Consider the following 56876-nt stretch of genomic DNA (forward strand, 5'->3'; position numbering starts at 1 on the left):
ACCTCACGCATTACATCGCGAGGTGTCTGCTCGAGTCCGGTGGCTTCAGACCGGTTCTACACTCTCAATTACGATGAGCCCGATTGGGTGTGAAAGTATCTCGTGCACGTTCATGTCAGGGCTGCTCTCGAAGTCTTGTGGAAGTGTCATTCAGCACCGGTCGGCTCGATGCCGCCTACAGCGTATCGCGACCACGGATGTGCAATTTGACGCTCCGTCACCCAATTCTCCCCAACGCTTGACAGAGCGACCATTGTCGGTCACTCAAGCGGGCCCTAGGATTAGGAGAATCAGTCGGACAGGCGAATCGAGCATGAGTCGTCCGATTCACACGTTCGCCCATGTCAAGGGTGACTAGAACGTGTATGCAACTGACCAATTCACAGTGGCATGCTGCGCAAACAACTCGGCAACGCAAACAGCACCGGCACCCAACACACCCACTCCCGCACGAGATGCAACGAGGCGGCTCAAAAGAAGGGAAGTAGATATGACAATCGGTCGTGATCCCAAACCTGAAAACGACAGCGACTCTGATAGGCGCCAAGCCGAGCTGGTCGGTGACGAAACCTCAAGCAACGAACCGTTGACACATTCATCCGACACAATCGGCAAACCAACTGACGGCGGACCCCGTTTCGTATCCTTGCCTCGTTTCCGAGGGTCCCGGATTGCCGCGCTAGATCGAAACATCATTATGGTTTTGCCGCCGATTCTTATCATTGCGGTCGTGATTGCCGTTACCGTTAGCCCTCTCGGTTCAGCAACGGTCATCGACTCGATACGCACCTTTGTGACTTCCAACTTCACATGGCTGTTCATCGTCTACTCGCTCGTCGCGGTGATCCTTTGCTGCTGGGCAGCGTTCAGCAAAGTCGGTTCAGTGCGCCTTGGAGGTCCGACTGCTCGTCCAGAACACGGAAAATTCGCTTGGTACTCGATGCTGTTCGCGTGCGGTCAGGGCATCGGACTCATTTTCTGGTCAGTCGCGGAGCCGATCCTTTTGAGGGAAGGGGTGCCAGTCGTCCCAAAGGGGGACTTTACAGCCCAAGGTGGGCTTGTGTGGACATATTTCCATTGGGGGCTCACCGCATGGGCCATGTATTGCCTAGTCGCTCTTTGCCTTGCGTACTCGCATCACAATCTCGGGAAGACACTGACCTTTCGAGAAGCCGTAGTCGATATCTTACCGTTGCGCACCCGTCGCACCGCCGGGGTCATTGTCGAACTACTCGCAATCATCGCAACTGTTCTCGGTCTCGCGACCTCGTTTGGCTTTGCAGCTCTCCAATTCACTTCTGGCCTCTCATCATTCACAGGGATAACGAGCAATGCTGCAGTCTGGCTCATTGTCATTGCCGTACTCGGAGGTCTGACAATGGTGTCAGCATTCCTCGGCGTCAACAAAGGAATGAAACGAGTCAGTGAGGCAAATTCAATACTCAGCATTGCCTTAATGGTAGGAGTCCTGGTATTCGGACCCACCATCTTCATCCTCTCAACGATGACCCAATCATTCGGCTCGTTCATTTCGAATTTCGTCCCAATGAGCTTCTGGACGGAAGCTCAGGCCTCAGCAGAAGCGTTGCCCAGCTGGCAGGATGCTTGGAACGGACCTTGGACAGTCTTCATTTGGTGCTGGGTCATCGCCTTCTCACCATTTGTCGCAGGGTTCATCGCACGAATATCCCGCGGCCGCAGTATTCGTGAATTCGTCCTGGGAGTCACCATCGTCCCGTCCTTGATCGTCATGGTGTGGGTGGCGATCTTAGGGGGCGCGGCGGTCTACTACGACGATGCGTCGAAGGGAGCAATCTCAGCTGATGTTGCTGAAGACACGTCTACCGGTCTATTTTCCATGATTCAAGGCGTTCCAGTAGTCGGTGGCATTCTTCTGATAATCGCAACTGTATTGGTGGCGACCTATTATGTCACGAGCCTGGATTCAGGGACTTACGCGCTCTCAGAGTTCGTCACTGCTCCAATGAAGTCCGGCCCATGGTTTCGAGTAGTCCTTGTTGCAAGCATAGGCACTGTAGCTGTCGTCCTGCTCACTGTCGGTGGCACTTCTGTGGTCGACACAGTCCAGACGGGCACCATTATCGGCGCTTTTCCTTTCACGTTCGTCCTCTTGCTCATGTTCATGAATCTCGTTCGACGACTACGTGGGCGCAACGCGCGGACCGAGCAGGAAGAAATCGCGATCAACTACGCTTCACATCTTCCGGAAGATGACCACGTTGACAAGAATGGGATCCCTCTTGATGACGATGGGCAGAAGTAGATCGGCGATGAAGTGTAGTTGCCCTTGTACACAATTGCGACCATGAAGACGATAGAGGACGGGATAAAACTTGACTGTATACATGGAAGAACTAGACGCCTTCACGTACTCAGAAAAGATCAGAGCTGGCGCTCCTGTGCTTATACCTGCGGGTTCGATCGAACAGCACGGTCGACACATGCCACTGCACGTCGACACCATTCTTTCTCGGAGGATCGCAGGAGAAACCGCACGTGAGGTCGGGGCCGTTGTCTCAGCCCCAATCACCTACGGATATAAATCTCAGCAGAGGTCGGGAGGCGGCAATCATTTGCCGGGTACAACTAGCCTCGACGGCGAAGTCGTCACAACGATAGCGAAGTCTCTAGTAAATGAATTCGCTCGCCACGGCGCAACAAACATCTGTTTCATAAACGGCCATTTTGAGAACTATCAGTTCTTGTATGAAGGTGCCGATCTAGCACTCCGAGAATTGAAGTCCGCCGGCGTCGAGGACTTAAGGATAATGCTTCTATCCTACTGGGATTTCGTCGACGATGCCACAATCGACAGGCTATACCCCGACGGGTTCGCTGGGTGGGATCTCGAGCATGGCGGTGTGCTAGAGACCTCGCTAATGTTGCATCTCTTCCCCGAGCAGGTTGATATGACCAAAGTCGACGACGGCCCTCCGGCCATATTGCCAAATTACGATATTCTTCCCGTCCGTCCCGAGCTCACTCCTGCATCAGGATGCCTCTCGTCCGGCGCTGACGCCACAGCGGAAAAAGGCAAGCTGCTTCTACAACACGCGAGTGCTCGAATGAGTGCTGCGATCACAAACGAATTTGGGCTATAAGCACATGCGGTAGTGGCACGAGCTCGCCCAATGGGTAGTGAGCAGTTTTCGAATAGGTACAACTCCTGGTGGGTGTGCAAGCGTCCGAACGGGCCTTCACATCGGTTGGTCAACTATTGCGACATGTCAACGAGTAGTCCTATTTCGCGCGAAACGTCATGATCGCCGCAACCGAGGCGTTGCGGCGATCATGAGGATATGTAGTTTGGCTCTTCGGTCAGGAAAGCTCGGGGTGCGGAAGCTCCCTGAGCTTCCGCCTACCTGCTCGACACGCGTCCGAAGAGATTCGCGATCGGGGCGAGCAGCAGCGGCCTGGCGGCGAACCAACCGGCCACGACCACGACCATCGCGATGAGGAACCAGATGAGACCGGCCCATCCGACCACGTCCGTGCCGGCGAACATGTACCCGAGGTTCTGTCGAAGTCCGGTCGTGAACACGAGGAACACGTGGACGAGGATGAAGAACACGAAGAACAGCATCGTCGGGAAGTGGATCGCCCGAGCCAGCGGCGCCGGGTAGATCTTGTTCAGCGTCGAGGCGTCCTTCGGCCACCATTCGCTCATCCGCACACCGGTGATCGCGGCCAGCGGAGCGGCGATGAACACGACTATGAAGTACATCAGCTGCTGGAGCGCGTTGTAGTTGACCCACGCATCTTCCATCGGCCATTCCATCGTGGCGTACTGCAGCGCCGCCGACAGAGCGTTCGGGAAGACTTCCCAACTGGTCGGCACGATGCGTGCCCAGTGTCCGGAGACGAAGAGCAACACGACGAAGACCACACCATTGGCCAGCCACAGCAGATCGAGGCTCGTGTGCAGCCAGAGGTTGATGCTGATCTTCTTCCCACCGTTCTTCGGCGTGTAGAACGCCGGCGGTTTCTGCTGGTGACGCACCTGCAGACCCGAGCGGATGATGAGCACCATGAAGAAAATGTTGAGGAAGTGCGTCCACCGCACCCAGCCCGGGAAGCCGGGATCGACGAAGTCCGGGATGTGGTATTCGCCCGGGTAGCGTTCGAGGAACTCCGGCACGCCCGGCAGGGTCGTGACTCCGCGCGCGGCGAGGATGAGGATCCCGGCTGCGACGATGAGTCCGCCGAGTCCCAGCCCGACGAGTTTGGACCACTGCCCCAGCGACTTCGAACCGATCATGATCGGTTCCTTCTTCGCTGCAGGCTTCGCCGAGGCAGTACTGCCCGAACCCGAAGACGTGGCCTTTGCGGCCGGTGCCGTCTTCGCGGCCGGCTTGTCCGCGGTGCGTGCCGCGGCCTTGTCGTCGTTCGTCGCGGCGGGCTTGGCCATCGGCTTGCGCTGAGCGGGCTTGTCCGCGGTCTTCGCCGCAGGCTTCGCCATCGGCTTGCGCTGAGCGGGCTTCTTCTCGGCTTCGTCAGATTTCTTCTCCGACGCAGAGGCGGCTCCCGCACCAGCGACCGCCGCACCTGCAGCGGCTCCCGCACCTGCGGCTGCCGCCCCGGCACCGACACCACCGATTCCGGTGCGTCGACCCTGTGGCTTCTTCTCGCCTGATTCGTCACCGGCGGCCGGCTTCGAATCCTGCTTCGTCTCAGCCGTCGACTGAGCATCATCGGCAGGCTTGGCTGCCTCAGCGGGTGCTGCGGCGGCGGCCTGTCCGGCGCCGGCGGTCTTCACTGCCGTTGCCGGAGCGAAGCCTTCCGGAGGCCAGGGGTCTCCCCCGGCGGTGCGGGGAAGTCCACGACGCAGCGGAACATCGGAGAGCTCTCCCGAGCCCGAGCCGCTTACGGCAGCTGCGGCCACACCGGCAGCACCTGCGCCGGCCGCGGCGGCTGCCGCGGGAGCAGCGGACGAGGACTCGGAAGTGGAATCGGCTGCAGTGTCGGCCGAAGGAGTTTCGGCCTGAGCAACGGTTTCCTCTGCGGTGCTCTCGGCAGGCGCAGCCGCTGCCGGAGCAGCACCGGCGGTCGAACCGCCTGCGGCCTTGGCTCCGGCGGGTGCGAACCCTTCCGGAGGCCAAGGATCTCCGCCTTCGACGCGCGGCAGACCGCGACGCAGCGGAACTTCGGCGGCGGGGGCAGATTCAGCAGCCGGAGCGGCGGCAGTTTCTTCTGCAGTCGACTCATCGTCGGAGGCAGAGGCGGCGACGGCAGCGCCAGCTACGGCACCGACTCCAGCCGTTGCTGCGGCGGCAGCCGGGGCAGCCGAGGACTCTTCGTCCGACTCGACGGACGCTGACTCTTCGGCAGCTGGCTCTTCGGAAGCGGGGGCTTCGGCCGACACTGCGGGCGCAGCAGAAGCACCGGTGGCCTTGGCTCCGGCAGGAGCGAGACCTTCCGGAGGCCACGGCTCTCCGCCCTCGACGCGCGGCAGACCACGACGCAGAGGTACTTCGGCCGCAGGAGCGGCAGGTTCAGCGACAGCAGATGCATCCGCCGAATTCTCAGCATCGTCGTCACCGGCCGCGGCAACACCCGCAGCGCCAGCGGCGACTCCGGCAGCACCGGCACCCGCGGCGACGGCAGCACCGGTCGAGGAATCAGAAGAATCATCAGCCGGTTCCTCGAAGGAATCCTCAGCTGTTTCCTCAGTCGAGCCCTCGACGGAGTCCTCCGCGTCGGCGGAAGCGACGGTCTCCGTCGATTCCTCAGCCTCGGTCACATCGGACTCGGCCGCCTCGGCGGGGGAACCTTCATCCAGTTCCTCCGTGTCGGATGTCTCCGGCAGCCACGACGCGCCCTCTTCCAAGGGTTCGCCGATGGTGCCCTCCGGGGGCCAGGGGTCTCCGCCTTCGACCCGGGGCAGACCCGAGCGCAGCGAACTGGAATAGGTTGCCATATCAGGACTTGTTCTCGTTCAGTGATTCGATGGCCTGCGGAACGACCTTGAACAGGTCGCCGACGACGCCGAAGTCGGCGATGTCGAAGATCGGCGCCTCGGCGTCCTTGTTCACGGCCACGATCGTCTTCGAGGTCTGCATGCCCGCCTTGTGCTGGATCGCCCCGGAGATGCCGAGAGCGACGTAGAGCTGCGGGGACACGGAGACACCGGTCTGACCGACCTGGTGCGACTGGGCGATGAACCCAGCGTCGACCGCGGCACGCGAAGCGCCGACAGCCGCACCGAGGACGTCGGCGAGTTCGCCGACGAGCTCGAAGGATTCCTCCGAGCCGACGCCGCGACCACCGGAGACGACCTTCTGCGCACCCCGGAGCTCGGGGCGCGAGGAGGTCTCGACGATGGGTTCGAACGCGGTGACCTGGCCGGCGCGCTTGCCGGAGTCGGTGACGGAGAGGACCTGCGAGTTCGCGGCCTGGGCCTCTCCGCGGTTCTCGATCGCACCGAGGCGCACGGTGATGACGGGGGCGCCGAAGGTCGGGGCCGACTGGGCGGTGTAGCCGCCGCCGTAGACCGAGTGGTCGGCGACGATGCCCTCGGAGTCGCGGCTCACGCCGATCGCGTCGACGGACAGCGCCGAACCGGTGCGCACGGCGAAGCGGCCGGCGAGGTCGCGTCCGTCGATCGAGTTCGGGACGAGGACGGCGTCGGGGGCGGTGAGTTCGGCCGCAGCGGTCAGCGCGTCGACGGCGAAGGTTCCGAGCGCGGAGTTGCCGTCGGGCACCTCGGCGACGAGCGTCTGCACGGCACCGAGCGAGGCGGCCTTCTCAGCGGCTGCGTCGCCGGTTCCGGCGGGGGCGATGATGAGGGCGACCGGGCTTCCGATCGCGGCGGCACCGCCGAGGAGTTCGGCGGCGGGCTTCTCGAGTGCGCCTTCGGGATCGACCGTCAGGGCGACGAGGATGGTGTCCTGGGGGAATTCAGACATGGGTGATCTCCTTAGGCCAGACGGTTCTTGATGAGGAATTCGGCGAGCTCGGCACCGCCGTTGCCGTCGTCGACGACCTTCTCACCGGCTTCGCGCGGGGGCTTCTCGGCGACGGTGACCATGATCGAGCGAGCCCTCGACTGGTCGGCGGCGTCGATGTCGAGGTCGGACAGGCCGATGACCTCGAACGGCTTCTTCTTCGCGGCCATGATGCCCTTGAAGTTGGGGAACCGGGCTTCGGGAAGCGCCTCGGTGATCGAGATGACCGCGGGCAGCTCGGCCGTTACCTGCTGCTGGCCGCCGTCGACGGCGCGGGTGCCGGAGACGGATCCGTCGGTGATCTCGACGGCGGAGAGGTTCGTCAGGTGCGGCAGGTCGAGGTGCTCGGCGAGCATCGCCGGCAGCAGTCCCGCGTTGCCGTCGGTGGAGATGTTGCCGGTGACGACGAGGTCGTAGCCGCCGCGGCGGATCGCTGCGGCGAGCACCTCGGCGGTGAGGCCGAGGTCGGCGCCGAGGAGTTCCTCGTCGGCGATGTGCACGGCGTCGCCGGCGCCCATCGCCAGGCCCTTGCGGATCGTGGCCGTGGCACCGGAGGGGGCCATCGAGATGACGGTGATCTCGGTGCCGTCGTGGCCGTCGGCGTAGGAGAGTGCGACTTCGAGTGCGCGCTCGCCGATCTCGTCGAGCACGGCCTCGGAGGCGGCACGATCCGCCAGACCGGTCTCGAGATCGAGTTTGCGATCCCCGTACGTGTCCGGGACCTCTTTGACCAACACAGCGATCTTCAACGTGGCTCCTTATTCGTGACGCAGGTCCGCCGCCTGGCAGGCAGGCCTGCTGCGAGTCGTCTCTGACCATAATCTACAGTTCAGAAACTGCCGTCTGGTAGTCAGGTTCGCGCGGAACCCGACGGTGCTCCGCCCTCCATGGTACGTGGTGGAGACCACACCGCCGACAGCGGGTCGCCCCGTCGAACGGCGGATCGCTCGTACTGAACGAACGATCACTTAAGTGTACGTGGGATCGAGGTCCCGTGCACCCCTGAGCTCACGGATCGTCGTCATCCCGCCCTCGCCGAGGCGGTCGATCCTCTCCGCGCCCGCACCCCATCCGCCCCGGACTCACCCTCGTCCGCCCTAGAATGGTGTCCACCCACCGCACCAGCGACAGCGCATCAAGGAGCACCCGTGTCCTTCGACCTCGACGACATCGACCGCAGCATCGTCGCCGCGCTCGTCGAGGACTCGCGCTTGAGCGTCCGGCAGCTCGCCGAACGCGTCCACATCTCCCGGTCGGCGGCGCACAAACGCTTCACCGCGCTCATCGAATCGGGGGCGATCAAGGGCTTCACCGCCGAGGTGGACCGCACCGCCCTGGGCATGTCCGTGACCGCGGTCGTCGTCGTCAAGATCGGCGAGCGCCCCTGGCCCGAGGTGCGCGACGAGCTCGCCGAGCTGCCCTTCGTCGAGAAGGTCCAGGCGGTCAGCGGCGACATCGATGCTCTCGTCACGGTCAACGCCCCGGACAACACCGCACTCTCGCAGGTCATCCTCCGCCGCATCCACGAGGTGCCGGGCGTGACATCGTCGCGGTCGCTGCTCATCCTCGACGAAGCCGAAGGCCACCGGCCCGGCGCCCACGGCTGAGAGTCGCTGAAACCCCCGGAGCGACGACCGTCGCCTCCCGTCGGATGCAGTGAATCGGCAACACCTGCAGCGACCGGAGGGCACGGCGCAATACGTCGGCTCCGAGGGTTCCGTGCGAATGAAACAGTGAGGCCTCGGGACGGAACTCCAAGCAGGTGTGTCAACTGCCGGCGAGCCCGTTGGCCTCATAGGTCAGCCTAACCTAACCATCCGACCGCCGCAACAGATTTCTTCCACCGTGACACCGTTGCCAAACGTCCACCCCGACCGCCTCGAATCGTGCACACCGTCCACCTTTGGCGCGACGATCGGCGCCCCCGTCCGTGACGGTTCCCAGGGCCTGGATCGGTGATCGCGGTCACGTCATCATGAGGTCATGACCATCGACGTTCCCACCACCGGCCGCGCGCTGCCGCAGCTGCAGCCCCTCAGCTTCATCGGCCCGGACGGCAAGCCCACCGACACCGACACGAACGGGCTGGAGATCCCCAGCGACCGCACCCTGGCGGGCCTCTACCGTCAGATGGTCCTCGTGCGCCGGTTCGAAGCTCAGGTCACCCACCTCACCCGGCAGGGACGCCTCGCCACGTATCCGTCCGCCGCCGGTCAGGAGGCGTGCGAAGTGGGAGCGACGACCGCCCTGGCACCGAACGACTGGCTCTTCCCTACCTACCGCGACTCCGCGGCGCTGCTCACCCGCGGCGTGCCCGTCGGCGAGATCCTCGCCGCCTTCCGCGGCGAGTGGCACTGCGGCTTCGATCCGCAGGAATACCACACCTCACCTGCGGCGACGCCGTTGGCGACGCAGACTCTCCACGCTGCCGGATTCGCGATGGCGTCCAAGCTCAAGGGCCGTGACGCGTGCACGCTCACCTTCCTCGGCGATGGGGCGAGCAGTGAGGGCGACACCCATGAGGCCTTCAACTTCGCCTCGGTGTGGCAGACGCCGACGGTCTTCGTCCTCCAGAACAACCAGTACGCGATCTCGACCCCGCTGCGCGAGCAGTCGAACGCGACGATGCTCGCCGACCGCGCCGCCGGCTACGGCATGCCCGGCATCCGCGTCGACGGCAACGATGTCGCCGCCGTGTTCGCCGCCGTCACGGCAGCCCTCGAACGCGGCCGCGAAGGCGACGGCCCCACCCTCATCGAGTGCCTCACCTACCGGATGGAGTCGCACACGAACTCCGACGACCCCACGAAGTACCGGGACGCCGAGGAGGTCGAGCACTGGAAGCAGTACGACCCGATCACCCGCCTCGAGGCCTTCCTCCGCTCCCGCGGCGTCCTCGACGACGCGAATGTCGCAACGATCGCCGAGGAGGCGGAGACCCTCGCCGCCTCCGTCCGTGAGGCGATGAACACGGAAGCCGAGATCGACCCGACCGAGCTCTTCGCCTACGTCTACGCCGCCGAGCGCACCGCGCTCATCGAGCAGCAGGGCCAGCTCGAGGCCGAACTCGCAGCACTCGCAGGATCCGAGGCATGAGCGTCGAGACCACGGACACGACCACGACACCGACGGGCACGGCCCCCGCAGACTCGGCGCCCACGGACTCTGCGCCCACCTCGGTGACCATGACGAAGGCCCTCAACCAGGCGCTGCGCGATGCCCTGGCCGAGGACGAGAACGTCGTCGTCTACGGCGAGGACGTCGGCCGCCTCGGCGGGGTCTTCCGGGTCACCGAAGGACTGCGGAAGGAATTCGGACCGGAACGGGTCTGGGACTCCCCGCTCGCCGAGTCGGGGATCGCGGGCACCGCGGTCGGCATGGCGATGGCGGGGATGCGCCCGGTCATCGAGATGCAGTTCGACGCGTACGCCTACCCCGCGTTCGAGCAGATCGTCTCCCACATCGCGAAGATGCGGAACCGCACGAAGGGTCGAGTCACCCTGCCGATCACGATTCGCATCCCCTACGCTGGGGACATCGGCGGCGTCGAGCATCATTCGGACTCCTCCGAAGCGTACTGGACCTCGACCCCGGGTCTGACCGTCGTCACCCCGTCGAATCCGGCCGACGCGTACTCGCTGCTGCGCGAATCGATCGCCTCCGACGACCCCGTGATCTTCATGGAGCCGAAGTCAAGGTACTGGATGAAGGACAGGCTCAGCCTGCCCGTGACGACGGCCCCGATGAACCGCGCCGAGGTGGTCCGCGAGGGCACCGACGCCACCCTGCTCGCGTACGGGCCCACCGTGCGCACCGCGCTCGCCGCCGCCGAGGCGGGGGGCGAGCACGGACTGTCGATCGAGGTCATCGACCTGCGCACGCTCTCGCCGTTCGACGATGAGACCGTCTCCGATTCGGTGCGCAAGACCTCGCGCGCCGCCGTCATCCATGAGGCCGCGCAGTTCGGCGGATACGGCGCCGAGGTGGCCGCCCGGGTCACCGAACGCAACTTCACGTACCTCGCCGCCCCGATCCTGCGGGTCACCGGCTTCGACGTGCCCTACCCGTCCCCGAAACTCGAGGAGTTCTACTTGCCGACCGCCGAACGTGTGCTCGACGCCCTCGAATCGTGGGACTGGGAGCTGTGATGAGTGCCGTGACGAACGCGGGCGCCCGCGACTTCATCCTCCCTGACCTGGGAGAAGGCCTCACCGAGGCGGAACTCATCAGCTGGAAGGTCGCCGTGGGCGATACGGTCCACGTCGACCAGACGGTCGTCGAGGTCGAGTCTGCCAAGAGCGTCGTCGAACTTCCGTGCCCCTTCGCCGGGACGATCGTCGCGCTGCATGCGAATGCCGGTGACACCGTTGAGGCCGGTCAGGCTCTGCTCTCCGTCGCCGAGGCGGGTGCCGGGTCGGGTGGCTCTGCCGGGGCTGCGGGCTCCGGCGCTGCTGGGTCGGGTGCTGGGGGCACCGACGATGGGGCGCCTGCGACCGAGCCGCCGGCCGTCGACGACTCGGAGGATCCGGTCGGGGTCGAAGGCGGCGGCATCGAGGGCGGCGGCGCGAACCTCATCGGCTACGGCACCTCGGAGCCGAAGGCCCGGTCGGGGAAGAAGCGCTCGTTCGGCGCGAAGCGCGGTGGTGGTGCGACGAGTGCAGCCCCGGCCGTGCCTGCGCGTCCAGCCGCCTCCCCACCCGCAACCGCACAGCCGGCCTCCACCCAGTCCGCGGCTCCCACGCAGTCGGCAGGGTCGACGGCTACGGCAGGGTCGACGGCTTCGGCACAGTCTGCGACTTCAGCAGTCTCCACCCTGTCGTCCACGACCTCGCCGGTCACCTCGCCGATCGTCCGCCGGCTCGCACAGGACCACGGTTTCAGCGCGAAGCACCTGCGCGGTTCCGGCCCCGGCGGGGTCGTCACGCGGGCCGATGTCCTCGCCGCGATCGACTCCGGCGCAGGCTCCTCGGCTGCCGACGGCAGCGTTGCTGGCAACGCCGCTGCCGGTGCGACGAGCCCGGTCGGGCTGACGTCCGCTGGAACGTCCGGGGACAGCGCTCCTGCGGCGACCGCCTCGGCGAGCATGCCCACCTCGATGCCCACTGACAGCTCGATGCCCACCGACAGTACGGATCACGACATCCGGACCCCGATCACAGGGCTGCGGAAGGTCGTCTCCGAGCGGCTCTCGCAGTCGCGGAGGGAGATTCCCGAGGCGACGATCTGGCTCGACGTCGACGCGACCGAGCTGCTGCGGACGAAGAAGGCACTCGAGGCACGCACGGGTGAGAAGTACTCGCTGCTCGCGCTCGTCGCGCGGTTCGTCATCGCAGGTCTGAAGAAGTATCCGATCCTCAACTCCTCGATCGACACGGCCGCGAACGAGATCGTCACCCATGGTGACATCAACCTCGGCCTGGCCGCGCAGACCCCGCGCGGACTCATGGTCCCCGTCGTCCACGGGGCCGGCGAGATGAGCCTGCGCCAGCTGCGCGATTCGATCGGTGAGACCGTCGGCAAGGCCGCCACCGGGAAGTTCGCGTCTTCGGAGCTCTCGGGCGGGACGTTCACGCTCAACAACTACGGCGTGTTCGGAGTCGACGGATCGGCCCCGATCATCAATCTGCCCGAGGTCGCGATGCTCGGCCTCGGGCGGATCAAGGACCGCCCGTGGGTCGTCGACGGCGAACTCACCGTGCGCAAGGTGATGTATCTCAGCTTCGTCTTCGATCACCGTGCCTGCGACGGCGCCGAGCCGAGCGAGTTCCTCACCTTCGTCGCCGACTGCATCGAGAACCCCATCGCCCTCCTCCCGGAGGTGTGAGGGCTCCGCAGGTGTGAGGGCTCCGCGCCTCACGGCAGTCGCCGCCGGGTTTGGCAAGATGGGCGCATGACTCCCGGTCCTGATCCTGCCCGAGCCGAGCTGCTCGCTCTGCTCGGCGTCGTCGCCCCCTTCCGCCGCACGGTCGTCGCCCGCACCAGGGAGAAGGCCGGTCTCCCGCAGCTGAGCGAGGCGCAGGTCGAGGTGCTGCGGGCCGTCGACCGTTCGGGCACGGCCACTCCGCGGGAGATCGCCGAGCTGCTCGCGATGGCACCGTCGACGGTGAGCAATCTGCTCCGCCCCCTGCTTGCCGCAGAGCTCCTCCAACAGCTCCCCGTCCCCGGCGACCAGCGGTCGAAGTCCCTGTCCGTCACGGCTCTCGCCCGGGATCAGCTCGCCCGCTTCGACGCCGCGGCCGCCGAGGTCCTCTCCGAGGCCTCCGCCGCACTCTCGGCCGCTGACCGGGCGGTACTCGGTGAGGCGGCCGGAGCACTTGAGCGCCTCCTCGCCGAGGTGCGCGACCGCTGAGAGCCGTACAGCCACACGGCACACACTGACACGGTGCACCACGTCCCCACGGGTTGACCGCCCCCGCCTCCTCAGATAGTTTTGTTACAAAACTATCTGAGGAGGTTCATCCATGCGCACCATCGCTCTCGAAGAGCACTACGGCACCCCGGAACTGCTCGCCGCCACCGGCCTCGACGTCTCCTGGCTTCCCGGCCGCCCTGACCAGCGCCTCTGCGACCTCGGCGACGACCGGCTCCGGCGGATGGACGACGCCGGCATCGACGTCCAGGTCCTCTCGGCGGTGACCCCGGCCGTGCAGGAGCTGCCCGCCGACCGCGCCATCCCGCTGGCACAGTCGCTCAACACGGAGCTCGCGGAGTCGATCATCGCCGGCACCCCCGACCGCTTCTCGGGCTTCGCGACCCTGCCGACCGGCGACCCCGAGGCTGCCAGCCGCGAACTCGAGCGTTCGGTGCGCGAGCTCGGCCTCCTCGGCGCGATGATCCACGGCGCCACCGGCGGCGTGTTCCTCGACGATCCCCGATACGAGGGCCTGCTGCGCACGGCCGCGGACCTCGACGTGCCGATCTACCTCCACCCCGAATACCCGACCGACACGATCCGCACCGCCTACTACAGCGGCCTGCCCGGCAGCGTCGGTCCGGCGCTCGAGACCGCAGGCATGGGCTGGCACTTCGAGATCGGCCTCCACATCGTGCGGATGATCACGCAGGGCGTCTTCGATCGGATCCCGGGCCTGCGGATCATCATCGGCCACCTCGGCGAGGGCCTGCCGTTCTACTCCCAGCGCCTCGACGACTTCGTCTCCGCGCTCGACACCGACATCGCCCACCCCGTGAGCTGGTACCTGCGCAACCACATCTGGGAGACGACGAGCGGCTTCTTCTACGACGGACCGTTCACTCTCGCCGCCGAGACCTTCGGGCTCGACCGGATGATGTTCTCCGTCGACTATCCGTTCAGCGACAACACCCGAGCCCGGGAATGGTTCGACCGCCTCGATCTGAGCGAGACCGACCGTGCCGCGATCTCCCACTCCACCGCCGAGGCTGTCCTCGGGCTCCCGTCGACCCGGTAGTCACCGCCTGTGGGGCCGCGGCTGTCCGCACTGGCACCCTCAGCACGGTTCAGTGCGCGGTTCCTGGACGCTGAGTGTCGATTTCACTGCCACGGATCGGCACTCAGCGTCCGGAGAACGCGGCTGCGATCGAGCGCGCCCGGCACTCAGCGTCCGGAAGTCGCCCCGTAACGCGCTCGATCCACGCGAGCCTTCGCTGCGCGTGGATCGAACCGGTGATCCTCCGATACATGAGGGGAGGAGTCTCTATGCGGGCCGGCTCTCGTGGGCGATGCCGGAGTGCTCGTCGCCGTTGCCGTACCGCAGCAGGCGCAGGGCGTTGAGCACGACGAGGAACGTCGACCCCTCGTGGATGAAGACGACCGGCCCCATCTGCAGGCCGAGCAGGCTCGCGGGCACGAGGAAGCCGACGATGACGAGGGACGCGATGAGGTTCTGCCGGATGATCCTCGACGAGGCGCGGCTGAGCCGGATGAGGAACGGCACCTTGCCGATGTCGTCGCTCATCAGCGCCACGTCGGCCGTCTCGAGGGCGACCGCGGAACTCGCCGCCCCCATCGCCACGCCCACCGAGGCGTTCGCCATGGCCGGGGCGTCGTTGACGCCGTCGCCGACCATCGCCGTGTCGCCCTGCGCCGACAGCGTGCGCACCGTGGTCACCTTGTCCTCGGGCATGAGGTCGCCGCGCGCGGTGTCGACCCCCACCTCGGCGCCGATCGCATCGGCCACCCGCTGGTTGTCACCGGAGATCATGACCAGCTGATCGACACCGGACCCGCGCAGGGAGGAGATGACGGCCTTCGCCTCGGCGCGGGGAGCGTCCATGACGCCGAGGACGCCGAGGAACCTGCCTCCCCAGCGCACGACCATGATGGTCCGTCCGGCGTCCTGGAGGTCGCGGGCGAGCGTCTCGATCTCCGGGGTGAGATCGCCGGTGAACATCCGCAGGCTGCCGAGTTCGGCCTGCTGTCCGTCGATCTCGGCCCGCACGCCCTGGCCGGTGATCGATTCGACATCGGCGGCCTGCAGGCGCTGATCGGCGGGAACATCGGGCTCAAGGCCGGTGACGATCGCCGTGGCCAGGGGGTGGTCGACGGAGGATTCGAGGGCGAGCGCCACTCGGGAGAGCTCCTCGGCGGTCACACCAGGTGCGGGGGTGATGTCGGTGAGCCGGGGCTGACCCCAGGTCAGGGTGCCGGTCTTGTCGAAAGCGATCGACTTGACCTTGCCGAGCGTCTCGAGGGGACCGCCGCCCTTGACGAGCAGCCCTGCCCGGGCGGCGCGGGCGACGCCCGAGAGCACGGCGGCCGGGGTAGCCACGGCCAGCGCACACGGGCTCGCGGCGACGAGGACGAGCATCGCCCGGTAGAAGCTGTCGGCGAACGGTTCGCTGAGGACCAGCCAGCCGAAGGCGAGGACGACGAGGACCAGTGCGATGACGAGCGGGACGTACCAGCGCTGGAAGCGGTCGATGAAGCGCTGCGTCGAGCTCTTCGTGTCATCGGCCTCCCGCACCATCGTCACCACGCGCGAAAGCGTGGAGTCGGCGGCGACGGCGAGGACGACGACGTCGAGGGATCCTGAGCCGTTGACGGTGCCGGCGAAGACACGCGAGGTCTCGTCGATGCGGCCCGGATTGGCCAGCGCGTCCTCGCGGTCGGGCGCCGGGGACTTCTCCGCGGGGATGCTCTCACCGGTGATCGCCGCCTGGTCGACGGCCGAGTTCCCGACGAGGACGAAGCCGTCGGCCGGGATCCGCGCATGGGGTCGGACGACGACGACGTCGCCGATCTCGAGCTCCTCGGTGGGGCGTTCGACGACTTCGTCGCCGACGCGCACGAGGGCGAACGGGGGTGCGAGTTCGGCGAGTGCCTCGATCGACTTCTTCGCCCGGCCCATCGCGTACTCCTCGAGCGCGTGGCCGAGGGAGAAGAGGAAGAGCAGGACGGCGCCTTCGGCGAACCGACCGACGCTGGCCGCGCCGATCGCGGCGACGAGCATGAGGAAGTCGACCTCGAAGCGCCCGCGCATCACCGATCGGATCGCGGTGGCGAAGGTGAAGAAGCCGCCGAAGAAGTAGGTGGCGAGGAAGAGGGGGATCGCGACCTGGACGACGGGGGCTCCGGGCACGAAGTACTCGAAGATCGCACCGGCGATGTAGGTCACGCCTGAGGTGATGGCGAAGCCGAGCTCCCACGCCGGACCACCGAGGTGGCCGTGCTCGTGATCGGCTCCCTGCCCTTTCGTGTGGGTGTGCTTCTCGTCTGCACGCGTTGTCTGTTCCATGCCTTCATCATATGCACGTATATTTATATGTCAATATGTTGTGGCGGAAACATGTGGTTGGTTCCAGGAACCTTTGAGGGCGGTGCCGACCTACTCGTCGAGGAGGGCGGCGGCGTACATCGGACGGGCGGCGTCGGCGCTCGGCGGGTGGAAGAGACCGGCGGTCGCGTCCCGGTAGAGACGCGACGCCTCGTGGCTGGTGTCGAAGCCTCCTCCGCCCGTGCTCATCAGGGCGATCTCCGCGGTGCGGCGGGCCACCTCGGCGGCCTTGATCCGGGCGGCCACGAGACGCAGCGGCCATCCGGAGCCGTGGTCGACGAGGTCGTCGAAGTCCCGGGAAAACGCGTCGATCATCGCGGGCACGGCCTGGAAGTCGAGGTGGGCGTCGGCGAGCCGCGCCCGGGTCTCGGGCACCTCGGCGAACGAGGTGCCCGACTTCGCGGAGGTCCGCTTCCGCAGTCCGGCGGCCCCGATCTCCAGGGCACGCGCGGCCACTCCCGCGTAGACGGCGGCGATGAGGAGCTGGAAGTTGCTCGTGATCGCGAAGGTGAGCAGATCGGGGTGGCGGCCGGCGGGGATGATCCGGGAGACGCGGTCGGGGCGCATGGGCACGTGGTCGAGGATCGTCGCCCGCGACTGCGAGGCGCGCATCCCGAGGACGTCCCACCGGTCGGAGACCGTGATGCCGGGCGCGGTGCGGTCGATGAACCCGTAGACGAGTTCCCCGGCCGCCGGTTCGTCGGCGTCCGGGCCGGCGAGACCCTCGTCGTCGCGGGTCACCGCACCGTGGACGATGAGCCGCGTCCACACTGGGGAGAGCGAGGTGAAGATCTTCACGCCCGTGAGTTCGAAGCCGCCGTCAGCCGTCGGCACGGCTTCGGTCGTCGAGCCCTGGAGGACCCAGTCGTTCGAGGGTTCGGAGATGCCGAAGGCGAAGATCTCACCGGACATGACCTCGTCGAACACCCAGTTCAGCGAGTCGTCGCCGCGGTCGGCCAGGGCCTTGACGACGCCGGTGGTCATGAGGTGCATGTTGATCGCCAGGGCCGTCGCCGGGGCGGCCGCGGCCAACCGCTGCTGGAGCCTGGCGACCTCGAACAGGGTCAGTCCCGGGCCACCGTGGGAGGCGGGGACGAAGAGCGTGAGATAGCCGAGGGCTCTGAGCTCCTCGAGGTCCTCGTCGAAGAACGTGTTCTCCCGGTCGTAGACGGCGGCGCGTTCCCGGAACCGCTCGAGGGTCTCCTCGGGCAGGTAGCGCGCGGCCAGGTCGGCGATACGGGTCTCACGGTCGGTCATCGGTGCTCCTTGCTGGTGGGTGGTGACGCAGGACGATCGCCCCGTTGTGGCCGCCGAATCCGAACGACGTCGACAGCACGGTCTCCAGTCGCGCATCGTCGGCGAGGGCACGGGGCTGATCTGCGACGATGTCCCAGCCGTCGAATTCCGGTTCGCCGAGGTTGATCGTCGGCGGCAGCGTCCGTGTCCTCAGCGTCTCCACCGCGAGGACCGCTTCGACGACGCCCGAGTCACCGAGGAGGTGCCCCGTGCTCGACTTCGTCGCGCTGATCGGGATCCTGCGGGCGGCCGCCCCGAGCGCCGCGTCGAAGGCGGCGAGCTCGGCCCGGTCGCCGGCGGGAGTGCCTGTGGCATGCGCGTTGATGTGGTCGACGTCTCCGGGCCTCAGGCTCGCATCGGCGAGTGCCTCGACCACGGCAGCCGCGGCGCCGCGTCCCTGCGGGTGCGGGTTCGTCGGATGGTGGGCGTCGCTCGCAGCTCCGAAGCCGGCGAGTTCGGCGAGAATCTCAGTGCCGCGCGCTCTCGCGCTGTCTGCCGATTCGAGGAGGATCGCCGCAGCTCCCTGACTCATGACGAAACCGGTGCGGTGCGAGTCGAAGGGTCGGCTCGCGGCGCTCGGATCGTCCTCGTAGCCGGCGGCGAGCGCCCGCATGTTCGCGTTCGAGGCGAGGTTGACCGGTCCCAGGCAGTCCTCCATCCCGACGACGAGGACGGCATCGGCGTATCCGTGGCGGATGCGCCGCATCCCTTCGCCGAGGCCGATCGCCCCGGATGCGCACGTCGCCGACACTCCCTGCGCGGGTCCGCGGATGTCGTGGCGCTGGCTGATGAGCGCGGCGGCGGAGTCGGGGGCGCCGTGGATGGCGAGGGTGAGCGGGACGCCGCGGGGGCCGGAGGCGTCGAGGGCGCGGGTGGCCTCCTGCATCGCATCGACCGGGCCCGAGCCGGTGGCGGCGATGACCGCGACCCGCGACCGGTCCCACGGCAGCTCCTCGGATGGGGCAGGGAGTCCCGCGTGCGTGAACGCCTGGTCGGCGGCCGCGATCGCCCAGTGCTGGACCGGGCTGAGTCTGCGGGCGAGAGCCCGGGGCAGGACCGCCTCGGCGTCGAAGTCCCTGATCTGCCCGCCGATGCGCACGGCGAGGTCGGCGAACTGCTCGCCGGTGAGGACGTCGATCGCGCTGCGGCCACCCCGCACGGAGTCCCAGAGCGTTCTCACGTCGAGTCCGCTCGGGGTGATCGCACCCATGCCGGTGATGGCGACGCGGCGATCGGTGGTCACAGTCGTAGTCCTTGTCCGTCCACGATGAGGTCAACGATTTCGGCCCGCCGGATCTTCCCGCCGACCGTCCGCGGCAGCCGATCGAGGACGAAGAATCGGCGGGGCACGAACTGCGGGGCCAGGCGCGACCGGGCGTGGGCCAGCAGGGCGGCCTTGCCGATGCCCTCACCGCCGGCTTCGATGACGAGGGCGACGATGCTCCCGAGAGCGGCATCGGGCAGGACGATCGCGACCACCTCGCCGAGGCGGTGCCCGCCGGCCGCATATCCGTCGAAGGCGCGTTCGACCTCGGGCAGGGACACCTTGTGCCCACCGGTCACGGCGATGTCACCGGCCCGTCCGGCGAGCTGGAGGCGACCGTTCGACATCCGCCCCTGGTCATCGACGGTTGCCCAGCCGTCGGGACCGCGCAGCACCGCCTCGGTCGTGCCGGTGACATAGCCGTCGGAGCACGCGGCGGCGAGGATCCACAGCGTCCCGAGTTCGCCGTCGGGCACAGGATGCCCTGATTCGTCGCGGATCTGTGCCCCGATCGTCGGGTAGATCTCGATCCACGTGCCGTCCCCGTCCCGGCTGTCGCCGATGAAGCCGATCTCCGCGGCACCGTAATAGCTGATGAGGCGGGTGCGGGGAAGTACCTCGCCGAGGCGGTCGCGGATGGCAGCGGGCAGGTTCGCGCCCCCGGTGACGACAAGGTCGAGACCGACGAAACGGGCGGGGTCGCGGTGGGCCGCCTCGGCGAGGGCCTTGACGACGGCGGGAACGGCGACGATGCGGGTGATCGACTCTTCGTTGATGCGGGCGCCGAGGGTGAGGGGTTCGAACTCGTCGGCTAAGTGGATCGAACCGGCCGTCGCGAGGCTCTCGATGACGGCGTAGAGGGTGAGGCTGTACGAGACTGGGCCGGGGGCCAGCGTGACGATGCCCGGCAGCGGTTCGAGGTGGGCGGCGGAGACGGCGACGTTCGCGCGGTACTGGTCGCGGGTCTTGATGAAGGCCTTCGGGTTGCTCGTCGTCCCGGAGGAGAAGAGCATGAGGAACGGTTCGGCGCCGTCCCGGACTGTGGGGGCAGGCAGCGGGGTCTGCTGGGCCTGCGCCGTTCGCGTACGACGGTCGACGGCGTCGGTGAAGGCGGCGGAGGAGATGACGGTGCCGGTCCAGCCGGTGGCGGCGAGCGCCTCGGCGAGGGCGGGGGAATCGCTGATGACGAGCCCGATCCCGGTCACGGTGATGACCCCGACCTGATGGTCGAGCGGCCAGCGGGGGTCGATGGTCGCAGAGACCGCCCGGAAGCCGGCGAGCCCGGCGATGATGCGAGCGGTGAGGAACGCCGAGGTGAGGCTCACGGCCGTGATCGGGATGCCCAGGGTCTCGGGCGCGGGTGCCGGCGGGGTCTCCTGCGCACGGTGGAGGTCGTCGACGGCGGCGAAGAGGGCCTGCGAATCGGCGACGAGCTCAGCGTAGGTCAGTCGTTCGTGCGCACCCGCGATCGCGAGTCGATCGGGGTGGGTGCGAGCGGTTTCGAGGATGGTGGCGGTGATCGGCACGGGCAGACTTCCGGGTGAAGACCCAGGTCAGGGGGCTTTGGCCGGGACGGGGCTGCTCGTGAGGGTATTCGGGTCGGCGACGATGACCTCGGCTTCGGCGATGGGGAGGACGACGCCCATCGGGTCGGTCAGGCCGGCCTCGGCGTAGAGCCGTGAAACGCGGGTGCGCAGGGAGCGCATGATGAAGATCGCGACGATGGGGATGAGGACGATGATGACGACCGAGGTGACGCCCACGGCCAGGGACACGGAGTTCGCGACGCCGTACATCGGCAGGCCGAAGAGGCCGAGGGCGGCGCCGAGGATCGCCAGCGCGCCGAGCCACACGAGGACGAGCGTGATGCGGCTCCACACCGCGTCGAAGCGGCCGATCTCCTCGTCGAGGACGTCGAAATCGGAGAGTTTCGGGCGGCGGGTGGTGGGGAGTTCGCGGTAGATCCGCTCCCCCGGATCCTCACCCTTCGACCACTGCCGGATGACTTTGCCCTTGCCCGTGATGTGCCACTGAGATGTCCACTCGTCACTCATAGTCGGAAGTCTAAAGGGTCGAGATGACCGGTCAATTGACAGCGGTGGATCCGCGGGCGGGGAGCTGCTCGCTACGGGGAGCGCTCGCACCACCGAGCGCAGACACGGAACGGGCGCCGTGCCCGGAGGGGAGGAACTCCCGCCCCGGACACGACGCCCGCTCTCACGCGACCGATCCGAATCCGGTCAGCTGACCGAGCCCAACCCGATCAGCCGTCCGAGCCGAACCCGCTCACGCGGATCCGATCACTCGGCGACGTAGTACATGCGCTTGTTGACGAACTCGTCCATGCCGTAGGGGCCGAGCTCGCGGCCGAAGCCCGAGCGCTTGGTGCCGCCGAACGGGATCTCCGCGCCCTCACCGGCAGGGGTGTTGACGTTCGACATGCCGACATCGAGGCGCTGGGCGATCTTCGCAGCGCGCTCCTCGTCCTTCGAGAACACGGCGCCGCCGAGTCCGAAGTCCGTATCGTTGGCGAGCTCGAGGGCGTCGTCGTCGTTGGTGACCTTGTAGACGGTCGCGACGGGTCCGAAGAGCTCCTCACGGTAGGCGTCCATCTGGTCGGTCACGTTCGTGAGCACGGCCGGGGAGATGTAGGCCGAACCGTCATCGGCGAGCTCACCGCCGACGAGGGTCGCACCCTGCTCGACGGCGCGGTCGAGCTGCTTGCGCAGGTTCTCCGCGGCGGCGCGCGAGGACAGCGGCGAGTATCCGCCCTCGACCGGATCGGACGGGTTCGACTTCTGCGAGCTCTGCGCACGCTCGGTCAGTCCTGCGACGAAGTCGTCGTAGATGTCGTCCATGACGATCATGCGCTTGTTCGCGTTGCAGACCTGGCCGGTGTTGTACAGGCGCGTGCCCCACGCGGTGTCGACGGCCTCGTCGAGGTTGTCCGTGTCGAGGATGATGTACGGGTCGGATCCGCCGAGCTCGAGGACGGCCTTCTTGAGGTACTTGCCGGCGAGCGCGCCGACGATCGAGCCCGCACGCTCGGACCCGGTCAGGGACACACCCTGCGTGCGCCGATCGGCGATGATCGTCTCGACCTGGTCGTGCGAGGCGTAGACGTTCGTGTAGACGCCCTTGGGCACACCCGCATCGTCCATGATCTGCTGGATCGCGGCCGCCGACCGCGGGCAGATCTCAGCGTGCTTGAGGATGATCGTGTTGCCGAGCACGAGGTTCGGGGCCGCGAAGCGCGCGACCTGGTAGTACGGGAAGTTCCACGGCATGATGCCCAGCAGCACGCCGACCGGACGACGCTGGATGTACGCCTTGCCGCCGGAGAAGGACTTGATCTCCTCGTCCTTGGAGAACTCGGGTCCGTTGTCGGCGTAGTAGTTGAAGATCGCCTCGCTGAACTCGGCTTCCTCGATGCCTTCGGGGACGGGCTTGCCCATCTCCTCGGCGATGATCTTCGCGAGCTCTTCCTTGCGCTCGCCGAAGAGGTCGGCGACCTTGTTGACGATCGCCGCGCGCTCTTCGATGGTCTTCTCACGCCACTTGAGGTAAGCAGCCTGTGCCTCGTCGATGACCTGGCCGATCTGCTCGTCGGTCGCGGTGTCGAACCGTTCGACGATCTCGCCCGTGGCCGGATTCTCGACCCGGTAGCCGGTCGCGGCGCTGACTGAACTGCTCATTCCAGACTCCTTTGACTCGTGGCACCCTGGGTGGTTCCAGGGAAGCGAATGCCTACTGCGACGCCGTCGGAATCGACGGATCGCGTATGCCTGTCCCTCACGCTATCAACACGTGACCTGAGCAACAAGTGGCGGAACCTGGGGGTATCATCAGCGCTCCGAGCACTCTGACGACCCCGCCGAGGTGGTGCGGATTCCGTCACGCAAACGACGGAATCCGCAAGCGGGCACTACGGATGTCACGGTTTCGGCAGGACTCGCCGAGGCGGCCTCACCACCTCGGCGGACCCGATCCTCACCGTCCGAGCAGGTCGAGGGCGTGCGAGGTGATCGAGACGGCGTCGATGCCGTGGATCTCGTAGGCCTCGGCCACCGAGGAGGCCTGCCCGAAGTCGCTGACGCCGAGGTTGCGCGTGCGGTCCCCGCGGATGCCGGCGAGGAACGACAGCGTGTGCGGGTGGCCGTCGAGGACGGTCACCAGCGGGGTCGGGTGGGCTGCGGGGAAGAGCTCCTCGGCGATCGCCGACCGCGGGCTCGGGCTCACCTTCGTCCGCTCCTGCACCGCCCGGAAGATCTTCGACGGCGAGGTCAGGCACACGACCCCGGCGCGCACGCCGAGGCCGGTCAGGCGCCCTGCCGCCTCGAGAACCTCGGTCATCATCGCGCCGACGCCGACGAGCGTGACCTCGTCCGCGTCAGCTGGGTGCGAGCTGAGCCGGTAGCCGCCGGCGACGACCTGGCGGCGCCGGCGCTCGCGCAGCAGCGCATCCTCGGGCACCGCAGCGAGCTCCTGTGCCACGGGCCGCGTCGTCAGCCGGAAGTACGCGGAGTCGCCGTCGGGGTCGGCGAGCTCGGACAGCGCCTCGAGCAGCGTCCATTCGAGGTCCTGTGCGAAGGCCGGCTCCCAGCTGGTCAGCCGCGGGATCTCGAGGGTGACCGAGGGCGTGTTGAACGACTGGTGCGCCCCGCCTTCGGGGGCGAGCGTCACTCCCGAGGGCGTGCCGACCATGATCGAGCGCCCGCCCGCGTAGAGGCCGAAGGTCCACGGTTCGAGCGCCCGGTTGATGAAGGGGTCGTAGATCGTCGCGATCGGCAGCAGCGGCTGCCCCCACCGGGATCCCGTCGCCCCGAGTTCGCAGGCGAGCGAGACGAGGTTGACCTCGGCGATGCCCATCTCGATGTGCTGGCCGCCTGCGCCCTCGTGCCATTTGAGGACCCGTTCGCGGTCGTCGGAGAACCAGTCCTCGCGTCCGGCCGGGGACCACACGCCGGTCTTGTTGATCCAGCCGCCGAGGTTCGTCGACGTCGCGACGTCGGGTGAGACCGTGACGACTCGGCGGGCGACCTCCGGGGCGACGTGCTTGAGGTCGGAGAGGAACCGGCCGAGGGCCGCCTGCGTCGAGACCACGGACTTCGGGGTGAAGCCGAGCTCGGCCGGCACCTCGGCGACGGCATGGGTGGTCAACGGCTCCCGCCGGAGCCGGTCCGCGGTCTCCGCGCACAGTCGACCGGCCGGGGTGTCCGGGTCGAAGGCGACCCACGGGTTCTCCAGCTCCATACCCGAGGCGGCCGCGAGGTCGCGCATCTGCGCCTCGGTGAGCTGGGCGGCGTGGTTGCCCGGGTGGCCTTCCGTGGCCAGCCCTCGGCCCTTGATCGTGTAGGCGAAGACGACGGTGGGCCGGGTGTCGTCGATCTGGTCGAAGGTGTCGACGAGCTGCCCGAGGTCGTGACCGCCGAGGTCGCGGATGAGGGAGGCGAGCGCATCGGGGTCGAACCGGTCGATGACGGTGCGCAGGGAGGCGGCGTCGACCTCGGCGAGGCCGGAGAGCAGTCGGTCGTGGACCTCGGTGGGGTGGGCGCGCAGGAGCCGCTGGTATTCGGGATTGGGCATGGACACGAGTCGGTCCTTGAGCGCCTGACCGCCCTCACCTGCGAAGACGGCCTCGAGCCTGCGTCCCCACGGGCAGGTCAGGACCTGCCAGCCGGCGGCGGAGAACATGCCCTGGAGGCGTTGGATCTGGACGTCGGGGATGACGCGGTCGAGGGACTGGCGGTTGAGGTCGACGATCCAGGTGACCTCTCCGAGGGCGCGGACCTCGGGGTCGATGATCGCCTCCCACACCGCGCCTTCGTCCATCTCCGCGTCGCCGAGGAGGGAGTAGAAGCGGCCGGCGGACGGGGTGTCGGGGAAGCGGTCGGAGACGTAGCGGTGGGACAGGGCGGCCCAGATGGGGGCGGTCGCGCCGATGCCGACGGATCCCGTCGAGAAGTCGACGGTGTCGGGGTCCTTCGTCCGCGACGGGTAGGGCTGGAGGCCGCCGCGGGAGCGCAGGGTGTCGAGGTAGGAGACGTCGAGGTCGCCGAGGAGGTAGTTGATCGCGTGGAGGACCGGGGAGGCGTGCGGTTTGACCGAGACCCGGTCGGTCGAGCGCAGGGTCGTGAACCAGAGCGCGGTCATGATGCCGGCCATCGACGCCGAGGAGGCCTGATGGCCGCCGACCTTGACCCCGTCGGTGTTCGCCCGACCCCGGTTGGCGCGGTCGATGATCGAGGTCGCGAGCCAGAGCACGCGCTGGGCGATCTCGTCGAGGATCTCGTCTTCGCCCGACGCCGAGGCGGTCAGCGGCCGGTCATTCGTTCCGGGCGGGCTCACCTGCATCGACGTTTCGAACTGGTGGAGTTCGTCGTCGGTGTGCTGGCTGTGTGCGGTCATGTGGGGCTCCCGTCGGTGAAGATCGATGAGTAGGCGTTGAGGGCGAGCTGCCCGCCGAGGTGGGCGTAGAGGACCGTCGAATCCGGCGCGATCGCCCCCGTGGAGACGAGATCGATGAGTCCGGCCATCGACTTGCCTTCATAGACGGGGTCGACGATGACGCCTTCGAGTTCGGCGGTCGTGCGGATGGCGGAGATGGTCGATGCGTCGGGGATGCCGTAGGCCGGGCCCTCCCAGCCGGAGCGGATGTCGACCTCGTGCGGGCTGATCTCCCGGCCGAGACCGATGAGCTCGGCGGTGCTCTTCGCGATCCGGGTGACCTGATCGCGGGTCTTCTCCACCGTCGCCGAGGCGTCGATGCCGATGATCCGACGCGGGCGACCCCCGGCGTCTTCGAGGGCGGCGAAGCCCGCGATCATGCCGGCATGCGTCGACCCGGTGACGGTGCAGACGACGATCGTGTCGAAGAAGACCCCGAGCTCGGTCTCCTGTTGGGCGACCTCGTACGCCCAGTTGGCGAACCCCAGTCCGCCGAGCGGGTGTTCGGAGGCGCCCGCCGGGATCGGGTAGGGGCGACCGCCGGCGGCCTCCACCTCGGCGATCGCCTCGGTCCAGCTGTCGCGGATGCCGATGTCGAAGCCGGAGTCGTCGAGGCGGACGTCGGCGCCCATGATGCGGGAGAGTTCGATGTTGCCCAGCGTCTCGGCCGCGGGGTCGTCCCAATCGACCCAGCGCTCCTGGACGAGGCGGCAGCCCAGTCCGAGGTGGGCGGCGACGGCGGCGACCTGGCGGGTGTGGTTGGACTGGTAGCCGCCGATCGAGACGAGCGTGTCCGCGCCGGAGGCGAGGATGTCGGGGACGATGTACTCGAGTTTGCGGGTCTTGTTCCCGCCGAACGCGAGGCCGGAGTTGACGTCCTCCCGTTTCGCCCAGACCCTGGCCCCGCCGAGGTGGTCGCTCAGTCGGCGCAGCTCGTGAACGGGGCTCGGGCCGAAGGTCAGGGGGCAGCGCTCGAAGTCGGTGATGGCCATGGCGTCCTCGTCTCTGGGGCGGTGCTGGAGCGGAGGTGGATGGGTCTCCTCGTTGAGACCCACCTCACGATATGCAATATATTGCATTCTGGTGCTCGCTACAATGGGGACCGACCGGCCATCCCACATTCCAGGATTCACGGGGGCTGGTCGCCGAGCCGTCACCGCACAGACAGGGAGAGCAGCCGTGCCGATACCTCAGGCGTCACCGATCCCGCACCGGACGCTGCTCCGCGACGACGTCTACCGGTCGATCCGTGATGCGATCATCCGCGGTCAGCTGGCGCCGGGAGAGCAGCTGCGCGATCAGGAGCTCGGGGCGTGGCTGCGGGTCTCCCGGACCCCCGTGCGCGAGGCCCTCCAGCGCCTCGCCCAGGCCGGCCTCGTCGTCGCCGAGCCGGGGAAAATGACCCGCGTCGCACCTGAGAACCCCGCCGCGATCATCAATGCCCGCCAGATCGCGGCCGAACTCCACGCCCTGGGGATGAGGCTGGCCCTCCCCCACCTCGATGCCGATGACCTGAACGAGATGGAGGAGGCGAACGAGCGGCTGCAGGCGGCGCTCGTGGCATCCGACAGCGAAGCGGCCATCACCGCCGACGACGACTTCCACGCAGTGGCACTCACCCGCAGCGGCAATCCGCTCATTCTTGACCACCTCGAGGTCGTCACCGCGACCCTGCGCCGCGCCGAATACCTGCACTTCGATTCGGAGAAGGGTTCGGCCTCCCCCGAACAGCACGTCGAGATCCTCGCCGCGATCCGTGCCGGCGACCACGACCGCGCCGTCGACCTGACCAGGGAGAACTGGTCCGTCCTCGAGGGGTGAGGGCAGGGGCAGCCCCCATCCGACGCCCGCATACCGACAAGGCGAGAGGTGTTGACGCTGAAAGGTCGATCGATATACTCGGCAGTAACACCCCGTAGTAACTTACGTCACATTTGAGGCGCTGACACAGATGTCGGCGTCGGGAAGAGGATCGATGAAGTTCCCCAAGTTCCGCTCGCTCACCTCGTCGTATGCCGGTCGGATCGCCCTCGTCGCGATTCCCGCCGGCATCGTCTCCGCCGGTCTGATGGGCGGTGTCGCGCAGGGCGCGGTGCCGGTCTCGTTCTCGGTCTCGGGAAGTCAGTTCCAGATCAGCGCCTCGCAGCTCGAGGGCACCGGGTTCTCCCAGTACGGCGGTGTCGCCGAGGACTCCGAGAAGGGCAAGCACACTGTCGCGATCGCCAACATCAAGAGCGCCGAGCTCAATGATCTCTGCCAGTCGGCGGTGACGAACACCCCGCTCGGCAAGGTCGGCGTGCTCATCACCGCCGGCGGCGACGGCGAACCGGCCACGGCCAGCGACCTGCAGATCGGGATGACCGGGCTCAAGGGCGACGCCGAGTTCACGAACATCCGCATCGGCGTCGATGCCTCCGACGTCAACACGAAGGCCAAGGGCACGGCGGGTGACTTCGCGCAGGACTCCGACACGATCTCGATCAAGGGTCTCGAGCAGACGGCGTGGAGCACCCAGGCCTCGGTCTTCACCCTCAAGGGCATGAAGCTCGAGCTCACCGACGGCTCGAAGACGTGCTTCTGATGGTGAGTGCACAGACACGACGCAGCCGCCACGGAGCCGAGCGAAACGCGCGCACTGAGCGAGCCGAGCAAAAAGGGCGCACCGCCCGCTTCCGGCTGTGGCGTCGGCAACGGCCGTTCATCGGCGGGCTGCTCGTCGTCCTCGGCGGGATCGAGCTCTTCTTCTCCGGTCAGCTCGACACGGGGAGGATCCAGGTCCAGTTCGGCATCGAAGGACTGCAGGCGACGGTCATCCCGATCGCCCTCGTCCTCCTCGGCGTGCTCGCGATCGCAATGCCCGTCCATCATGTGTTCTACGGGATCCTCGCGCTCATCATCGCCGTCTATTCGCTCATCGGGGTCAACCTCGGCGGGTTCGTCCTCGGCATGCTGCTCGCGAGCGTCGGCGCCGTGCTCGTCGTCGCGTGGATGGGACCGCGCGAGTCCCGGTCCGAACGACGGCGCAGGCGAACATCGGCAGAGTCGGCAGCCAAGGCCGGGCCGGCAGTCAGGGCTGAATCGGCAGCAGAGACGGTGTCGTCGAACGACGCGGAGACTGCATGAGGGCCCGCGCGGCGGCGCTCCTCGCGGCTCTCGCGCTCTCGGGTCCGATGGCGCTGGGCGCATCGACGGCAGTCGCCGCCGAGGACACCGAGGCGACGGGGGGATCACCCTGCACTCCGCAGGCCCAGTGCCAACGGCTCTCGGCGTCCGGTCCCGGTCTCGGCAGACCGACCACCGATCCGACCACGGGTCCAGCGTCACCGGGCACCGAGTCACCGGGCATCGGCACACCCTCGGAGTCACCGACGGACCCACCAGAAGCCACCGACCCGCCAGGCACCACCAACCCACCATCACCCACCGAGTCCCCGACCGCTCCGGTCGAGGCCAAGCAGGATGACGACGCCCCGGTCTTCGCGAAGACCCCGGCCGCGATGGGTTCGAAGGCACTGTCGTTCACCGGTCTGAGCGGGGTCTCCATCGTCGATGTGCCCACTGCCGACGGCGGGTCGATCCGTACGCTGAAGATCACCGCGGAGTCGATCACGATCTCCGGGTTCTCGCTCACCGTGCGCCCGCCGGGTGAGCCGGGGCTCGTGACGAAGGCCGATGAGATGACGCTCAAGGGCCACGTCAGCGTCTACCTGGGGTCGATCACGGCCACGACGAAGGGCGGCAAGTCCCTGACGCTGGGCACCGACACCCCGCCGCCGCTCGACGACGTCGAACCGGGACTGGTGCGGGTGACGATGGGTCTCGTCGGCTCGATGGCCGATTCGATCACCTACAGCAACACCGACCAGAAGATCGTCGCACCCTAGCCGGCCGCACGGCAGTCAGCCGGGACGCTCGCCCTGGCAGAGCCGCATCGCCCTCACCCCGCGATGCGGCTCTCCCGTGTGCGCAGATAGTCGACGAAGCTGTCGGCGAGCACTCGCCCCACACGCACGAGCTCGGTATCGGCCTCGCGCAGCTCCTCGGCGATCGATTCCCGCGTCTTCCCCTCCGGCAGAGTGAGCGACGCCGAGCCCAACCACCGTCGGATCTGCGCGGCATCCGTCTCCGGGTGGAACTGCGTGCCCCACGCGAACTCCCCGACTCGGAATCCCTGCACGGGCGCGTCCGACCCGGTGACGAGCAGCTCCGCGCCCTCGGGCAGCGCCATCTCCTCCTGATGGAAGAGCACCGCGGGAATCGTCGTCCCCGACAGGGCTGCGAAGACCGGATCCGCATCCCCCGCCGAGGTGGTGGCCAGATCGTAGATCCCGATCTGCGGGCGCTCCCGCCGAGTGATCGGCGCATCGGCAGCCGCGGCGAGCAGCTCCCCGCCGAGGCAGATGTTGAAGCTCGGGAACTCACCACCGGCCGAACGCGCCAGCAGGTCCCTCACCTGCGGAAACCACGGGTTCGCGGCGTCCTCGAGGGGACCGGCGGCACCGCCGAGGACGAGGAGGGCAGCGTACTCGCCGAGCAACCCGGACTCAGCCACCGGGATCGCCTCGCCGAGGTACGGACGGACGACGACCACCTCGGCGCCGGCCTCCTCGAGCCACTGCCCGAAGCGTTCGGGACCTGTGCCCCGCTCATGTTCGACCACGAGGATCTTCATCCCGCCATTCTCCTCACTCGACCTCTGCGCCGGTACCCACTCGTTTGGGCCGCAGCGCGGATTGTGGGCCGTGCACCACCCACAATCCGCGCTGCGGCCCAAACGAGGGCCCCGACACTGTCATTCCGCGGTGACGTACGCCGAGGTGATGCCGCCGTCGACGGTGAATGCCGAGGCGTTGACGAACGTCGAGTCGTCGCTGGCGAGGAAGGCCACGGCTGCGGCGATCTCCTCCGGCTCGCCGAAGCGACCGCCGGGTACGTGGACGAGGCGGCGCTGCGCCTGGACGGGGTCGGCGGCGAAGAGGTCACGCAGCAACGGCGTGTTCACCGGTCCCGGGCACAGGGCGTTGACGCGGATGCCCTCCTTCGCGAACTGCACCCCGAGCTCGCGGCTCATCGAGAGCACCCCGCCCTTCGAGGCCGAGTACGAGATCTGCGAGGTCGCGGCCCCCATGAGCGCGACGAACGAGGCCGTGTTGATGATCGAACCCGACCCCTGGGCGACCATGTGCGTGAGCGCGTACTTGCAGCAGAGGAACACCGAGGTGAGGTTGACCGTCTGCACCTTCTGCCAGGCCGCGAGGTCGGTGGTGAGGATCGAATTGTCGTCGGTGGGGTTGATGCCGGCGTTGTTGAAGGCGACGTCGACGCGCCCGAAGTGCTCGACGGTGGTCGCGAAGAGGTTCTTCACGTCCTCCTCCTCGGCGACGTTCGTGCGCACGAACAGTCCGCCGAGCTCCTCGGCGATCTCCTGCCCGCGGACCTCGTCGAGGTCGGCGATGACGACCTTCGCCCCCTCCTCGACGAGCCGCCGCGCGCTGGCCAGGCCGAGTCCGGAGGCGCCCCCGGTGATGACGCAGACCTTGTCCTTGAGTCGAGTTGCCGCAGTGGTCATGGTTCTCCTTGAGTTCCGATGTGGTGCAGTGTCAGTGGTGGTGCAGAGTCAGTGGTGATGAAGTGTCAGTGCTGGTGGGCCGGCCCCGCCGAGGCCGGAGACAGTCCGCCGAGGCCGGGCGCCGTCCGCAGGGGCTGGTCTCAGTCCGCCGGCCGGGTCGCGAAGAAGACGTTCTTCGTCTCGGTGAAGCTCGCGACCGCGTCGGGTCCGAGCTCCCGGCCGAGGCCCGACTGCTTGAACCCGCCGAAGGGCGTCCAGTACCGGACCGAGGCGTGCGAGTTGACCGAGAGGTTGCCGGCCTCGACACCGCGGGAGACCCGCATCGCCCGGTCGAGGCTGTTCGTCCAGATCGAACCGGAGAGCCCGTACTCGGTGTCGTTGGCGATCCGCAGGGCATCGGCCTCGGTGTCGAAGGGCACGACCGAGAGCACGGGCCCGAAGATCTCCTCGGTGAAGTCAGCGGTCGACGTCGAGGCCGGGGTGAGCACGGTCGGCGGGAACCAGAAGCCGGGCCCCTCCGGCGCCGAACCCGTGAATGCGACCTCGCCGGCATCGACGTAGGCGGCGACCTTGTCCCGGTGGGCGGCGGTGACGAGCGGGCCCATCGCCGTGTCCGGCAGGGTCGGATCCGCGGCCGCGAAGTCCCCGACAGCGGTCTCGAGGGCCGCCATGAAATCGTCGTAGACGCCGCGCTGGACGAGCAGACGGGAACGCGAACAGCAGTCCTGACCCGAGTTGTCGAAGACCCCGCCGGGGGCTGCGGCCGCGGCCGCGGCGATGTCGGCGTCGTCGAAGACGATGTTCGAGTTCTTGCCCCCGAGTTCGAGGGTGAGGTTCTTCACCTGCGCCGCACACCCGGCCATGATCCGCTTGCCCACCTCGGTCGAGCCGGTGAAGACGACCTTCCGCACCGCCGGGTGGGTGACGAAGCGCTCTCCGACGACCGAGCCCTTGCCGGGGATGACCGTGAGCACACCCTCGGGGATGCCGGCCTCACGGGCGAGTTCGCCGATCCGGATCGCCGTGAGCGGGGTGATCTCCGCGGGCTTGAGGACGACGGTGTTGCCGGCGGCGAGCGCGGGCGCGAACCCCCATGAGGCGATCGGCATCGGGAAGTTCCACGGCACGATGACCCCGACGACCCCGAGCGGTTCGGCGAACGTGATGTTCACGCCCCCGTCGACGGGGATCTGCCGGCCGAAGAGGCGTTCGGGCATCGCCGCGAAGTACTCGATGACGTCGCGGACGTTGCCCGCCTCCCACGTCGCGTTCGAGATCGTGTGCCCGGCGTTGGCGACCTCGAGGGCAGCGAGTTCGTCGATCGCGTCGTCGACGGCGTCCGCGAAGCGCCGCAGCAGCCTGGCCCGGTCGCCGGGGGCGACGTGCCGCCAGGTCTCATAGGCCTCTGCGGCCCGCGCGATCGCCCGGTCGGTGGCCGCGAGATCCGCGAGCTCCACCTCGGCGATCGAGACCTCCGTGGCCGGGTTGACGACGGTGTACGTGCTCAATTCGGTGCTCTCCTTCACGTTGTGATCTCCTCGCCGAGGCGCTGCCCCGTCCCCGCGAGACGGTCCCCCGCCGCCGCGACGAGGGCGGCGACGACGCGCGCATCGTCGGGGTTGTGCTCGGGATGCCACTGCACCGCCAGCAGCCATCCATTCTCCCCCGCAGCGCCGGCCGGGGAGGAATCCTGTTCGATCGCTTCGATGAGTCCGTCGGCGCTGCGCGCGGTGACGGTGAGTCCCTCGCCGAGGCGGTCGACCGCCTGATGGTGATAGCAGGGTGCCGTGGTCGCCTCCCCGAGGACCTCGCGGGCGAGGCTGCCGGGCTCGGTGGTCACCTCGACCTCGCCGTAGACGCCGGGGCTCGGCTGGTAGTCGGTGTGGCCGACGACCTCGGGCAGGTGCTGGATGAGGCTGCCGCCGGCGGCGACGTTGATGACCTGGAGGCCGCGGCAGATCCCGAGCACCGGCAGTCCGCGCTCCCGGGCACCTGCGAGCAGCATGAACTCCGAGGCGTCCCGGTAGGGCTGGGATCCGGTGCGCTCGTGCGCGATCTCACCGTACGCCTCGGCGGCGATATCGGCTCCTCCGGCGATGAGGAGCCCGTCGATCCGGTCGAGGACCGCCGGCGTCTGCCCGTGCGGGGGCAGGAGGACGGGGATCGCCCCGCAGCCTGCGACCATGCGGACGTAGTCGGCGGGGATGAGGGCCGCCTCGGCGTCCCAGACACCCCACTGGGCCTGCTGCAGGTACGAGGTGATCCCGATGACGGGAGTGGGGTCAGAGTCGTTCGAAGCCACGGATCCTCTCCCAGTCGGTCACGGTCGCATTGTAGGCGTCGAGTTCGATGTCAGCGGCGTGGACGTAGTGGCGTACGACGTCCTCACCGAACGCCTCCTTGGCGATCGCCGAGCCCTCGAGCAGGTCGCGGGCCCCGGTGAGCGTCGTCGGCAGACGCTTCGCCCCGGTCGTGTACGCATTGCCTTCGGTGATGGGAGGCAGCTCGAGCTCGTTCTCGATCCCGTGGAGGCCCGCGGCGATGAGGGCGGCCGCGGCGAGGTACGGGTTGAGGTCGGCACCGCCCACCCGGCATTCGACGCGCAGGGAGGGGCCGTTTCCGACGACGCGGAACGCGCACGTGCGGTTGTCGAAGCCCCAGGCCACGGCGGTGGGGGCGAAGGAGCCCTCGACGAAGCGCTTGTAGGAGTTGATGTTCGGGGCGAAGAAGTACGTGAAGTCCTCGATGCAGGCGAGCTGGCCGGCGATGAAGTGCTCCATGAGCGGGGAGAAGCCGTGCTCGCCGTCACCGGCCATGACCATGTCGCCGTCGGCGGACCGGAAGCTCAGATGGATGTGACACGACGATCCCTCCTTCTGGTCGTACTTGGCCATGAAGGTGATCGACTTGCCGTGCTGGGCGGCGATCTCCTTCGCGCCGTTCTTGTACACCGCGTGGTCGTCGCAGGCCTTGAGCGCCTGCTGGTAGCGGAAGGTGATCTCATGCTGGCCGAAGTTGCATTCGCCCTTCGCGCCCTCGACGTAGAGTCCGGCCCCGGCCATCGAGTTGCGGATGTCGCGCAGCAGGGGTTCGACGCGGGCGGTGCCGAGGAGGGAGTAGTCGACGTTGTACTGGTTCGCCGGGGTCATCCCCTGGTACCGGGAGTCGAAGGCCTCCTCGTAGCTCGTGTCGAAGGTGATGAACTCGAGTTCGGTGCCGACGTGGGCGCTCATCCCCGCCTCGGCGAGGCGGTCGAGCTGCCTCTTGAGAATCTGTCGTGGGGAGGCGGTGACCGAGTCCCCGTTCGTCCACGTGAGGTCGCAGTTGACCATGGCCGTGCCCGGCTGCCACGGGATGAGGCGCAGGGTCGCGAGGTCGGGCTCCATGACCATGTCGCCGTACCCGGTCTCCCACGAGGACATCTCGTAGCCGTCGACGGTGTTCATGTCGACGTCGACGGCGAGCAGGTAGTTGCACGCCTCGGAGCCGTGTCCGGCGACGTCATCGAGGAAGAACTGCGCGCCCAGCCGTTTGCCCTGCAGCCGGCCCTGCGCGTCGGTGACGGCGACGACGACGGTGTCGATCGTGCCCTCCTCGGTCAGCCGCCGGAGTTCGTCGAGGGTGAGCGGCTTCGCCTGCATCGACCCGCGGGTCGTCCGCTGCGGTGCGGCCGTGCCGGTGGTGAGATCTGCCATGGGTGGTACCTCTGTTCTCGTCAGGTTGAGTGCGTCGGTGTGAGTCAGTGTGGGTCGGTGTGAGTCTGTGCGAGTCGGCGGGTGGGCTGGCCTGCCGGGCTATTTGAGTTCGCTCTCGGCGGCCTCGATCTGGGCGAACTCCTCTTCGGGGGCGCTCGCGACGAGGTGGTGGCGGGAGTAGAACCAGAAGTAGGCGAGTGCGATGAGGAAGACGCCGGCGGCGATCGCGGCGGCGAGGATGTCGACGAAGAACGTCGCGACGACCGCCACCGAGGCGAGGACGAGGGCGATGCCCGTGGTCACCACACCGCCGGGGGTGCGGTAGCCGCGCGGGAGGTCGGGCTCCTTGAAGCGCAGGCGGATGTGGGAGAGGTTGAGCAGGACGTAGGAGACGGTGGCGCCGAAGACCGCGACGTTGAGCAGGACTCCGCCGTTGCCGCCGGAGAGGACGGCGATGAGGAAGCCGATCGTGCCGGGGACGATGAGCGCGAGCACGGGGGTCTTGCGCTTGCCGGTCAGCGACAGCCACTTCGGCAGGTAGCCGGCGCGGGAGAGCGCGAAGAGCTGGCGGGAGTAGGCGAAGATGATCGAGAAGAAGCTCGCGATGAGCCCGGCCAGGCCCGCCCAGTTGACGAAGGTCGCCAGCCACGAGTTGTCACCGTAGACGTATCGCAGCGCCTCGGGCAGCGGGTTGTCGGATTCGCCCATGGCCGCGGCGCCGGCGATGCCGGGCACGAGGAGGAGCATGAGGGCGCCGAAGACGACGAGGATGGCCATGGCCGTGATGATGCCGCGCGGCATGTCCCGCTTCGGGTCGGCCGATTCTTCGGCGGCCAGGGGGACGCCCTCGATTGCGAGGAAGAACCAGATGCCGAAGACGAGGGAGGCGAGCAGGCCGCTGATGCCCATGGGCAGGAAGGCGCTCGACCCCAGGGCGGCTGTCGGTTCGATGTCGAAGAGGTTGCTCGCGTCGAAGTGGCCGACGGCGGCGACGACGAAGACGATGAGGGCGATGACGGCGATCGCGGTGATGACGAACATCAGGCGCAGCGCCTCGCCGACGCCCCACAGGTGGATGCCGACGAAGATCGCATACGCGGCGAGGTAGATCGTCCACGTCGGCACCGATTCGGGGAGGATGCCGAGCGCTTGGACGTAGCCGGCGATGAATGTCGAGATCGCCGCCGGAGCCATCGTGTATTCGATGAGGATCGCCATGCCGGTGGCGAAGCCGCCGAGCGGACCGAGCGCGCGCCGGGCGAAGCCGTATCCGGCGCCGGCCGTCGGCAGGGTCGAGGAGAGTTCGGCCAGACCGAAGACCATGCACACGTACATGAGCCCCATGAGGAGGAAGGCGATGAGCAGGCCGCCCCAGCCGCCTTCCGCGAGGCCGAGGTTCCACCCGGAGAAGTCCCCGGAGATGACGTAGGCGACGCCGAGGCCGGCGAGCAGGATCCACCCGGCCGCGCCCTTCTTCAGCTGCCGCTTCTCGAGATAGTGCTCGTCGACGTTGCCGTACTCGATGTTCTTGCTCATATCCGCCCCATCACGTTCAATGGATCACAATCAGACCATTGGCTGAGGTCGAATGTAGTATGACCCAGATCACGGTGTCAAGGGTTCGCCGAGGTTAGTGTGGGGAGGTGGACGTGGATCGGAACGACGATGACGGCAGCCGTGAGAGCGGCCGTGAGGACACAGGTTCCGGCGCCGAGGCGGCGGGTCGTCCGCCTCGCCTGCGCGGGGGCAATGTCTTCGAGCACACGATCGCCGAGCTGCTGCGGGCGATCCGGCTGGGCAAGTACCTCGTCGGGGACAAGCTGCCTCCCGAACGCGAGCTCGCCGCGCAGATCAACGTCTCCCGGGCGACTCTGCGGCAGGCGCTGAGCGAACTGCAGATCGCCGGCGTCGTAAGCGTCCGGCGCGGCCGGTACGGGGGCACCGTCGTCACAGCGCTGCCGAGCGCGGACACGGATGCGGGCATCGACCTCGGCGAACTCGATGATGCGGTGCGGTTCCGGCTCATCCTCGAGACCGCGGCGGCCAGGATCGTCGCCGGCAGGGATCTCAGCGAGGCCGAACGGGAGACGCTCGTCGCCGCGGAGCAGCGGTGCTGGATGCCCTTGGGGTCCTCGGCCGAGGACATCGAGCAGTTCCGCGCCCTCGATGCGCGGTTCCATCTCACGATCGCCGAGCTCACGGGGATCCCGTCGCTCACGCAGGCGGCGGCGACGACGCGCGACCGGATCAACGCGCTGCTCGATCGGATCCCGTTCATCCACACCAATGTCGAGCATTCGTGTGCGCAGCACGCCCGCCTCGTCGAAGCGATCCTCGATCACGACGCCGAGGCGGCGGCGACCCTGGCCGCCCAGCACGCCGAGGGCACCGAGCAGCTGCTGCGCGGTTTCCTCGAGGGGAAGTAGGCCCGACCCATCCATCTGGCAGACCATTCCATCCGACAGTGCGGCCGGTGGGCCGACGGCACCGATGATGCCGATCAGTCCGGGTGGCCTGTCGAACTCCAGCAGCCGGTCGAACTTCAGCAGCCGGTCATCGGCCAGCTGCTCATCGGCTGAGCCCGGCCGCCTCGGGTGCGCTCTGCCGAGCGGCGCTCGCGGCGAGAACCCGCTTGCGCAGGAGCAGGAAGAAGAGGACGAGTCCGACGGTGAGGCTGATGTGGCCGAGGCCGGCGATGCCGGAGATCATCGCGTTCGACTCCTGCCCGAGCACGGTGAGGCTGCCGTGCCAGACCATCGTCGCCGAGGTGATGATGACGCCGGCGTTGTACGTGGCGAAGAACCAGGTGAACATCCGGGTCCCAGAGAGGTCGAAGGCCTTGTCGAGGGCGAGGACGATGAGGAGGACGATGAAGCCGAGGGTGAGCAGGTGGGTGTGGACGAGCCCGAGCTGCGTGAAGTCGCCGGACGGGAAGTCGTTGGCCTTCGTGAACTCGCGGTAGAAGAGTCCCGAGAGGACTCCGGCGATCATGTAGGCGAATGCTGCGGTGAAGATCTTCGTCATGCTTCCACCTCATCAGGCGCACGCGAGTCGCGTCATGACCACAAGGATGGAAATCGGTCTCCAACTTCCGATTGATGTTTCGTTTCACAGGGCTCCCAGGCCCGAAACGGCGCGGATCGGGCTGTCTGCGGCGTTAGCCTGAGCCCATGAGTCTCTTCACCCGCATCGACCGCATCGCCGGGGGCCGCAGGGCCGATGTCGTCGTCGCCCGCGAGGGTCTGGACGACCCGAAGACGACGACGGCGTTCCGCTGGATCCTCTGGCTGCTCGTCCTCGAACTCGTCATCGGTCTCGGTGCCGTGGGCATTGCCGTCGCCTTCGCCGAGGCGGGGGACGCGGTCCCGTTCGCCGTGTGGATGCGCACGGTGATAGTCCTCGGCATGACGATCACCCTGTTCTACTTCTTCTGGCGGGCGACGAAGGGCCTCTACTGGGGCTACCAGCGGCTGCGCCTGTTCACGAAGATTTTCCCGATCATCACCCTGGTCATGGCCGCGATCCCCGGCCTCTACCCGGGCTGGATGATCACCGAGCAGATCGTCTTCAGCCTCATTATGATCGGCATCGGCGACTTCCTCACCGGCGATCACCTGCGTGAGGTCTTCCGCCTCCCCCGCTGAGGCCGTCCCCGCTGACGGTCGGCGCGATCACCCCGCGACGAGCCGGCGCGCCTCCGCCTGGTGGGCGGCGATGAGCGCCTCCTTGTCCAGCGCCTGCCCGTCGGCGCCGATCGCGTTGCCGTCGATGACGCGCCAGTCACCGGCGATCATCACCCGGTCGGCGCGTTCCGCACCGCAGAGGACGAGGGCGGGGATCGGGTCGTGGGAGCCGGAGAACGCGAGGCCGTCGAGGCGGAAGAGCGCGAGGTCGGCCTGCGCGCCGACGGCGATGCGACCGATGTCGGTGCGCCCGAGCGCTGCTGCCGAGCCGCGGGTCGCCCAGTCGAGCACGCGGTCGCACGTGACCGCCTCGGCGCCGTAGCGCAGGCGTTGGATGTAGAGGGCCTGACGGACTTCGCGGATGAGGTTCGAGGCGTCGTTCGAGGCCGAGCCGTCGACGCCGAGGCCGACGGCGACCCCGGCGTCCTCGAGTTCGACGGCGCGGGCGATGCCCGAGGCCAGGCGCATGTTCGACGTCGGGCAGTGGGCGACGGAGACCCCGGCCGCGCCGAGGCGGACGATCTCCTCATCGTCGAAGTGCACGCCGTGGGCGAGCCACGTCCGGTCGCTGAGCCAGCCGACCGAGTCGAGGTAGTCGACGGTGCGCAGGCCGAAGCGCTCGCGGCAGAAGTCCTCTTCGTCGAGCGTTTCGGCGAGGTGGGTGTGGAGGCGGACGTCGAGCTCGTTCGCGAGTGCCGCGGATTCGCGCATGAGGTCGGTGGTCACGGAGAACGGCGAGCACGGGGCGAGGCCGATCTGGATCTGCGCGCCGGCGCCGCGTTCGTGGTAGGTCTCGACGAGGCGGCGGGAGTCGGCGAGGATCACCTCGGCGTCCTGGACGGTCTGCTGCGGCGGGAGGCCGCCGTCCTTCTCTCCCAGCGACATCGAGCCGCGGGTGAGCATCGCGCGCATGCCCAGCCGGCGGGCGACGTCGACCTGGATGTCGATGGCATCGTCCATGCCGGTCGGGAAGAGGTAGTGGTGGTCGGCGGCGGTCGTGCACCCGGATTCGAGGAGTTCGGCCATCGCGACGGTCGTGGCGAGGTCGAGGGCCTTCGGTGTCAGGCGCGCCCAGACGGGGTAGAGGTTCTGCAGCCAGCCGAAGAGCGGGAGGTCCGCGACGGGCGCCCAGGCGCGGGTGAGGGTCTGGTAGAAGTGGTGGTGGGTGTTGATGAGGCCCGGGGTGATGACGTGCTCGCTCGCGTCGACGACCTCGTCGATCCCGCCGGCACCGAAGCCCTCGGGTTCGCCGCCTGAGGGGACGAGCTCGACGATGGTGCCGGTGGAGGTATCGACGACGATGCCGCCGGCGGCGTCGGGTTCGGTTCCGCCGCCGCTCGGTTCGATGCCGTTGCCGGTTCGGTCGGTTCCGCCGCCGAGGTGGACGGCCAGGGGATTGCGCAGCCAGATTCTGGACATCTCAGTCGCCTCTCGATGAGTGCTGCGGGAGAGCGCTCGCCCGCCCGGGGTGCGGCGACGACGCTGGGGCCGTGGCCGCCAGCTCAGGTTTCACGGCGTCTGCTGCTCCGCCGGAGGTTGTGAGTCCACATCCCGCGCGGCCGATTTCGACGGCCGATTTGTGCGTGGGACTCACACCGACAAGACTGCACTCTAGCATGTGTCCCGGATCACGAATCCAGGTTGCCAACACCGAAACCTTCGCCTAGCATTCTGCGATAAGGAAAAATACTTTCGCATCTTGGAAGTGATAGTCGCCAGAGGGACCCCCTCACCGGAAGTACGATCCGATCCTCAGAGGCACAGGCCGGGCTCATGATCTGAGCTCATCCGACCCGGGGTGCACTGCCGCATCCGCGCCTCCAGCGACCGGCCAGCAGGTTCGCGCCCAGAGCACACCGCTTCGGGTCGCGGCCAGGAATTCAACGGAGAAGAAGATGTCGGTGTCCAAGCAGTCTCAGCGCAAGCCGCGGCGTCCCGAGGACGAGCGGCTGCCTGTCGGCACGTCGTTCGCGTACGGCCTGCAGCACGTCCTCACGATGTACGGCGGGATCATCGCCGTTCCCCTCATCATCGGCAAGGCCGCGGGTCTCGATGACGGGGGCATCAGCGTCCTCATCGCCTCGTGTCTGTTCATGGGCGGGCTCGCAACGATCCTCCAGTCGTGGGGTGTGCCGTTCTTCGGGTCGCAGCTGCCGCTGGTCCAGGGCGTCTCGTTCGCCGGCGTCGCCACGATGACGGCGATCCTCGCCGGTGGGGACGGGCTGCCGGAGGTGTTCGGGGCGGTCATCGTCGCCTCGGCCATCGGGCTCATCGTCGCTCCCGGGTTCGCACTCATCGTCAAGTTCTTCCCACCGGTGGTCACGGGCACGGTGATCACGACGATCGGGCTCTCGCTCATGCCGGTGGCTGCGGGGTGGGCGATGGGCGGCAACGCCGAGGCGCCCGACTACGGCAGCATGCGCAACATCCTCATCGCGGTCGGCACCTTGGCCATCGTGCTGCTGCTCAGTCGGATCCCGGTGGCGATGATCTCGCGGCTGTCGATCCTCCTCGCCATCGTCATCGGCACCGTGGTGTGCCTGATCTTCGGGTGGGCGGACTTCTCGCGGGTCCTCGATCGGGGCATCTTCGCGTTCCCGGAGCCGTTCGCGTTCGGCATGCCGACGTTCTCGGCGGCGGCGATCATCTCGATGTTCATCGTCATCATCGTCACCTTCGCCGAGACCACTGCCGACATCATCGCCGTCGGTGAGATCGTGCGGACGAAGGTCGATTCGAAGCGCATCGCCAACGGTCTGCGCGCCGACATGCTCTCCTCCGCCGTGTCTCCGGTGTTCAACTCGTTCACTCAGTCGGCGTTCGCGCAGAACGTCGGGCTCGTCGCGATCACGGGGGTGAAGTCGCGCTTCGTCGTCACGGCCGGTGGCGCGATCCTCGTCGTGCTCGGTCTGCTGCCGGTCATGGGCGGGGTCGTCGCTGCGATTCCCTCCCCGGTCCTCGGCGGTGCGGGCATCGTGCTCTTCGGCACGGTCGCCGCCTCCGGCATCCGCACTCTGTCGAAGGTCGAGTACGAGGGCAACCTCAACATGATCATCGTCGCGGTGTCGCTGGCGTTCGGCATCATCCCGGTCGTCGCACCGGAGTTCTACAACGCGTTCCCGTCGTGGGTCGGCATCATCCTCCACTCGGGCATCTCCTCGGCGACGATCATGGCAGTCCTGCTCAACCTCGTCTTCAACCACATCGGCGTGAAGACGAAGGACCGGTCGGATCGTTCGGTGTTCGTCGCCGGTACGGGGAGGGTCATACGCAGGGAGGATCTCCAGCGGCTGCTCGACCATGAGGCGATCCTCGCCGAGGGCGACACGATCAAGGACGGCAAGGTCGTCGATTGCAACGGCGAGGAGGTCCCGGTCGTCACCGAGGATCAGCACGAGAAGCTCGCCGAGGCGGTCCGCAGCGGCGAGGTCAAGACCCGTGACGATGTCCGCCGGGTCATCGAGGAGACGGAGACGCCCGACCGCTGAGAGACCAGGACACGAGCACCGAGATCCGGGTCGGTGAGCCTGTCGAAGGTGGCGAGCGGTGCAGAGGAGGACGGCTCAGTCAGACTGACTGGGCCGTCCTCCTCTGAGTGGTCCTAAGGGGTCATGCGGTCATGCGGTTATCTGACCCTGCAGTCGAGAGTCGTGGGAGTGAGTGACCAACCGGGCTTGGTCGAATAACTGAGGAATTGCTCTGTCAGAACGGCGGAGGTTCGCCGCTGTCCCAGACCCAGCGCCGTACCCTCGAGTTCTGAGAGCTCGAGTCCCGGATGCCTGTGTCCTCACCCTCACGGCACTGGAGCAGCCACGGCGAGGTTTCCGGCGCGCTCACCCACCCGGAACTGCCGACGCTTCCCTCGGGGCCCGGGCACTCCTCGGCGAATCTGATCTCGCCCGGTTCGGGTGCAGGGGTGACTGCATCGCTAAACAAGCCGCCGTCGCCCTCCGACCCGCCGTCGCCCTCCGACCCGCTGTCTCCATCCGAACCAATGCCCGCGCCAACGCCAGCGACCCGGGCCCTTCCGCCGTTCCCGTTCATCCTCTGGGCCGCGTCGCCCATCAGCCGGGCGTTCTCGATGTTGACAGGGTTGTCCCCTGCGGCCACCGACGCACTGATTCCGTGCGGGAATCGGTACTCCAGTTCGCCGCAGTCGTTCATAGTCACCGAGAACCTGCCATCGGTCTTCGCCTGATGGTCCTTCTTGCACAACGGGTGGAGGTTTCCGAACACCGTCAGTCCGCCCGCGGACGGGTCGTCGTGGTTGTAGGGGATGATGTGGTCGACTTCAGCGGATTCCGCACGCCGTCGACAGCCGGGCATCGTGCATCTCTGCCATTTCGTCACAAGCGTCTGCCGCACCGATTGAGGTATGTAGTAGCTCTTGGCCTTCGCGTCGATCGGTGTCCCGGTTGCCGGGTCGGTGAGGATTCGTGTCCATGTCGAGCACTGGCCTGCGATCGCTCTCGCCGTCTCCGCCGGAATGGGTGACCCATCAGGGAATGTGCCGGGCAGGTCTGACTGCCCGAGCAGGCTCATGCACGGCACGGTGGTGATCATCTTCGCCTGCACGCTCACCCAATACGGTCCGGTCGGCATCGACAGCAGCACTTTGACGCGGCTTCGACCATGTTCGTCGCGATCGACGACCGAACTGGAGTCCAGCTCGAAGTCGGTGGCGATACCGTCGGCGGCGGCAGCGACTTCACTGCTGCTGGCGCCTGTGCCGCTTTCGATGACTGCATCCGAGCCCACACCGTCGAGTGCAGCGCATTCGGTGCCGCCGGCCGCAGCGGTGCTGTTACCGGATGGGGCGCTCGTGGCGGTGTCGACCGCCTCGGCGATGGTCCCATTGATGTCGTCGACACTGCGGACGTGCTCGAGGTCGAGCGGAATCTGCCGGGTCGTCGTCGACCCCGTGTCGGTGTCCGCAACGAGGACCTCGAGGCGCACCTGGGGTCGGGTGCAGGTGGCGATGTCGAACATCAGCGCGTCGATCGCCCGATCGTCGTCGATGACGGAGCCTTCAGGCAGCTGATCCGCGAAGCAAGCGGTGTTGCCGTTGCGGATGGCCTTCGCGAACGCTTCGATCCGCAGATAGTAGGCCTGCAGGTCTGCCGAGGGTCCGACGAGGGAGACGCTCGCAGTCCCGTCGGGGTACGTCGTGATCGATACCCGCCGTTTCTCGTGCGCCGTCTTCGTGCGATCGGGTTCGGGCTGGATCGCATTGATCCGCGTGCCCAGGGATTTCGCGAACGTCTCCGGGGTGATGTCGGCACGCCTCCCGGCGAGGTAGTCGTCGATGTTCGGCAGCAGCGCGAAGCGCACGTCCTGGCACAGCCGCGTCGCGACGTTGACGTGTTCGATGGTGAACTCGCCGTCGAGGCAGCGCTGATAGAACTGCGGCAGCCCGTGGACGAGGATCATCGACGCCGTGACGTGGCTGTAGGTGCGCGTGGTCGTCGCGCCGAGAACGGCGGCGAATTCGGCGAGGTCCTCGGTGTGGGAGTACATGTGCACCCAGTTGTAGAACGTCGAGTCCGGCCGGAACCGCGGGAATCCCGGAAGATGCTCGGTTACCGGGGAAACTGCGCCGACTCCTGCTGCAGCGACTGCTGCGTCGCCGGTGGAGCCAACAGCTGATTCGCCGGCAGGGCCATCGGTGATGCCGTCCCCGTTCGAGGACTCCTCCTCGTCGGTACGGCCGTCGGTGTTCGAGGACTCCTCCTCGTCGGTCACACCGTCTGCAGACGCATCACGCTTCGAGGGGTCTACGGACGCGCCGCTCTCGGGTGGGTCGTAGCGGTGGGCGGTGTCGATGAACGACGCATGCGCATAGGGCTCATCGGGCCGGGGATTGAGGAGGCGGAGGTGCTCGACGACTTCGTCGAGGAACAGCCCGGCAGTGGTCCTCATCGCATCGAAATGCGCGCGGTCACGGGCGGCATAGACCGAGACGACATCGGCGAACGGGGAATCGGGGTCGACATCGAAGCGCGGGATCCGCGATCGATCCGGGCAACCATCATCGGCAGCACTGCAACCAGCCCCGTCAAGGTTCGAGAGGTCCGTCATCGCTGGTCACCTGCCTTTCCACTTCGGTGTGGATCTGTGATCCCAGTCTAGATCACATCACAAATCGTGTCAATCCCTTTTTCGAAATCTCTTCGAACGTCGAACTCATTGAGTTGAGGACGCTCAGTCGTTTTCGGCGATCAATCAGCAGGCTGAAGGGGCAGCCCCGGGCGCCTTCGTCCGCCCCGTTACCCCTCACTCGTGGACAGAATCGCCCGCGCACTCACCCTTCGCGCATGAGCAGTCCCGGCAGCTCGGACATCGAGTCGAAGGTCGCATCGGCACCGGCGGCGAGCAGGACCTCCGGCGTCTGATGCACCGGCGACGGCGGGCAGAACCCGAAGACGTACGATCCCGCAGCCCGCCCCGCGATGACTCCGGTCGGGGAGTCTTCGATGACGGCCGCCTCGGCGGGATCGACATCGAGAGCATGCGCGGCGGCGAGGTAGACGTCGGGGGCCGGCTTCGACCGGGGAAGCTCCATACCGGAGAAGATCCGACCCTCGAAGGCGTCGTAGAGGCCGATCTTCTTCAGCTGCAGCTCGATCTTGGGTCGGTCCGCGCTCGACGCGCACGCGAGCTTCCCCGGGTAGACCGGCTCGAGCAGTCGCACGGCCTCGACGACGCCGGGAATCGCCTCGAGACGGGCGTCGAGTTCGACGTTGCGTCGGCGGCGGAACTCGGTGAGCCAGTCGGCGTCGATGCGGTAGCCGGTGTGCTCCTCGATGACGTCGGCCTCGTCGCGCAGCATCTTGCCGACGAATCGGGTGACCGCTTCCTCGGGCGAGAGGTTCCATCCCAGTTCGGCGAGCATCGTCCGCAGCACCCCGTTGGTGATGCTCTCGGAATCGACGAGGACGCCGTCACAGTCGAACAGCACGGCAGCGAATTTCGGGCTCAGATCCATGGCTCGATTCTGTCATCCCCGCCGAGGTGGCACCGCCGAGGTGCGCCCGCGGAGGTGGTCCTGGCTCCGTCGCGGTGGCCCAGGATACGCCGAGGTGGCACCGTCGAAATGGGACCGGCCCCGCCGAGGTGGGTCCGCCGAGGTGGGTCCGCCGAGGTGGGTCCGCCGAGGAAGGTCCGCCGAGGTGGCCCCGAACCCGCGGGAACCGCGCCGCCCACTCCCAGGTCAGACCGGGTACGCCGACCACAGCAGGGCCGCCGAACCCAGCGCGCAGCCGATGATGACGAGGCCGAAGAGCGTCAGCCAGCCGCCTGCCGGCACCGCCGATCCGCGACTGAGGATATAGGCATCCGACTGCTGGACGTTGCGCCGGCGCGTGTGGACGCGGATGACCTTGACGAGGTCCTTGAGCGAACCGAGGGCGAGCGCGACGCCGAGGCCCGCGACGAAGACGGCGATGCCCTCGCGCGGGAGGAAGACGACAAGGAGCTGCGCGGCCACCGCGGTGCACACCGCGATGACGACGCCTGAGACGTTGCGGATGAAGATGAGGGCGACGAGCAGGACGAGCGCACCGAGTGAGAGCGCGAGGGGCGCCCAGCCGTAGATCGCCGAGGTGATGAGGACGAGCCCGAGCACCGCCGGTGCCGGATATCCCCAGAATCCCGCCCACGTCGCCGAGAACCCGACCCGACCGAACGAGTTCATCTGCCCCGAATGGTCGAAGTTGAGCGAGATCCCCCGCACGATGCGTCCGGTCATGAGCGCGGCGAACGCGTGCCCGAGCTCGTGGACGAAGGTGACGAAGAGCCCGAAGAACCGCCAGATCGCCGGGGTCATCGTGATGACCAGGGGCACGCCGAGGATGATGAGCAGCTGCACGGGCCCGAGCTCGAGCCCGTCCCCCCGTCCGAAGCCCGTGGTGATGGCCGTCCACCACGTGTCAACGCCCTGTCTGAGATCCATCGTCACCTCGTCTTCGGCCCGGTCGCCGGTGAGATCGTCGGCGGAGCCTGCACACACTCCCGCCTGAGCACCCCAGTCTAGGAACGGAATCTGAGTGACCTGTTCAGGAGATCGCCAGCATCGTCTCGGGAACGGCTGTGCCTCGTCTCGCCACCATCGGCTCAGCATCGGATCGCCTCCATCGGCTCGGCATCGGCTCAGCATCGTCCCTGCCACACCGCCTCCGCGCATCCGCGCATCCGCGGCCACACCGTCCCACCTCGGCGACAAGGCGTCTTTCTTCCGGTCGACCGGGGGCCTGTCGAAGAACGCGGAGCTTCGCCGTCTACGATGGAAGCGGATCAGCCCAGACGATGAGGAGTCCCATGCCCCGCTCTCGCGCGTTCGCCCAGGTCGATGTCTTCTCCCGCGTTCCCTTCCGGGGCAATCCCGTCGCCGTCGTCCTCGACGCCGAGGGTCTGAGCGATGAGGACATGGCGCGGTTCGCGAACTGGACCAACCTCTCGGAGACGACGTTCGTCCTCCCACCCACCGACGACCGGGCCGACTACCGGCTGCGCATCTTCACCCCCTCCCGCGAGCTTCCCTTCGCCGGTCATCCGACGCTCGGGTCTGCCGCGGCGTGGCTGGCCTCCGGCGGGACCCCGCAGCGCGCCGACTCCATCGTCCAGGAGTGCGGGGTCGGCCTCGTCGAACTCCGACGCGGATCAGAGAGCGGTCCCCCTGCCGGCTCCCCCTTCACCGCCGAACTCGCGTTCGCGGCCCCCGACCTGCTCCGCTCGGGCCCCCTCGACGAGGAATTCGTCGCGCAGATCGCCACGGCCCTGGGCATCGACCGGGCCGAGATCCTCGATCACGCGTGGGTCGACAACGGCCCCGGCTGGGCGGCCGTGCGCCTCGACTCCGCCGAGAAGGTCCTCGCCCTCACCCCCGACTTCTCCGCGATCCCGGATGCCAAGCTCGGCGTCGTCGGCGCCCATCCGGCCGACTCCGAGCACGAGTACGAGGTGCGCGCCTTCGTCCCCGGCGTCGGGGTCGCCGAGGATCCCGTCACCGGCAGCCTCAACGCCTCGGTCGCCCAATGGCTCACGGGCCAGGGCCTCGTCCCCGACTCCTACACCGCGACCCAAGGCACGGCGATCGGCCGCGCCGGAGTCATCTCGATCAGACGCGAACCCGTCGAGACTCCAGCCGCCGAGGCGAGCACCGCCGAACCGACCGACGCCGAAGCTCCCGCCCCAACCATCTGGGTCGGCGGACCGACGACCGTGTGCATCACCGGCACCGTGGTCGCGTGAGGATCCCCCGATGACGCAGCCGCAGAATCAACCGCAGCCGCACCAGCGCCCCGCGACCGAACTCCCTCTCTCCCGCATCCACGGCCGCGCCTACTTCGCGGTCCAGGCGATCGCCGGCGCCGCCTGGTGGCTCGGCGTCTTCACGGTGACCGCCGTGCGCACGGCGACGCTCGGATCCCTCGATCCGGTCCTCGTCGCCGCCGTCGACATCCCGCTCTTCGTCCTCGCCTCCGCAGCCGTCGCCCTAGGTCTGCGCCGGGCCGTGTGGGTCGCGGTGCCGTGGACGATCCTCGTCGCTCTCGGCATGGCCGTCTATGCGACCGTGACCACCGAGGCGGGCCTCGGCGCCGTCCTCATGATCGCCGCCGCAGTCGCGAGCACCCTCGCCGGCCTCCTCGTCCTCACCGGCCGCGTGCCGACCGAGAGGCTCCTCTTCGGCCCGTTCTCCTTCCGCAGCTCGGGCACCGAGGACCAGAATTCCCTGCTCGTGCGCACCGGCCTCCAACTCGTCGTCTTCTGGGGTGTCTTCCTCGTCGTCATCCCGTGGATCCTCGCAGCGCTCGAGGAGCGGTGGGGGCTCGACGTGAAGTTCCCCGTCCTCGTCGTCGTCGCCGGCTTCGCCCTCCTCGTCCTGGCCAGCGCCCTGGGCATCTGGTCGGCGGTGACGATGGCGCGCTTCGGCGGCGGCACGCCCCTGCCCGCCGAGATGGCCAACCGCCTCGTCGACGACGGCCCCTACCGCTTCCTCCGCAATCCGATGGCCGTGGCCGGGGTCGTCCAGGGCGTGGCGATCGGGCTGTTCGTCGAGTCATGGTTCGTCATCGCCTACGCGATCGCCGGGTCCCTACTGTGGAATTGGATGATCCGCCCCCACGAGGAGGCCGACCTCCGCAGCCGCTTCGGTGAGGACTTCGACGACTACTCCGCCGAGGTGGCCTGCTGGGTCCCGCGGCCCCGCACCTGAGAGGAACCCCATGGTCACCTTCACCACGACGCTCATCAGCAACGGGAACAATGTCGGCATCGAGGTCCCCGAGGAGGTCGTCCTCGGCTTCGACGCCGGCCGACGCGTGCCCGTGATCGTGACGATCAACGGCTACTCGTACCCGTCGACGACCGCGGTCATGGGCGGGAAGCACCTCATCCCGCTCGCGAAGGCGCATCGGGAGGCCGCCGGTGTCGCGGGCGGCGAGACCCACGAGGTCACCCTCGTCCACGACACTTCGAGTCGGGACACTCCCGTCCCGGATGATCTCGCCGAGGCGCTCGACCGCAGCCGTGTCCGCGACGCCTTCGATGCGCTGGCTCCCTCGAAGCGCAAGGAGCACGTCCGGCAGGTCACCTCGGCAAAGGCTCCCGAGACCCGAGAGCGGCGGATCGCCAAGATCGTCGACTCCCTGACCGCCGGCGCATAGCCCCCGGAACCCGAGCCTGACCGCTCAGCCGTCGTGGACGGTGACCGCGTAGCCGTCGGGATCGGCGAAGGTGAAGGTCTGTCCGAAGGGACTCGGCGCCGGGGCCCGGAGGATCTCGACCCCCGCCTCGGCGAGGGAATCGTGCAACTCTGCGGCATCCTCGCACTTGAACCACAGCGCCACCCCGTTGCCCGGCCTCGGACCGGAATCGAGGTCGACACCGGGCAGAGGTTCGCGCACGGCGAAGGGGATCGGCTCGGTCGTGAAGACGACGGCCCCGGGCGGGCTCGCCGGTGCACGGGTGAGCCCGAGACGGGTGGTGTAGAAGTCCGCGGCAGCCTCGATGTCTCGGACCTGAAGGGCGACGAAGTCGACTCCTGTGACAGTCATGATCTCTCTCCTCTGTCGTCGTTGGGGCTCTGTCCTCGATGAGGATTCTTCTCAACGAGAATCAATATGTCAGGTTTCTGACATCTCGAATGTATGTCAGACTACTGACATGAGTCAAGACCTTCCGCGCCTCGAATCCCTCATCGGCTATCAGCTCAAGCATCTCCAGTCCCTGCTGCGGGCCCGCATGGAGGAGGTGCTGCGTCCGCTCGAGCTCTCGACGCCGCAGTACGCGTGCCTCGAACTGCTTCGGCGCTCCCCCGGGGCGTCGAACTCCGAGCTCGCGCGCGGGGCCTTCGTCACGCGGCAGGCGATGAACACCCTGCTGCGCGGACTGCAGGAGCGCGGTCTCGTCACCCGGCCGAGCACTGTCGACACGGGTCGGGCGCGTCCGACGACGCTCACTCCCGAAGGCGAGCAGCTCCTCGACGAGGCGGTCGCAGCGGTCGCGGGGATCGAGGAACGCCTGGTCAGCGGCTTGGATGAGGATGCGCAACGCGGCTTCGCCGAGGCCATTGAGTCGTGCATCGAGGCGCTGCAGGACTGAGGCGCTGAAGAGCTGAGACGCTGGAGGGCCGACCTGCTCGAAGGGGCGCTCAGCACACGACGAACTTGGCAGGCTCAGCGCACGACGAACTTGGCAGGCTCAGCGCACGACGAACTCGGCGGGCTCCCTCTCAATGCGCTGGGGCGACAGGAGCATGACGAGGAGGGCGAGCGCGGACCCGAGGCCGGCCCCGAGCGTGTTCGTCACGAGGTCGCTCACCGTCCCGAAGCGGGTCGGGGAGAGCAGGGTGAGCTGTGCGCCCTCGATGAGGCTCGTGAAGACGGCGCCGGCGACCCAGCCGATCCACCAGCGGCGCTCACCGAGCTGAAGGGCGAGCAGGAAGCCGAAGGGCACGAAGAGGCCGACGTTGGCGAGCATCTCCACGCGTTCGTAGGTCAGCCACGCGGTCGCCTCGTGGGAGGCGAAGAAGCTGAGCAGGCGGGCGATCGGGGAGCCGGGAGACGTGTCGAGCTGTCGCGGGGTGAGCGTGACGAGCCCGATGAAGGCCGTGTAGAGGATGAGCAGGCCCAACGGGACCGAACGCACGCGTTGCCTGAAGCCTGTCATCGCCGTCCACGATACCGGGCGAGCCTGAGACGGCGCGCTCACGCGAAGCGCGCGCTGAGGTCGGCGACCCGCCGTGACCGGTCGGCGACCTTCATTCGCCCCGCGCGTTCGAGCAGGCTCATCCCGTGCAGCGCACCCCAGAGCACCTCGGTCGCGGTGTCCTCGCCGACGACCTCGGCGATCACCGTGAAGGCGTCCCTGAGTTCGGGTTCATTGTCCTCTTCTGCGAATCGCGCTCCGATGGGCTCGGCGAACATCGCCTCGTAGACGGCCGGGTGCGCGTCGGCGAAATCGAGGTAGGCGTGGGCCAGCGCTGCGATGAGGGCGCGTCGATCGCCTCCGGACTCGTCTCCCGCCGCGTCGATCGCCGTCCGACACCGCTGCCGGAGGTCAACGAATCCCTCGAGGGCGACAGTGCGCATGATCTCCGCCTTGCCGCCGGGGAAGTGCCCGTAGAGGACCGGCTGCGAATAGCCGATCGCCTCGGAGAGCCGTCGGGTCGTCACCGCCGACCAGCCTGCGGAGTCCGCGCTGGTGCGGGCGGCTGCGAGGATCGCGGCGCGCCGCTCGTCGAGTCGTGTCTGTCTGTCGGTCACCGCCGCCCCCTCCCCTGGAATCCTTGCATCGACGACCTCCGCGCTCTAATCTAGCATTGCTAGATCGTCTAGCGCTGCTAGATTGTCGGTCGTGCCGGATCGGAACTGTCGAAGAATCGGCATCCAGAAGTCGACGCGGGGGTCGCGACGGTATAGCGGAATCGCCGACATCATCCGAACCAGCACTCGCCAGTGGAAGGACAACACCGTGGACGTCATCCTCGGAATCCTCGCGACGACGACCGTCGGCATCATGGTCGGCGTCGAACTCGCCGTCGCCGTCGTCGTCAATCCGATCACCCTGCGCCTGCCCGCAGGCCCATCGCTGAGCGCGCGGGCCGACGGTGCGCGGATGCTCGGGGCGTCGATGCCCGTGTGGTACATCGTCTCGCTTGTGCTCACGAGCGCGTTCGCGGCCCTGACCTGGGGATCGGCCTCGGCGTCGACGGCCGCGATCGCCGCCGTCCTCCTCGCCGTCAGTGTCATTATGTCCGTGACATTGCTCGTCCCGATCAACAACCGCACCAGGACGTGGACCGCCGAGGCCCATCCGACGGACTGGCGCGAGCAGGTCCGCCGATGGGACCGGCTCCACATCGTCCGCGTCGCCGTCATCGTCGCCGCCTTCGCGCTGCTCGCCTCGGCGGCGACGATCCTCTGACCGGCACTCCGGCCTCAGGGCACGCGACCCTCAGGGCACGCAGCCCTCAGACCCCGGCTGCCACCTCGGCGTCGTTCAGGGTCGCGATGTCGATGACGGCGCGGAAGTAGACCTCACCGGCGACGACCCGGTCGTAGGTGGAGTCCGCCTCGGTGATGCCGATCGTCTCGATCTGGGCGGCGATGCCGTGCTCGGCGCAGAAGTCGAGCATCTCCTGGGTCTCGGCGATGCCGCCGATGTTCGATCCGGCGAGCACCTTGCCGCCGCCGATGAGCGAACCGAAGGAGAGCTCCTGCTTGTTCGGCGGCAGGCCGACGACGGCCATGACACCGCGCGGGGCGAGGAGCCGCAGATACCGGTCGACGGGGATGTCGGCGCTGATCGTGTTGAGGATGAGGTCGAATTCGCCGCGGTGCTCGGTGAAGAAGTCCTCCTCCGCCGTCGAGAGCATCCTGGCCGCCCCGAGGTCGATCGCGAGCTGCTCCTTCTTCAGCGACCGGGAGAGCACGGTGACGTCGGCGCCCATGGCCGCGGCGATCTGCACGCCCATGTGTCCGAGACCGCCGAGGCCGAGGACCGCGACCTTCTTCGGCTTGCCGTCCTTGAGCTCGCCGGCACCCCAGCGGTGGAGCGGGGCGTAGGTCGTGATGCCCGCGCACAGCAGCGGGGCGGCGACGTCGAAGTCGAGGCCGTCGGGGATGCGGAGGACGAACCGTTCGTTGACGACGACCTTCTCCGCGTAACCGCCCTGCGTGACCGTCCCGTCGACGTCGGTCGAGTTGTACGTGCCGACATTGCCGATGAGGCAGTTCTGCTCCTGGCCGGCGAGGCATTCGGCGCATTCGCCGCACGAGTTGACGAGACAGCCCACACCCACGCGGTCGCCGACCTTCCAGTCGGTGACCTCGGAGCCCACGGCCGAGACGACGCCGGCGATCTCGTGGCCGACGGTGAGCGGGAAGCTCGCCTCACCCCATTCGTTGCGGATCGTGTGGATGTCGCTGTGGCAGATGCCTGCCGCCTTGATGTCGATGACGACGTCGTCGGGGCGGGGGTCGCGGCGGTCGATCTCGGCGACGCGGAACGGCTGGTCGGGTCCGGTCTTCTGCAGTGCCTTGACAGTGATCGACATAGGTTCCTCCAGTGCTCGAGACAGGGGTTCGTGCGGACTCCGCACACACTACATCCTGCCGCTGACATGTCCCCCTGCGTCAAGGCCCGGCTGCTTCGCCGCCGCCCGTTCCCCGATCGTCAGGTCCAGGGGGAAGTCGACGGGGGCACCGGAGAAGAGGAGCCTGCCCGCCGAGGCGGCCGCCTCCCTGATCGCGTCCGCGGCGGCATCGGCGTGCGCCTCCGGGGCATGGACGATGACCTCGTCGTGGAGGAAGAAGACGAGGTGGGCGCGCCGAGAGAACACCGGCCCCGAGGCGGTCGCGGGCGAGTCCTCGATGGCAGGCAGGCGGGCGAGCCGCAATCGGAGGTCCGCGAGCCAAGCGAGCGCCCATTCGGCGGCGGTGCCCTGGACGACGAAGTTGCGGGTGAAGCGCCCCCAGTCGCCGGCGGCCCGACGGGCCCGGTTCTCATCGTGCGGGGTGGCATCGATCTGGTCGGCCCGGGCCTGGACACGCCTCCAGCCCTCTCCGGGTTCCGGGGAGGTCCGTCCGAGCCACGTCGTCACGACTCCCCCACGGCGGCCCTCCTCGGCGGCGGTGTCGACGAGGCGCATCGCGGCGGGGAACGACTGGCGCAGGCGGGGCACGAGGCGACCGGCCTCCCCGGTCGTCGAGCCGTACATCGCCCCGAGGACGGCGATCTTCGCCTCCTGCCTCGTGGCGACGATGCCCTCGTCGACGAGGCCGGAGTAGAGGTCGCGGCCGGACCCGGCCTCGGCCATCGCCCGGTCGCCGGACATCGCGGCGAGCGCCCGCGGTTCGAGCTGAGCGACGTCGGCGGAGATGAGCGTCCACCCGTCGTCGGCGCGCAGTGCCGGTCGGAGCTGCCGGGGGATCTGCAGGGCGCCGCCGCCGCTGGCAGCCCACCGTCCGGTGACGACGCCGCCGGGGACGTAGACGGGGCGGTAGCGGCCCTCGGCCACCCATTCATCGAGCCAGGCCCAGCCGTTGGCCGAAAGCAGGCGGGCCATCCTCTTATAGCGCAGCAGCGGTTCGATCGCAGGATGCGTCGATTCGGCGAGCTCCCACTTAGAGGTCGAGGACACGTTGATCCCGGCGTTGCGCAGGGAGGTGAGCAGTCGGGTCGGGGAGTCGAGGCTCGCCTGCGGGTCGTCGAGGGCGGCGCGGACCTCCTCGGCGGCGACGAGCATCTTCGCAGGCTTCCCTCCGGCACCGGGTTTCGGGCCGAGGAGATCGTCGAGGATCCGTTCGTGTTCGGCCACGTCCCACGGGACGCCTGCCGCGTGCATCTCGGCGGCGACGAGGCCGCCGGCGGATTCCGCGGCGAGGAGGAGGCGCAGCCGTCCGGGACCGGTCGCAGTCCCGACCGCCGCCTGTTGGCGGGCGAATTCGGCGAGCGCGGCGTCGATGCCGTGCGGCACCTCCTTCACGTGTCCGCGTCCTCCCGCGACGTCGAAGAGGGTCTCAGCCTGCCCGGCCTCAGGTGCGGTGACGGGGCCTGCGTCCCACTCGTCCGACGAGGCGAGCGCCGAGCGGTCGGTGACGAGGGAGGACCGGGCGAGGATCGCGTGGGCGAGCCGGAGGTCATGGGCACGGTCGATGCGCACGCCGGAGGCGAGCAGAAGCGGATACCACTTCGGGGTGTCGCTGACGACCCACCTCGGCGGGGAGGACGGTCCCTGACGAACTCCGGAACCCTCAGCACCGCCCTCACGGTCACGGACGAGGTCGGGCAGGGCCGCCTCGGCGAGGGTCGTCCGTCCGATCTCCTCACCGTCGGGCCCGAGGTCGACGACGGTGACCCGATGGTCGCGCACCACGGGCGCATCCGCCGCCGATTCCGCGCGACCGAGCACCGTCCACGCAGGCGTCGGCGCGGACTCGGAGGGCATGATCCAACCCTACTGCGCGGCCCTGACGCGGCCCGCCTGAGCATGATCTCGAATATTCTTGCCGCAGATGTCGAAACCAGCCGGGCTCGGTCGTCTCACCGATGAGCGACCGAACCACGGTCGCCGGAACGGCTGCACGACGCAGCAGAGGAAAGGAATCGATCATGCGCTACTCACTCGTCTTCCACGCCCCCGAACCCGGCGCAGGCGCCCCGCAGCCCTCGGCCGAGGCGATGGAGGAGATGCAGCGGCTGATGACGGACTACGCCGATGCCCTCGAAGCGGCCGGCGTCTTCGTCGCCGCCGAGATGCTCGCACCCCAGTCCGCGACCGTCACCGTCACCCGCCGCACCGGCACCGTCGTCATCGAGGACGGACCGTTCGCCGTGACGAAGGAGGCCCTCGCCGGCGTCTTCGTCATCGACGTCGAGGACCGCGACGCGGCGCTGGCCTGGGCCGAGAAGTTTCCCGGCACCGCCTACGGGGTCATCGAGGTCCGTCCCGTCGCCGTCGCCTATATCGACGGCGCATGGGTGCAGTCGTGAGCCGCTGATGGCGATCACCCCGGAGGAGCGGGCGATGATCGTGTCCCAGGATGCCTGGGGCAGGATCATCGCCCTCCTCGCCGCTGCCGACGGCGACATCGCCGGAGCCGAGGACGCCCTGGCCGCCGCCCTCGAGAAGGCCGTCCGCACATGGCCGGTCGACGGTGTGCCCGAGAATCCGCAGGGATGGCTCTACCGGGTCGCCCGCAATGCGCGCCGCGACGTGTGGAAGTCGGCAGCGACGCGGACATCGGTGGCCTTCTCCCCCGACATCCACGACCGTCCCTCCCTCGCCGAGGCGGCCGACGGCGTCGATGTCGACGCCCTTCCCGATCGGCGCCTCGAACTCCTCGCCGCGTGCGCGCATCCGAAGATCGATCCGCCGACGCGGCCGCTGCTCATGCTCTCGGCCGTCCTCGGCATGACCGGGGCGCAGATCGCCGCGGCGATGGCCCTGCCGGCGGCGACCGTCTCGGCGCGGCTGACCCGGGCGAAGAAGCGGATCGCGGCCTCGGGCATCGGATTCGAGCTGCCCGACCGGTCGAGCATGCCCGCGCGACTCGAGGCGATCCTCGAGGCGATCTACGGGGCCTTCGCGATCGAGTGGGTCCATGCGGCCGCGGAACCGCGCGCGGGGACGACAGGGGAGGCGCTCTTCCTCTCCCGACTCGTCGCCGAACTCTGCCCCGACGACGCCGAGTCCCACGGCCTCGCGGCCCTCCTCCACCTCTCCGGCGCCCGTTTCCCCGCCCGACGCGACGCGGCCGGAGCCTTCGTCCCACTGGCCGAGCAGGATCCGGACCGCTGGGATGCCTCCCTCGTCGCCCGCGGCGAACACCACCTCCGGGCCGTCCACTGGTGCGGGTCGGTAGGGCGGTTCGGCCTCGAAGCAGCCATCCAGATCGTCCACATGTCAGGCATCCGCCGGGGTCGGACCGACTGGCCGGTGCTCCTGCGCCTGCATAACGATCTCGAGGCGATGGCGCCGACGCTCGGCGGCGCCGTCGCCCGCAGCGCCGTCATCGCCGAGATCAGCGGCCCCGACGCCGGCCTCCGGGCCCTCGATCACGCAGGGGACACCGCGAGGGTCGCTGGGTATCAGCCCGCGTGGACGCTGCGAGCCGATCTGCTCCGCAGATCCGGTCGGAACGCCGAGGCGCGGGAAGCGGTGGCGCGCGCGATCTCCCTGACCACCGACCCCGCCGAA

At 67.9% G+C, this 56876-nt stretch carries 49 protein-coding genes (1 of these 49 running past the window's edge); 22 read left to right on the plus strand and 27 right to left on the minus strand.

All coding sequences use genetic code 11. The annotated features are described in order from the left end of the window. The first annotated feature begins 490 nt into the window (after nt 1–490). Both AAHA49_RS13675 and AAHA49_RS13680 read left to right on the plus strand, forming a co-directional pair. A complete protein-coding gene (locus AAHA49_RS13675; protein ID WP_342038676.1) occupies nt 491–2284 on the plus strand; it encodes a BCCT family transporter in 1794 nt (597 codons plus the stop codon). Between the two features lie 82 nt (nt 2285–2366). After that, nucleotides 2367–3122, plus strand: coding sequence for a creatininase (locus AAHA49_RS13680; RefSeq protein WP_339391155.1), 756 nt, complete (start codon nt 2367–2369; stop codon nt 3120–3122). Nucleotides 3123–3379: 257 nt separating this feature from the next. On the opposite strand, the gene AAHA49_RS13685 is transcribed toward AAHA49_RS13680, so the two are convergent. From AAHA49_RS13685 to AAHA49_RS13695, 3 genes are read right to left on the minus strand one after another with little or no spacing between them, the layout of a single operon-like run. Continuing rightward, a complete protein-coding gene (locus tag AAHA49_RS13685) occupies nt 3380–5938 on the minus strand; it encodes a cytochrome b/b6 domain-containing protein (RefSeq protein WP_339391154.1) in 2559 nt (852 codons plus the stop codon). A gap of 1 nt (nt 5939) precedes the next feature. Continuing rightward, on the minus strand, nt 5940–6926 hold the full coding sequence (locus AAHA49_RS13690; protein ID WP_339391153.1) for an electron transfer flavoprotein subunit alpha/FixB family protein: 987 nt from the start codon (nt 6924–6926) through the stop codon (nt 5940–5942). Between the two features lie 11 nt (nt 6927–6937). After that, the gene (locus AAHA49_RS13695; RefSeq protein WP_339391152.1) at nt 6938–7714 is read right to left on the minus strand and encodes an electron transfer flavoprotein subunit beta/FixA family protein; all 777 of its coding nucleotides are present in this window, start codon (nt 7712–7714) and stop codon (nt 6938–6940) included. Between the two features lie 399 nt (nt 7715–8113). On the opposite strand from AAHA49_RS13695, the gene AAHA49_RS13700 reads away from it, so the two are divergent. The 6 genes from AAHA49_RS13700 (at nt 8114) to AAHA49_RS13725 (ending at nt 14395) form a co-directional block, all read left to right on the plus strand. Further along, on the plus strand, nt 8114–8572 hold the full coding sequence (locus AAHA49_RS13700) for an Lrp/AsnC family transcriptional regulator (RefSeq protein WP_339391151.1): 459 nt from the start codon (nt 8114–8116) through the stop codon (nt 8570–8572). Between the two features lie 376 nt (nt 8573–8948). Next, a complete protein-coding gene (pdhA, locus tag AAHA49_RS13705) occupies nt 8949–10061 on the plus strand; it encodes a pyruvate dehydrogenase (acetyl-transferring) E1 component subunit alpha (RefSeq protein WP_342038677.1) in 1113 nt (370 codons plus the stop codon). Continuing rightward, complete coding sequence (locus tag AAHA49_RS13710; RefSeq protein ID WP_339391149.1) at nt 10058–11113, plus strand: alpha-ketoacid dehydrogenase subunit beta; 1056 nt, start codon at nt 10058–10060, stop codon at nt 11111–11113. The genes pdhA and AAHA49_RS13710 overlap by 4 nt, the downstream gene beginning before the upstream one ends. After that, a complete protein-coding gene (locus AAHA49_RS13715; RefSeq protein WP_339391148.1) occupies nt 11113–12789 on the plus strand; it encodes a dihydrolipoamide acetyltransferase family protein in 1677 nt (558 codons plus the stop codon). Before AAHA49_RS13710 ends, AAHA49_RS13715 begins: the two co-directional genes overlap by 1 nt. Before the next feature lie 66 nt (nt 12790–12855). Further along, nucleotides 12856–13314: a MarR family winged helix-turn-helix transcriptional regulator gene (locus tag AAHA49_RS13720; RefSeq protein WP_339391147.1), complete on the plus strand. Its 459-nt coding sequence runs from the start codon at nt 12856–12858 to the stop codon at nt 13312–13314. A gap of 112 nt (nt 13315–13426) precedes the next feature. Further along, a complete protein-coding gene (locus AAHA49_RS13725) occupies nt 13427–14395 on the plus strand; it encodes an amidohydrolase family protein (protein ID WP_339391146.1) in 969 nt (322 codons plus the stop codon). A gap of 246 nt (nt 14396–14641) precedes the next feature. On the opposite strand, the gene AAHA49_RS13730 is transcribed toward AAHA49_RS13725, so the two are convergent. From AAHA49_RS13730 to AAHA49_RS13765, 8 genes are all read right to left on the minus strand, one after another. Continuing rightward, nucleotides 14642–16681, minus strand: a complete 2040-nt coding sequence (locus AAHA49_RS13730; protein ID WP_339391145.1) for a heavy metal translocating P-type ATPase — start codon at nt 16679–16681, stop codon at nt 14642–14644. 90 nt (nt 16682–16771) lie between these two features. Beyond that, complete coding sequence (locus AAHA49_RS13735; RefSeq protein ID WP_339391144.1) at nt 16772–17977, minus strand: acyl-CoA dehydrogenase family protein; 1206 nt, start codon at nt 17975–17977, stop codon at nt 16772–16774. Next, nucleotides 17964–19259: a beta-ketoacyl-[acyl-carrier-protein] synthase family protein gene (locus AAHA49_RS13740; protein WP_342038678.1), complete on the minus strand. Its 1296-nt coding sequence runs from the start codon at nt 19257–19259 to the stop codon at nt 17964–17966. Before AAHA49_RS13740 ends, AAHA49_RS13735 begins: the two co-directional genes overlap by 14 nt. After that, entirely contained in the window at nt 19256–20806 is a 1551-nt protein-coding gene (locus tag AAHA49_RS13745) for a class I adenylate-forming enzyme family protein (RefSeq protein ID WP_339391142.1), read from the minus strand. Before AAHA49_RS13745 ends, AAHA49_RS13740 begins: the two co-directional genes overlap by 4 nt. A gap of 27 nt (nt 20807–20833) precedes the next feature. After that, the gene (locus AAHA49_RS13750; RefSeq protein WP_339391141.1) at nt 20834–21334 is read right to left on the minus strand and encodes a hypothetical protein; all 501 of its coding nucleotides are present in this window, start codon (nt 21332–21334) and stop codon (nt 20834–20836) included. Between the two features lie 246 nt (nt 21335–21580). Further along, nucleotides 21581–22975: an NAD-dependent succinate-semialdehyde dehydrogenase gene (locus tag AAHA49_RS13755; RefSeq protein WP_339391140.1), complete on the minus strand. Its 1395-nt coding sequence runs from the start codon at nt 22973–22975 to the stop codon at nt 21581–21583. A 295-nt stretch (nt 22976–23270) separates the two neighbouring features. After that, nucleotides 23271–25688, minus strand: coding sequence for a transketolase-like TK C-terminal-containing protein (locus AAHA49_RS13760; RefSeq protein WP_342038679.1), 2418 nt, complete (start codon nt 25686–25688; stop codon nt 23271–23273). Next, nucleotides 25685–26719 carry a 1-aminocyclopropane-1-carboxylate deaminase gene (locus AAHA49_RS13765; protein ID WP_339391138.1) on the minus strand — a complete coding sequence of 345 codons (1035 nt, stop codon included), beginning with the start codon at nt 26717–26719 and terminating at the stop codon, nt 25685–25687. Before AAHA49_RS13765 ends, AAHA49_RS13760 begins: the two co-directional genes overlap by 4 nt. Nucleotides 26720–26906: 187 nt before the next feature. Here AAHA49_RS13765 and AAHA49_RS13770 point away from each other — a divergent pair, with 187 nt between their 5' ends. The 4 genes from AAHA49_RS13770 to AAHA49_RS13785 all read left to right on the plus strand — a co-directional run bounded on the left by AAHA49_RS13770 (nt 26907) and on the right by AAHA49_RS13785 (nt 29611). Next, on the plus strand, nt 26907–27548 hold the full coding sequence (locus AAHA49_RS13770; RefSeq protein WP_339391137.1) for a GntR family transcriptional regulator: 642 nt from the start codon (nt 26907–26909) through the stop codon (nt 27546–27548). A 154-nt stretch (nt 27549–27702) separates the two neighbouring features. Then, the gene (locus AAHA49_RS13775; protein ID WP_342038680.1) at nt 27703–28308 is read left to right on the plus strand and encodes a DUF6230 family protein; all 606 of its coding nucleotides are present in this window, start codon (nt 27703–27705) and stop codon (nt 28306–28308) included. Continuing rightward, nucleotides 28308–28850 carry a DUF6114 domain-containing protein gene (locus AAHA49_RS13780; protein ID WP_342038681.1) on the plus strand — a complete coding sequence of 181 codons (543 nt, stop codon included), beginning with the start codon at nt 28308–28310 and terminating at the stop codon, nt 28848–28850. The genes AAHA49_RS13775 and AAHA49_RS13780 overlap by 1 nt, the downstream gene beginning before the upstream one ends. Beyond that, entirely contained in the window at nt 28847–29611 is a 765-nt protein-coding gene (locus AAHA49_RS13785; RefSeq protein ID WP_342038682.1) for a hypothetical protein, read from the plus strand. Before AAHA49_RS13780 ends, AAHA49_RS13785 begins: the two co-directional genes overlap by 4 nt. Before the next feature lie 53 nt (nt 29612–29664). On the opposite strand, the gene AAHA49_RS13790 is transcribed toward AAHA49_RS13785, so the two are convergent. The 6 genes from AAHA49_RS13790 to eat form a co-directional block, all read right to left on the minus strand. Further along, on the minus strand, nt 29665–30399 hold the full coding sequence (locus tag AAHA49_RS13790; protein WP_342038683.1) for a type 1 glutamine amidotransferase: 735 nt from the start codon (nt 30397–30399) through the stop codon (nt 29665–29667). 120 nt (nt 30400–30519) lie between these two features. Continuing rightward, nucleotides 30520–31296, minus strand: coding sequence for a 3-oxoacyl-ACP reductase (locus AAHA49_RS13795; protein WP_342038684.1), 777 nt, complete (start codon nt 31294–31296; stop codon nt 30520–30522). A 140-nt stretch (nt 31297–31436) separates the two neighbouring features. Further along, entirely contained in the window at nt 31437–32804 is a 1368-nt protein-coding gene (locus tag AAHA49_RS13800) for an aldehyde dehydrogenase family protein (RefSeq protein WP_342038743.1), read from the minus strand. 14 nt (nt 32805–32818) lie between these two features. Then, complete coding sequence (locus AAHA49_RS13805; RefSeq protein WP_342038685.1) at nt 32819–33598, minus strand: gamma-glutamyl-gamma-aminobutyrate hydrolase family protein; 780 nt, start codon at nt 33596–33598, stop codon at nt 32819–32821. Then, nucleotides 33579–34937 carry a glutamine synthetase family protein gene (locus AAHA49_RS13810; protein ID WP_342038744.1) on the minus strand — a complete coding sequence of 453 codons (1359 nt, stop codon included), beginning with the start codon at nt 34935–34937 and terminating at the stop codon, nt 33579–33581. Before AAHA49_RS13810 ends, AAHA49_RS13805 begins: the two co-directional genes overlap by 20 nt. 153 nt (nt 34938–35090) lie before the next feature. Then, the gene (gene eat, locus AAHA49_RS13815) at nt 35091–36527 is read right to left on the minus strand and encodes an ethanolamine permease (protein ID WP_339391130.1); all 1437 of its coding nucleotides are present in this window, start codon (nt 36525–36527) and stop codon (nt 35091–35093) included. A 113-nt stretch (nt 36528–36640) separates the two neighbouring features. Here eat and AAHA49_RS13820 point away from each other — a divergent pair, with 113 nt between their 5' ends. Next, the gene (locus tag AAHA49_RS13820; RefSeq protein WP_342038686.1) at nt 36641–37417 is read left to right on the plus strand and encodes a FadR/GntR family transcriptional regulator; all 777 of its coding nucleotides are present in this window, start codon (nt 36641–36643) and stop codon (nt 37415–37417) included. A 142-nt stretch (nt 37418–37559) separates the two neighbouring features. Here AAHA49_RS13820 and AAHA49_RS13825 read toward each other — a convergent pair whose 3' ends face one another. Then, the gene (locus AAHA49_RS13825) at nt 37560–38015 is read right to left on the minus strand and encodes a DUF2871 domain-containing protein (protein WP_342038687.1); all 456 of its coding nucleotides are present in this window, start codon (nt 38013–38015) and stop codon (nt 37560–37562) included. 146 nt (nt 38016–38161) lie between these two features. Here AAHA49_RS13825 and AAHA49_RS13830 point away from each other — a divergent pair, with 146 nt between their 5' ends. Continuing rightward, nucleotides 38162–38635 carry a hypothetical protein gene (locus AAHA49_RS13830; protein ID WP_342038688.1) on the plus strand — a complete coding sequence of 158 codons (474 nt, stop codon included), beginning with the start codon at nt 38162–38164 and terminating at the stop codon, nt 38633–38635. Nucleotides 38636–38662: 27 nt separating this feature from the next. Here AAHA49_RS13830 and AAHA49_RS13835 read toward each other — a convergent pair whose 3' ends face one another. Next, nucleotides 38663–40093, minus strand: coding sequence for an 8-oxoguanine deaminase (locus tag AAHA49_RS13835; protein ID WP_342038689.1), 1431 nt, complete (start codon nt 40091–40093; stop codon nt 38663–38665). Between the two features lie 476 nt (nt 40094–40569). On the opposite strand from AAHA49_RS13835, the gene AAHA49_RS13840 reads away from it, so the two are divergent. Then, nucleotides 40570–42162, plus strand: coding sequence for a nucleobase:cation symporter-2 family protein (locus tag AAHA49_RS13840; protein WP_342038690.1), 1593 nt, complete (start codon nt 40570–40572; stop codon nt 42160–42162). A 214-nt stretch (nt 42163–42376) separates the two neighbouring features. On the opposite strand, the gene AAHA49_RS13845 is transcribed toward AAHA49_RS13840, so the two are convergent. The 3 genes from AAHA49_RS13845 to AAHA49_RS13855 form a co-directional block, all read right to left on the minus strand. Then, nucleotides 42377–44752: an HNH endonuclease signature motif containing protein gene (locus AAHA49_RS13845; protein WP_339391125.1), complete on the minus strand. Its 2376-nt coding sequence runs from the start codon at nt 44750–44752 to the stop codon at nt 42377–42379. Nucleotides 44753–44975: 223 nt separating this feature from the next. Beyond that, nucleotides 44976–45659 carry an HAD family hydrolase gene (locus AAHA49_RS13850; protein ID WP_342038691.1) on the minus strand — a complete coding sequence of 228 codons (684 nt, stop codon included), beginning with the start codon at nt 45657–45659 and terminating at the stop codon, nt 44976–44978. Between the two features lie 225 nt (nt 45660–45884). Beyond that, nucleotides 45885–46625, minus strand: a complete 741-nt coding sequence (locus tag AAHA49_RS13855; protein WP_339391123.1) for a M50 family metallopeptidase — start codon at nt 46623–46625, stop codon at nt 45885–45887. 365 nt (nt 46626–46990) lie between these two features. Here AAHA49_RS13855 and AAHA49_RS13860 point away from each other — a divergent pair, with 365 nt between their 5' ends. The 3 genes from AAHA49_RS13860 to AAHA49_RS13870 are packed head-to-tail and all read left to right on the plus strand — an operon-like array spanning nt 46991 to nt 49338. Then, complete coding sequence (locus AAHA49_RS13860; RefSeq protein ID WP_339391122.1) at nt 46991–47923, plus strand: PhzF family phenazine biosynthesis protein; 933 nt, start codon at nt 46991–46993, stop codon at nt 47921–47923. 10 nt (nt 47924–47933) lie between these two features. Continuing rightward, complete coding sequence (locus AAHA49_RS13865) at nt 47934–48887, plus strand: methyltransferase family protein (protein ID WP_339391121.1); 954 nt, start codon at nt 47934–47936, stop codon at nt 48885–48887. A 10-nt stretch (nt 48888–48897) separates the two neighbouring features. Then, on the plus strand, nt 48898–49338 hold the full coding sequence (locus tag AAHA49_RS13870) for a YdeI/OmpD-associated family protein (protein ID WP_339391120.1): 441 nt from the start codon (nt 48898–48900) through the stop codon (nt 49336–49338). Between the two features lie 24 nt (nt 49339–49362). Here AAHA49_RS13870 and AAHA49_RS13875 read toward each other — a convergent pair whose 3' ends face one another. Continuing rightward, nucleotides 49363–49728, minus strand: a complete 366-nt coding sequence (locus AAHA49_RS13875; RefSeq protein ID WP_339391119.1) for a VOC family protein — start codon at nt 49726–49728, stop codon at nt 49363–49365. Between the two features lie 109 nt (nt 49729–49837). Here AAHA49_RS13875 and AAHA49_RS13880 point away from each other — a divergent pair, with 109 nt between their 5' ends. After that, nucleotides 49838–50275: a MarR family winged helix-turn-helix transcriptional regulator gene (locus tag AAHA49_RS13880; protein ID WP_339391118.1), complete on the plus strand. Its 438-nt coding sequence runs from the start codon at nt 49838–49840 to the stop codon at nt 50273–50275. A gap of 99 nt (nt 50276–50374) precedes the next feature. Here AAHA49_RS13880 and AAHA49_RS13885 read toward each other — a convergent pair whose 3' ends face one another. Together AAHA49_RS13885 and AAHA49_RS13890 are read right to left on the minus strand one after the other, a co-directional pair. Continuing rightward, the gene (locus tag AAHA49_RS13885; protein WP_339391117.1) at nt 50375–50842 is read right to left on the minus strand and encodes a VanZ family protein; all 468 of its coding nucleotides are present in this window, start codon (nt 50840–50842) and stop codon (nt 50375–50377) included. Between the two features lie 38 nt (nt 50843–50880). After that, nucleotides 50881–51438 (minus strand): TetR/AcrR family transcriptional regulator, encoded by a 558-nt coding sequence (locus tag AAHA49_RS13890; protein WP_339391116.1) that lies wholly within the window; start codon nt 51436–51438, stop codon nt 50881–50883. Nucleotides 51439–51646: 208 nt separating this feature from the next. Between AAHA49_RS13890 and AAHA49_RS13895 the strand changes: the two genes are divergently transcribed. Continuing rightward, the gene (locus AAHA49_RS13895) at nt 51647–52099 is read left to right on the plus strand and encodes an anthrone oxygenase family protein (protein ID WP_339391115.1); all 453 of its coding nucleotides are present in this window, start codon (nt 51647–51649) and stop codon (nt 52097–52099) included. Nucleotides 52100–52145: 46 nt separating this feature from the next. On the opposite strand, the gene AAHA49_RS13900 is transcribed toward AAHA49_RS13895, so the two are convergent. Together AAHA49_RS13900 and AAHA49_RS13905 are read right to left on the minus strand one after the other, a co-directional pair. Then, a complete protein-coding gene (locus tag AAHA49_RS13900) occupies nt 52146–53231 on the minus strand; it encodes an NAD(P)-dependent alcohol dehydrogenase (protein WP_342038692.1) in 1086 nt (361 codons plus the stop codon). 48 nt (nt 53232–53279) lie between these two features. After that, complete coding sequence (locus tag AAHA49_RS13905) at nt 53280–55124, minus strand: bifunctional 3'-5' exonuclease/DNA polymerase (RefSeq protein WP_342038693.1); 1845 nt, start codon at nt 55122–55124, stop codon at nt 53280–53282. Nucleotides 55125–55288: 164 nt separating this feature from the next. Here AAHA49_RS13905 and AAHA49_RS13910 point away from each other — a divergent pair, with 164 nt between their 5' ends. Together AAHA49_RS13910 and AAHA49_RS13915 are read left to right on the plus strand one after the other, a co-directional pair. Then, nucleotides 55289–55669 (plus strand): YciI family protein, encoded by a 381-nt coding sequence (locus AAHA49_RS13910; RefSeq protein WP_342038694.1) that lies wholly within the window; start codon nt 55289–55291, stop codon nt 55667–55669. Between the two features lie 7 nt (nt 55670–55676). After that, nucleotides 55677–56876 carry the 5' portion of an RNA polymerase sigma factor gene (locus AAHA49_RS13915; protein WP_342038695.1) on the plus strand. 45 nt of this gene lie beyond the right edge of the window, so 1200 of the gene's 1245 nt are visible here — the first part of the coding sequence; the start codon lies at nt 55677–55679; its stop codon lies off the right edge, out of view.

Origin of the sequence: Brevibacterium ammoniilyticum (assembly GCF_038429965.1) — a bacterium.
GTDB classification, from domain to species: domain Bacteria; phylum Actinomycetota; class Actinomycetes; order Actinomycetales; family Brevibacteriaceae; genus Brevibacterium; species Brevibacterium ammoniilyticum.

What these genes read in the sequence shown, in the direction of transcription:
- AAHA49_RS13675 (WP_342038676.1), top strand. Translation starts at nt 491, where the DNA reads ATGACAATCGGTCGTGATCCCAAACCTGAAAACGACAGCGACTCTGAT.
- AAHA49_RS13680 (WP_339391155.1), top strand. Translation starts at nt 2,367, where the DNA reads ATGGAAGAACTAGACGCCTTCACGTACTCAGAAAAGATCAGAGCTGGC.
- AAHA49_RS13685 (WP_339391154.1), bottom strand. Translation starts at nt 5,938, where the DNA reads ATGGCAACCTATTCCAGTTCGCTGCGCTCGGGTCTGCCCCGGGTCGAA.
- AAHA49_RS13690 (WP_339391153.1), bottom strand. Translation starts at nt 6,926, where the DNA reads ATGTCTGAATTCCCCCAGGACACCATCCTCGTCGCCCTGACGGTCGAT.
- pdhA (WP_342038677.1), top strand. Translation starts at nt 8,949, where the DNA reads ATGACCATCGACGTTCCCACCACCGGCCGCGCGCTGCCGCAGCTGCAG.
- AAHA49_RS13710 (WP_339391149.1), top strand. Translation starts at nt 10,058, where the DNA reads ATGAGCGTCGAGACCACGGACACGACCACGACACCGACGGGCACGGCC.
- AAHA49_RS13715 (WP_339391148.1), top strand. Translation starts at nt 11,113, where the DNA reads ATGAGTGCCGTGACGAACGCGGGCGCCCGCGACTTCATCCTCCCTGAC.
- AAHA49_RS13720 (WP_339391147.1), top strand. Translation starts at nt 12,856, where the DNA reads ATGACTCCCGGTCCTGATCCTGCCCGAGCCGAGCTGCTCGCTCTGCTC.
- AAHA49_RS13725 (WP_339391146.1), top strand. Translation starts at nt 13,427, where the DNA reads ATGCGCACCATCGCTCTCGAAGAGCACTACGGCACCCCGGAACTGCTC.
- AAHA49_RS13730 (WP_339391145.1), bottom strand. Translation starts at nt 16,681, where the DNA reads ATGGAACAGACAACGCGTGCAGACGAGAAGCACACCCACACGAAAGGG.
- AAHA49_RS13735 (WP_339391144.1), bottom strand. Translation starts at nt 17,977, where the DNA reads ATGACCGACCGTGAGACCCGTATCGCCGACCTGGCCGCGCGCTACCTG.
- AAHA49_RS13750 (WP_339391141.1), bottom strand. Translation starts at nt 21,334, where the DNA reads ATGAGTGACGAGTGGACATCTCAGTGGCACATCACGGGCAAGGGCAAA.
- AAHA49_RS13755 (WP_339391140.1), bottom strand. Translation starts at nt 22,975, where the DNA reads ATGAGCAGTTCAGTCAGCGCCGCGACCGGCTACCGGGTCGAGAATCCG.
- AAHA49_RS13760 (WP_342038679.1), bottom strand. Translation starts at nt 25,688, where the DNA reads ATGACCGCACACAGCCAGCACACCGACGACGAACTCCACCAGTTCGAA.
- AAHA49_RS13765 (WP_339391138.1), bottom strand. Translation starts at nt 26,719, where the DNA reads ATGGCCATCACCGACTTCGAGCGCTGCCCCCTGACCTTCGGCCCGAGC.
- AAHA49_RS13775 (WP_342038680.1), top strand. Translation starts at nt 27,703, where the DNA reads ATGAAGTTCCCCAAGTTCCGCTCGCTCACCTCGTCGTATGCCGGTCGG.
- AAHA49_RS13780 (WP_342038681.1), top strand. Translation starts at nt 28,308, where the DNA reads ATGGTGAGTGCACAGACACGACGCAGCCGCCACGGAGCCGAGCGAAAC.
- AAHA49_RS13785 (WP_342038682.1), top strand. Translation starts at nt 28,847, where the DNA reads ATGAGGGCCCGCGCGGCGGCGCTCCTCGCGGCTCTCGCGCTCTCGGGT.
- AAHA49_RS13790 (WP_342038683.1), bottom strand. Translation starts at nt 30,399, where the DNA reads ATGAAGATCCTCGTGGTCGAACATGAGCGGGGCACAGGTCCCGAACGC.
- AAHA49_RS13795 (WP_342038684.1), bottom strand. Translation starts at nt 31,296, where the DNA reads ATGACCACTGCGGCAACTCGACTCAAGGACAAGGTCTGCGTCATCACC.
- AAHA49_RS13810 (WP_342038744.1), bottom strand. Translation starts at nt 34,937, where the DNA reads ATGCAGGCGAAGCCGCTCACCCTCGACGAACTCCGGCGGCTGACCGAG.
- eat (WP_339391130.1), bottom strand. Translation starts at nt 36,527, where the DNA reads ATGAGCAAGAACATCGAGTACGGCAACGTCGACGAGCACTATCTCGAG.
- AAHA49_RS13825 (WP_342038687.1), bottom strand. Translation starts at nt 38,015, where the DNA reads ATGACGAAGATCTTCACCGCAGCATTCGCCTACATGATCGCCGGAGTC.
- AAHA49_RS13830 (WP_342038688.1), top strand. Translation starts at nt 38,162, where the DNA reads ATGAGTCTCTTCACCCGCATCGACCGCATCGCCGGGGGCCGCAGGGCC.
- AAHA49_RS13835 (WP_342038689.1), bottom strand. Translation starts at nt 40,093, where the DNA reads ATGTCCAGAATCTGGCTGCGCAATCCCCTGGCCGTCCACCTCGGCGGC.
- AAHA49_RS13840 (WP_342038690.1), top strand. Translation starts at nt 40,570, where the DNA reads ATGTCGGTGTCCAAGCAGTCTCAGCGCAAGCCGCGGCGTCCCGAGGAC.
- AAHA49_RS13845 (WP_339391125.1), bottom strand. Translation starts at nt 44,752, where the DNA reads ATGACGGACCTCTCGAACCTTGACGGGGCTGGTTGCAGTGCTGCCGAT.
- AAHA49_RS13850 (WP_342038691.1), bottom strand. Translation starts at nt 45,659, where the DNA reads ATGGATCTGAGCCCGAAATTCGCTGCCGTGCTGTTCGACTGTGACGGC.
- AAHA49_RS13855 (WP_339391123.1), bottom strand. Translation starts at nt 46,625, where the DNA reads ATGGATCTCAGACAGGGCGTTGACACGTGGTGGACGGCCATCACCACG.
- AAHA49_RS13860 (WP_339391122.1), top strand. Translation starts at nt 46,991, where the DNA reads ATGCCCCGCTCTCGCGCGTTCGCCCAGGTCGATGTCTTCTCCCGCGTT.
- AAHA49_RS13865 (WP_339391121.1), top strand. Translation starts at nt 47,934, where the DNA reads ATGACGCAGCCGCAGAATCAACCGCAGCCGCACCAGCGCCCCGCGACC.
- AAHA49_RS13870 (WP_339391120.1), top strand. Translation starts at nt 48,898, where the DNA reads ATGGTCACCTTCACCACGACGCTCATCAGCAACGGGAACAATGTCGGC.
- AAHA49_RS13875 (WP_339391119.1), bottom strand. Translation starts at nt 49,728, where the DNA reads ATGACTGTCACAGGAGTCGACTTCGTCGCCCTTCAGGTCCGAGACATC.
- AAHA49_RS13880 (WP_339391118.1), top strand. Translation starts at nt 49,838, where the DNA reads ATGAGTCAAGACCTTCCGCGCCTCGAATCCCTCATCGGCTATCAGCTC.
- AAHA49_RS13885 (WP_339391117.1), bottom strand. Translation starts at nt 50,842, where the DNA reads ATGACAGGCTTCAGGCAACGCGTGCGTTCGGTCCCGTTGGGCCTGCTC.
- AAHA49_RS13900 (WP_342038692.1), bottom strand. Translation starts at nt 53,231, where the DNA reads ATGTCGATCACTGTCAAGGCACTGCAGAAGACCGGACCCGACCAGCCG.
- AAHA49_RS13905 (WP_342038693.1), bottom strand. Translation starts at nt 55,124, where the DNA reads ATGCCCTCCGAGTCCGCGCCGACGCCTGCGTGGACGGTGCTCGGTCGC.
- AAHA49_RS13910 (WP_342038694.1), top strand. Translation starts at nt 55,289, where the DNA reads ATGCGCTACTCACTCGTCTTCCACGCCCCCGAACCCGGCGCAGGCGCC.